We start from the raw sequence: 57671 nt of genomic DNA on the forward strand, positions 1-57671 counted from the left end.
TGTTCAGTTTTCAAGGAACACTTTGTTTTCGTTGTCATCGCTTGTCGCGGTGACAGCTTATTTATGTTAACATAACTGTTTTGTTCTGTCAACATATTTTTTATCTTTTCTACTGCTTTTTTTGCACCGCTTGATGCGGTTTCTATATAGTAGCATTATTATGTTTACATGTCAAACACTTTTTTCATTGAGTTTAAAAACACTTTTTTCGCAGTAAAACAATTTGCACCTTGGCCAGTTTCATGTACAATGATATCAACACCACATGAGAGGCAGGAAACAACATGAACCGAGAAGAATTGCATAAACTGATTGACCAATTACCCGACGACAAACTAGAAGCCGCCTTTTCCACTTTAATAAGTGTAAGTGAAAGTGCTGCTCTACCTTTGCCAGAAAAACTTCCGGCAGGTGGAAATGCTGAAGATTTACATAAATTTTTAGACACTTTTACCTCTACGATTGGGACCGTTTTATATGACCTTAGCGAAACTGCCAAACGAAACGGAGACAAAGTCTCAGCCAATCGTTATGATTTTTCCCGCAAGAAGATAATTGAGAATTGGATGCTCTACTCACGGAAAAATTTTGGCGCACGCGTATCTCCCGTTTCTAACGAAGAATAATCGAAAACGCTTCTTTAATCATAGATACAGCCCGCACTCCATATGAGTGCGGGCTGTGTTTTTAAATGCCTGGATGATAGTCCAGCCATACGTTATGTAGTCGGCTTTGCGTATATTTGCTGTCCAGTTCAGTTGAATACTGTCCCCAAACCGAATGTGGCTGACGAAGCAAACTCTGCAGCTCCGGCAACAATTCATCTACCTGCGTTAAATCTCGATCACGCTGCAATAACTCCGCCAAAAATTCATTAACGCCAGTTAAGCCAAACGATTGGGCAGTAAACGATACAATCGACCAATTACTAGTATCCTCATCAATCATAAACTGAATGTCAGGATAGCTTCGCTTAGACGGCTCCGGCAAGATCAACTGCCCGCTGCCGGAAAGTTCAAAGGCCGGCACACTGCGTAAATAAACGTCTATAGTTGGCTGATCTCCCGTATAACCGATACGATAGCACCCACCCTCTCCGAAATATTCCTGGAGGCCCGGGTATGTTGCCATGTGATGATCCCTCCTTTTCGATCACTGCTTCTTATCTAGTCTTTTCTAAAGACTAGTAAAATAATCATTTAGCGCTTTTACTTATTTTAAACAAAAAAACTCCCTGGCCACGCCAGGGAAACTTTGTATGGGATTACCATACAAAACAAAAAAATAAAGACCTCGCAAGAATTGCGAGGTCTTTATTTACTGGTGCCGAGGACCGGAATCGAACCGGTACGGATGTTTCCATCCGACGGATTTTAAGTCCGTTGCGTCTGCCAGTTCCGCCACCCCGGCATGATACATTGCTAAATGCAATGTATGGCTTTTGGAGGCGACACCCAGATTTGAACTGGGGAATAGAGGTTTTGCAGACCTCTGCCTTACCACTTGGCTATGTCGCCGTAACTGGAGCGGAAAACGAGATTCGAACTCGCGACCCTCGCCTTGGCAAGGCGATGCTCTACCACTGAGCTACTTCCGCAGAATACATGGTGCCTCAGGGCAGAATCGAACTGCCGACACGAGGATTTTCAGTCCTCTGCTCTACCGACTGAGCTACCGAGGCAAATGGCGACCCTGAACGGATTTGAACCGTCGATCTCCGCCGTGACAGGGCGGCATGTTAGACCGCTACACCACAGGGCCATTTACAAACTGCATATACTATTATATTCGATTGCTTCCAACATGTCAAGATGTTTTTTTATTTCGTTTACCATCTCGTTTGCATCAGCAGCAACCGCAAGATCTATTATATCGTTTTTTAGATTATTGTCAAGTAGTTTTGTAAATTTTTATTCTAAAACTTTTTCTATTGTAGCAACAACCTGAACCGCATCAAATGGCTTCACAATAAAATCAGCTGCTCCGGCCGCAATGGCATCTGTTATGATTGTCTTTTGGCCAATAGCCGTAACCATAATGATACGCGCCGTAGAATCTTCAGCGTGAATATGCCTTACTGCTTCAATACCATCCATTTTAGGCATCGTGATATCCATGGTAACCAAATCAGGCTTATATTCACCATATAACTGTACTGCCTCCTGCCCATCACCAGCCTCACCGACTACTTCATGCCCGTTTTCTTCCAGCACTCGGCGCAGCATCATCCGCATGAAGGCAGAATCATCACAAATCAATATTTTTGCCAATTTAAGTCCTCCCTTCACCAGCATTTGCTGATGTGAGTTCCAGCCGCAGCTCCGTCAAAGTTTTTTCCAGGTGCGTCTTTAAACACTGCTCCAGTTCACTCAGCTGCTTAGTATCAAAGGTACTGATTACTCGCGGGGTTCGTCGAACACGCAGTTCACCAAAAAATTCGTCACGATAAATATTATAATAGATCAGAAGATTAGAATCTACCGAAAAATCACTGTAATCAATAATAATATACGAACCATTTAGTGATTTTACTGGCTTAAGCGGCGTTATGTACAGTGCAAATCCTGCCACCTGCTGTGGCAGCTGAGCGCCAAAAGCCCATTCCGTTATCTTCTTTTCCCTGAAGCTGCTGCACAGCGTACTTGGGTCAAACGAAGCCAGTTGGCGTATCGTTTCCTTCATTCTTACATTTAACAGCTGTTCTAACCCATTCAAATCACTGACGATAAAACTGATATCGCACATTTCGGTTAAACCAATGACGATACGGGCAAGAAATTCCTTAGTAGCCTCGTCGTACAAAACAGAAAAACTACGATAGCTGCCGGAGTTATGATAAGTGAATATCCGGTATTGGCTTTCACATTGCATCAACTCTGTCGTTAGGGTAAATCCGGCAAACTCCTGTTCCAACGTCTGCAAATATGACCATTCTTTTAATTGTTCTATTATTTTTTCCATAATTTTTATCACCTAGTGTAGTAAGTATTCTGTGCAGATTCGTAAAAACCTCTTACCTTGAGTGACCATTTTTCCCGGTGCTGAATACTATGCATTAATCTCAACGAGAAAAGGAGGATGTCTTATGAGAAGACGTTTTTGGCCTGCCCTGACGGCCATATTAATAATGGTAACATTATTAATCACTGCCTGCGGGCAAACCACACCAACTCAGCAAAGTTCCAAGCCTCAGCAAGCCAGCCCCGCCTGGGCGCCCGGCTTAACGCCACTCCCACAGGAGACGGTAGTTAAGGTCGGTATGAAGCAAGTCATCTCGGATGCAGGCATTCTAATCGGAATGGCTCGAGGCTATTACAAGGATTTAGGCATTGCCATCGAGCCCGTACAATTCAATTCGGGCCAGGAAATGATTAATCAGCTGGCTGCCGGTCAGCTTGATGTCGGCGCAACCGTTACAGCCGCAGGTCTGTTAAACGCCATGTCCCGTGACATCCCGGTAAAAATAGTAGCCGACAAAGGAATTAATGTGGCTGGCAAAGGCTACTATCGTCTCGTTATTCGCAAAGATCTGGTCGGAGTGATCAACGATTACCAAGATTTAAAAGGCAGGAAGATCGCTATCGTCGGCACTGCCTCCCTTGATGAAATCGCATTAGTCCGCGTTTTGGAAAAAGCCGGCCTGACCACAAAAGACGTCGATCTGCAAATCATTCGCGCATTTCCTGATATGCTGGTTTCAATGTCCAATAAAAGCATTGATGCCGCTATGGTTATAGAGCCGTTTATCACGCAAGGCATTGCCAAGGATTTTATCGATCCGTGGAAAGATCCCAGTGACTACGATCCCGATGCCCAAACAGCGCTGCTCGTTTATGGCACAAGCATGACAACGCGTCCCGAACTGGCCAACCGCTTCATGGCTGCCTACGTAAAATCCGTGCGTGACTATAATGACGCTTTCTTTAAAAACATCAAGCAGCAAGAGATCATTGACATACTATGCAAGTATTCGGTTATTAAGGATGCTAAGCTTTATGAAAAAATGTTCCCCACCGGCCTTAACCCGGATGGTTATGTACGAATGAAAGGCATTGCACTTGATATTGACTGGTATAAACAGAATAATTTAATAAAACCCGACTTGAAGCTGGAGGATGTTGTAGACAACAAATATGTTAATTTCGCCATAAAATCGTTGGGCAAGTATCAATAATATGACAAAGATGAAAACTACAACTTTATTCATTCGCACCTTATCGGTGTTATCGCCGCTAACACTCCTCCTGCTCTGGGAATTACTAGCTCGCTTTCAGATTATTGACATACGGTTGTTCTCCAGCCCGAGCAGTATCATTCAAACATTTTTTCCCCTGCTTTTCTCCGGAGAATTACTCTATAATACGGCAATCAGCGTACAGCGTGTTATATTAGGCTTTTTAGCCGGTTCCATACCAGGCATTCTGATCGGCATGAGTATGGGCCTGTCACCGCTTGTTCGCTCGGCTATTGAGCCGATGATTGCAGCTACTTATCCGATCCCGAAACTTGCTATCATGCCCCTTATTCTCCTGGTTTTCGGGCTGGGAGAAACATCAAAGGTATTTACCATTGCCATCGGCGTCTTTTACTTAGTTGTAATCAATACGATGGCTGGCGTCTTAAACATTGACAAAATCTACCTAGACGTAGCGAAAAACTTTGGAGCCAGCCGCAAAGATTTCTACCTTACCGTTGCTTTTCCCGGAGCACTCCCCATGATTTTCGCCGGCCTTAAGCTCGGTATGGGAATGGCGCTGATTCTCATCGTAGCCGCCGAATTATCTGCCGCTAAAGCAGGTGTCGGCTGGATGATCTGGCGCTCATACGATATGTTTGATATCGAGCAAATGTTTGTTGCATTAATGACCCTCTCTGCGCTCGGCTATATATTCTCTATAGCACTCGATATACTGGAACGGTGGGTTTTACCCTGGAAGCAGCAGTGCCGCTAGGAGGTGTTACTATGAGCGATAGCGATGTGAAAATTATCCTCCAGGATATCAGCAAAAATTTCGAAACACAATCCGATCCGGTATGGGCTTTGCAAGATATAAATCTCACGATCAGGGATGGCGAATTTTTCTCCATAGTTGGCCCGAGTGGCTGCGGCAAGACAACTTTGCTGCGCATCCTGGCCGGACTGGAAGAAGCGTCATCCGGTACGTTCGAACTCAAGGCAAACGATACTACCCGCCCCGTCAACTCCATGGTTTTTCAGGAGCAATCCATCTTTCCCTGGATGACGGTTCGCGATAACGTGGCTTATGGATTAAAAATGAGAGGCATCCCCAAAAAACAGCGCACCGAAATTGCCGATAAGTTTATCAGAATGATCGGCCTATCGAAATTTGCCAACTCATATCCCTGCCAGCTGTCAGGCGGTATGAAACAGCGGGTCAGCGTTGCCCGCGCTTTTGCAAATGACCCGGAAATTCTGCTGATGGATGAACCGTTTGGTGCTCTCGATGAACAAAACCGTATTATCCTGCAGCAGGAATTGCTCAGAATTTGGGAACTAACCTACAAGACTACCGTTTTTATCACACACAGCATCGATGAAGCACTCTGTCTCAGTGACCGGGTTATGATCATGACTGCTCATCCGGGAACAATTAAAACCATCGTCAATATCGACTTGCCCCGTCCCCGTGATATAGCCACACTTAGAACCACACTGCGTTACAATGAATTATTCCAGCACGTATGGTTCAGCTTACGCGATGAGGTATTGAAGGTAAAAGAACAGGAATTCAACGGATAAACAACGCACAAAGCCCACGGAATGTAACTTCCGTGGGCTTTGTGATTTGGCAGGGGCAGAAGGACTTGAACCCTCAACCAACGGTTTTGGAGACCGCTACTCTACCAATTGAGCTATACCCCTATGGAGCGGAAAACGAGATTCGAACTCGCGACCCTCGCCTTGGCAAGGCGATGCTCTACCACTGAGCTACTTCCGCAATTGGCGACCCTGAACGGATTTGAACCGTCGATCTCCGCCGTGACAGGGCGGCATGTTAGACCGCTACACCACAGGGCCGCAATAATCCCGGCAAAGTTTCAACCTTACCGGGATTTAATAATATCATGAGTCCCGGAAAAAATCAACTATCTTTTAACTAGTTTACGATAAAATATTAATTATTTTGATTTTTGCGTTCTATTTATTCGCTGTGGTAAACCGTTCCTCATAATCCTGCATGGCAATAATGGGAGGCATCGTATGGTTTTGGATATCTTTAGCGATGCTGATAACTTCCCGTGCTGTATCCATCGAGGTTAAGCAGGGAATACCATATTCCACCGTTGCCCGGCGCAGTTTAAAGCCTTCTCTTTCCGGCTGCTTGCCGCGGGTTATTGTATTAATCACCATATTTATTTTACCAGAGCGGATTGCGTTCTGTACGTGATGGGAGCCTGCTGCCGGTTTTGTATCAATTTTTTCTGCCTCAAGTCCGAGAGACCGCAAATAATCCGCTGTTCCATTGGTAGCAGCCAAAGTATAGCCTAATGCCTGGTAACCTGCGGCAATTTTTCCCGCTTCCTGCTTATCTCTGTCCGCGATGGCAAACAGCACCGTTCCTTTACGGGGAATACTCATCCCTGCAGCAACCAAGGCTAAGTATAAGGCCTGCTCATACTGAGGCGCGATCCCCATTACCTCACCGGTTGATTTCATTTCCGGCCCTAAGCCGATATCTACCTGCTGCATTTTTGCAAAGGAAAACACCGGCGCTTTTACTGCCCAATAATCGGCTGGAGCCAAAAGCCCTGACTGGCAGCCTAAGTCTGCTAAACTAGCTCCCATGGCAATACGAGTAGCGATATCTACCATCGGAATATGCGTTACTTTGCTTAGAAATGGCACACTGCGGCTGGAACGCGGATTCACTTCCAACACATATACCGTTTCGTCAACCACTACGTATTGAATATTAATAAGTCCTTTGACATTCAGCCCAAGCGCCAGCCGTTTTGTATAATCAACAATTTTCTCAATGACGGCGGAGGAAAGGTTGCGCGGCGGATATACGGCAATACTATCGCCCGAATGAACGCCCGCCCTTTCTATATGCTCCATTATTCCCGGTATCAAGACGTGCTGCCCATCGGCAATCGCATCTACTTCTACCTCTGTTCCCTGCATATAGTGGTCAATTAAGATCGGATGCTCCGGCGATGCCTTAACAGCCTTTGTCATGTAGTCTTCTAATTCCTGGGCATTATACACGATTTCCATCGCCCTGCCGCCCAGCACATAAGAAGGTCTAACCACTACAGGATAGCCAATTTGTTCCGCATTGCTAAGGGCATCCTGGAAATTGGTCACACTCGCGCCAACCGGCCGGCGTATATCCAGTTTTTCCAGCAATGCATCGAATTTCTCCCGGTTTTCAGCACGGTCAATATCCTCTACTGCTGTTCCCAGAATCGGTACGCCTGCCTGAGCCAGCGGACCGGCCAGATTAATGGCAGTTTGACCGCCAAACTGAACGATTACCCCTTCTGGCTGCTCTTTTTCAATAATGTTTAACACATCTTCTGGCGTAAGCGGTTCAAAGTACAAACGATCCGATATATCAAAGTCGGTGCTGACTGTTTCGGGATTGTTGTTAACAATGATTGTTTCTAAGCCCATTTTTCTAAGAGACCACACGGAATGAACCGAGCAGTAATCAAACTCTACCCCCTGGCCAATCCGGATCGGTCCCGATCCCAGCACCATAACTTTTTTGCGGTCCGTAACATTGACTTCATCTTCCTGCGCATAGCTGGAGTAAAAATAGGGGGTTACTGCTTCAAATTCAGCTGCACAAGTATCTACCATCTTGTAATTGGGCCTGATCTGCCATTTGTGGCGGAGATCACGAATGGCGTGCGGCGTATTCCTGCTAAGTTCGGCAATCGTCTTATCGGCAAAGCCCATTTTCTTAGCAGCCGCCAGCAGCTCCGGCGCCAGCTCCTCACGGCACAGCCGCTGCTCCATAACAATAATATTGTGGATTTTTTCCAGGAAGAACCGGTCAACGCCCGTTCTTTCGTGGATTTCGTCTATACTTATTCCCCACCGCATTCCTTCGGCAATGACAAACAAGCGCTCATCATTGGCGACGCCTAGTTTATGCCGGATCTCTTGCGGCGACAATTCGGTCGTTGTCGAAAGCTGCAAGCTATGGACACCAATTTCCAGCGAGCGAACAGCCTTTAATAAGGCACTCTCAAAAGAACGATCAATTGCCATCACCTCACCGGTCGCTTTCATTTGGGTACCCAGTATCCGGTCGGCATGCGCAAACTTATCAAACGGCCATCTGGGGAACTTGACGACCAAATAATCCAAAGCAGGCTCAAAGCATGCCATTGTTTTTTGCGTAACTGCATTTTTAATTTCATCCAGGTGGTAGCCAATCGCGATTTTAGTTGCTACCTTTGCAATCGGATAGCCGGTAGCTTTGGATGCCAGGGCACTGGAACGGCTGACCCGCGGATTTACCTCAATGACATAGTAGCGGCGGCTGTACGGATCAAGTGCATACTGGACATTGCAGCCGCCCTCGATGCCCAGGGAACGGATTATTGTTAAAGAAGCCGTTCTCAACATTTGGTATTCGTGATCCGTCAGGGTTTGCGATGGTGCAACAACAATACTGTCACCCGTATGAATGCCTACCGGGTCAAAGTTTTCCATATTGCAGACGGTAATACAATTATTCGCTCCGTCCCGCATAACTTCATATTCGATTTCCTTCCAGCCGGCTACACTGCGCTCCAGCAGCACTTGATGAATCAAGCTGTGTTTTAAACCCTTGGCAACAATCTCTTCCAGTTCAACATCGTCGTTTACAATGCCGCCGCCAGTACCGCCTAATGTATAAGCAGGTCTGACAATCAGCGGGTAACCAATCTTATGCGCAAACGCCAGCGCTTCGTCAAAATGCTCAACAATTATGCTTTCCGGTACCGGCTGCCCAATTTGCTCCATCGTTGCTTTAAACAATTCCCGGTCTTCCGCTTTCTTAATCGCCTCCAGCGGAGTTCCTAATAATTCTACCTGATACTTAGCTAAAATGCCTTGTTCGGCAACCTTAACCGCAAGATTCAATCCCACCTGTCCGCCAAGCGTGGGAAGCAATCCGTCCGGCCTTTCTTTGGCAATAATTTCTTCTACTACTTCCGGCGTAAGGGGCTGAATATATACCCGGTCAGCAATATTCGCATCGGTCATAATCGTTGCCGGATTGCTGTTAACCAGTATAACCTCCAGACCTTCTTCCTTTAAAGCCTGACAGGCCTGCGTGCCGGCATAATCAAATTCAGCGGCCTGGCCGATAATAATCGGACCAGAACCGATAACCATTACTTTTTGTAAATGCTGCTTTTTAGGCATGATAATCCTCCTTGGCCATCAACGAAATGAAGTCGGTAAACAAATAAGCACTGTCATCCGGTCCCGGCGCAGCCTCGGGATGATATTGGACGGAAAATAGGGGTAAGTTTTTGTGCTTAATCCCCTCAATGGTACCGTCATTAACAGCCCGGTGCGTAACAACAACCTCCAGATTGTCGATAGAATTCTCATCAACAGCATAACCATGGTTTTGGGACGTAATATAAACCCGCCCTGATGTCAAATCTTTAACAGGATGATTAGAACCGCGGTGTCCAAATTTTAGTTTATATGTTTGCGCCCCCAAAGCGAGTGCCAATAATTGATGCCCCAGGCAGATTCCAAAAATCGGTTTTTCCGTAAGCAGCTGTTTTATGGTTGTGATTGCATAATCCGCATCCTGCGGATCACCAGGTCCATTGGACAGGAAGATCCCATCCGGCTGGTAAGACAAAATTGTTGCTGCATCGGTATGTGCCGGGACGACGATTAATTCACAGCCTGTTTTATGCAGGGAATCAAGGATATTCTGTTTAATGCCAAAGTCCATGACAACTACCTTGTATCCCGTATTCGGCATCTTGTATACATCTTGCGTAGTCACTTCTTTTACTTGCTGGTTAGGAAGAGGACTATTCATTAACTGCTGCAGCTCCGACTCCTCAGTATCTTCCGCAACAATCCAGCCTCGCATGGTGCCGGCAGAACGAATCCGCTTAGCGATGGCCCGTGTATCTACATCATACAAACAGGAAATCTTATGTTTTTTTAAATAGCTGACCAGTGTGTCTTCCGACTGCCAGTTACTAGGCTTATTACAAAGCTCGCTGACAATATAGCCTTTTACAAAAGGCTTTCTCGACTGGTCAAAGTCCGTATTAACACCATAATTGCCAATCAGCGGATACGTCATGGTAACAATTTGCCCGCAATAGGACGGGTCCGTAAGAATCTCTTGATAACCAGTCATCCCTGTATTAAAAACGACTTCACCGGTAGTATGCTCACCGGCAATCAGTTGTCCGTAAAAGCAGCTTCCATCTTCCAGGACTAATTTTCCCTTCATCATAACTCCACCTTTGAATAATTATTAATAAATCATATTAGAAAAAATAATAAACTCCTTGCCAAATAGCAAGGAATCTTTTTAAGATACACACCATTCGTCAATAAAGAAATCTGCATATTAGGTGAATGTTTTAATTTTTATGCATTTTTTATTTATATATATACTATCAAATTCATTGTATAGTTGTCAAGCGAAATACAGCTTCAACACAAATCCCTGGTAACAAAACAAAAAAGCTTACAAACATAATGCTTGTAAGCTTTTAATTCACATATGGTGCGGTTGGTGAGATTTGAACTCACACGGATCTCTCCGCCACCCCCTCAAGATGGTGCGTCTGCCGTTCCGCCACAACCGCATGGTGAGGGGTATAAAGAATATGGTGCGGTCGAGTGGATTTGAACCACCACGAGATTGCTCCCACTAGTTCCTGAGACTAGCGCGTCTGCCGTTCCGCCACGACCGCATTGATCATATCGCCATCAGCGACATGATTTATATTACCATAACACTTTAAAAGCGTCAAGATATTTTTACATAATAAATAAAAAAATTACTTTATTTCATAAGTCCCCACTGCCATGCATTCCAGAAATTGCCTGCCGGTGTAGGGTTAGGCCGGTAGTTAGCAATGTTGTTTTTGACAACATCAATTGTTGCCCGGTAATACAGCGGCACAACAGGTACTTCCTGTACCATTATCTCCTGTATCCGGAAGTAAATTTGCTGCCGCTGCTCCGTATCGACTGTCATTTTGCCCATTTCTGTCAACTTATCGATTTCAGGATTACGCCAGCCACCGTAATTTTGTCCATCATAGCCGTTTGACCGTCCCGGAATTGCTTTTGAATGCCATAAGCGACTATTTTCAGGATCAATTCCTGCAACCCAGGCATACATAGCCGCCTCAAACCGGCGATTCTTAAGAACATCTGCAAAGAATCCCGGAACATCTGCATATTGAACTTGCAAAAAGATTCCCGCTTCTTTCATTTGCTGCACAAGCTGCTGAGCTACTGCCTCACGCATTTTATTTCCGCTTGTTGTAACAAGTGTAAATGCTAACTTGCGCCCGTCTTTCGCAAAAATTCCGTCTGCTCCTGGGACCCAGCCCGCCTGCGTCAACAGCTCTCTGGCCCCATTTATGTCACGTCCCGCGGCTTTGATGCTGCTGTTATAAGCCCAGGAAAAAGGCGGTTGATCAGTTAGTGCCACACCACCAACATTGCGAAGTGCTGCACTTACAATCGCCGGCCGGTCGATTGCCAGCTGAATCGCCTGGCGTACCCGCACGTCCTGAAACAGACTGTTATCCAGGTTAAAGTCGAGATGCTCCCAGACCATGCCCGGAGTGATAACCGTACGGACATTGGCTATTGCTTTGACCTGATCCAGCTGAGTAGGAACAATATTGTTAACAAGATCGATATCGCCAGACTTTAACTGCGTAATTAAAATATTAGTATCCGGGATGATCTTATACAGAATAGTATCAAGTGTCGGCCGTCCGAGAAAATAAGCACTATTTGCCTCAAAGGTAATGCTTTCGGCAATCTTCCAGTCTTTAAGCTTAAATGGTCCCGTCCCGATTGGATTGCGGTTAAAAGATGATTTACTTATATCCGGGCTGCCTTCTAATATATGCTTAGGAAGAATGGTGGAAAATAGCGTTAAATAAGGAGCGTAATACTCCTTAAAGCGGATAATGACCGTCTGATTATCGGGCGTGTCAATCGCAGCAATTTGGTTATAACCTTCCTGAATTACAACCTTATTTTGCCCATTCATAATTAAATTCCAGGTAAACTTTACATCCTGCGCCGAAAATGGCACTCCGTCATGCCAGGTAACTCCCGGCCGCAGCCGGTAAGTAATCGTCAGTCCGTCACTGCTGACGCCGCCATTTTGCCGGGTCGGCACTTCCATCGCAAGGTCAGGAACCCATTGGCCCTTTTCATCATTCGTAAGCAAACCGCTAAAAACCAGCCTGCCAATTTCTGCAGTAGCCATTAAATCAGAAAGCAGCGGGTTTAACGAATTGGGCTCCTGGAGGCTGCCATATACCAGTTGACCACCCTTTTGTACCTGCTTTGCCGCCTGCGGCTGGCCGGAATCATTCTTTTTACCGCACCCCGCGAAGATAACAGCAGTAAGCACCAGACAGATAAACAAACAAACCGCTCGCTTCCGCAAAAAACCACCCCTTCATTTTAGCGGCCGTATAGCTCTTCATAGCGCTGCTTATTGCGCAGCACCTTCCCCACGTATTCCCGTGTTTCCTTAAACGGAATCTGCTCAATGCCGTCAAATTGTTGTGTCCAGCCGTATTTATTCATCCATTGCTTTACATTGCCCCTGCCGCCATTATAAGCGGCAAGTATCAAAACTTCATTACCGGAAAACTCCTTTTTTAGGGAGGACAGGTACCAAGTCCCTAGTTGAATATTGGTTTCCGGATCAGTTAGATCACCAACGCTCTCATATTCATTCTCAATTTGACTGACAATCCACTGCCCAGTTTCAGGCATAATCTGCATGAGTCCGGTAGCGCCTTTCGGCGATCTTGCCTGAGGGTTAAATTTGCTTTCCGCCAGAATAACTCCTGCTACCAGATAAGGACTTATATTATTTTCTATTGCATATTGATACACCAAATTCTGATAGGGTAACGGATAAACAAACTTCTTCTGAAACCAGTCACTCCAAAAAACTGCGTAACTGCCAACCGCTAAAAGCATAACAACAACGAGCCAAACTTTCAGCCAGGCTATCCTGCGCAATAGTAATCACTCCATCTAAATACTGTACTTTTTACAGCCTATGTATATTATTTTAAATTATGATGCACTTTCACTGATTAGCTGCAATGCCCTGCCAGGCAATTATTACCTGCTGCCGTGTTGCAGCCAGCTCTTTATTGTTATCAATAACAACATCGGCATAAGACAACTTGTCGCGTAAGCTCATCTGCGAGCCGATTCGGTCAAGTGCCTGACTGCAACTTATTTTGTCCCGCTGCATTAACCGGCTCACTTGTTTTTGGGCATCAACATAAACAACCCAAACAGCCTGCACCATAAACTGCCAGCCAACTTCAATCAACAACGGTGCATCAAGGACAGCAACCTTGGCTCCCTGCCGTTCGGCCGCATCCAGCGCCTGCTGCGCAGTATTTTGGATATAAGGGTGAGTGATCTCATCCAAGAGCCGCCTTTTATTTTTATCAGAAAAAATCAGGTCACCGAGCATTTTTCGGTTAAGATAACCACCGGGAAGAAGACAGCCTTCTCCAAAAGCAGCAACAATATCCTGCCATGCCGGTTGTCCCGGTTCGACAATTTCACGAGCAATTTTGTCCGTATCCACAATAACGGCTCCAAGTTGAGCAAGCATGGCACTAACGGTGCTTTTTCCGCTGGCAATGCCTCCGGTTAACCCAATTGTATACACGATAGCCTCCGTTAACGCTGGCAGTTCGGACAGTAGTGCGTACCTCTGCCAGCTACTTCTTTGCGTTCTATTGGTGCGCCGCAGCGCCTGCAGGGCTGCCCCTTCCGTCCGTAAACTGCCAAATAATTCTGATGACTGCCACTTTTCCCCTCTCCGTCACGGTAATCCCGAAAAGAAGTGCCCCCATGATGAATCCCGTCATAAATAACCTGATTGACAGCTTCGTATAGCAGTGCCGCCTCTTCATCGTTCAAAGAGCAGGCCAGACGATCCGGATCGATGCCCGCGATGGCCAGTGCTTCATCTACATAAATATTGCCTAGTCCGCCAATTAGTTTCTGGTTAAGCAGCAAGGCTTTAATTCTGCCTTTACGGCCTGCCAGCAAACCCCTGAAATAAGCGTGGCTGAATTCTTGTGTAAGCGGCTCCGGCCCCATGCTGGCCAATCCGGCGATGCGCCACAGCTCACTTTCAGGCATTGCATATAAGGTCCCTAATGTGCGTGTATCCGCATATAGCAGCTTGGCTCCGTCCCCAAGATCAAAAATAATGTGTGTAAAACGGTCTGTTTTGTCATCATTCGTAACAAAATACAACCGCCCGGTCATGCGTAGATGGATAACCAGTGTCATGTTATCCTCCAAACGCAGAATCAGATACTTTCCCTTTCGATCTAACTGGAGGATCGTTTTCCCAGTTACAAGCGCCTGGAATTCGTAAGCCGACGGCCATTTGATGAGGCGGGGCAGCAATATCTCTACACCCTGAATCCGACGGCCTTTTACTTTGTCAACCAGCGAACGTCTAATGGTCTCCACTTCCGGTAATTCAGGCATAGTATCCACCCCTTTTATTTTGCCTTGGCCCAGTTCGGGCCACTTTTTATATCAGCTATTAAGGGTACGGAAAGCAGAACTGCACTCTCCATAGCTTCCTTGACAATATCACCGACCATATTCGCTTCTTCCGCTTTCACCTCAAGTACTAATTCGTCATGAACCTGCAGCAATAATCTGCTGGAAAGCTGGTTCTCCCGAAGTGCTTCAGAAACATCAATCATTGCTTTTTTAATAACATCGGCAGCAGTTCCTTGAATCGGGGTATTCATCGCTGTCCGCTCAGCAAAAGAACGAAGATTAAAATTACTGCTGTTAATATCCGGTAAAAATCTTCGCCGGCCAAACAGCGTGGTTACATAGCCAGTCGAACGGGCATTAGCAATTACTTCATCCATAAACTTTTTTACACCCTTATAGCGTTCGAAATAGCTATCGATGTACTGGCCCGCTTCCTTGCGGGTAACACCAATATCACGAGATAAACCGTAATCGCTGATCCCATAAACAATGCCGAAGTTTACCGCTTTCGCCCGCGAGCGCATTTCTCCGGTTACCTCGGCAAGAGGTATGCCGAATACTTCTGAAGCAGTTCGAGTATGAATGTCCTGTCCGGCAACAAAAGCATCCTGCAAGCCGGGATCACCCGATATATGCGCGAGAATGCGCAATTCGATCTGCGAATAGTCGGCTGACATAATATAGTCATAGCCTTCTCCGGGAACAAATAATTCCCGGATACGCCGGCCGGTTTCTGTTCGAATCGGGATGTTCTGCAGATTAGGATCAGAACTGCTAAGACGGCCTGTTGCCGTCACCGTCTGATTGAAAGTCGTATGAATACGGTCAGTCTTGTTATTGATCAGTACTTCCATGCCATCAAGATAGGTAGACTTCAGTTTGGTAAGCACACGGTATTCTAACAGCTTATCGATGATCTCATGCTGGCCGGCCAGCCCTTCCAACACCTCTGCATCTGTCGAATAGCCTGTTTTTGTTTTTTTTGTGGCCGGCAGCTTGAGCTTTTCAAACAAAATACTGCCTAACTGCCTCGTAGAATTTACATTAAACTCTTCTTCAGCCAGGCGATAAATATCCGTAAGCAGCCAGCCAATCCGCTCATTGATTTCCGCTGCCATGTTCTGCAGCGCCTGACGGTCTACCTGGATGCCGGTTGACTCCATTGATGCCAGTACTTTTATTAAAGGCAGCTCAATATCACTAAACAGAATGTCCAAGCCTGCACTCTGGAGGCGTTCCTGCAGTGGCTGATATAGTTCGTGAATCACCTGCGCAGCCCAGCAAACATATTCCGGCGATTGCCCTTGTTTTTTTTCCGTCCAATCCACCTGCCGCTGACAGTATTTTGCGGCTAACGACGGCAATGAGTACTCACTGGCCGTCGGTTCAATTAAGTATCCGGCAAGATACGTGTCAAACACAATACCCCTTGCCTCGATGCCGGCCGAAAAGCAGGCATTAAGGATCTTCTTCGCATCATGCGTCAGCTTGCGCACTGCCTGATCAGCCAGCAGCCCAAGTACTTCCTCCCATTGCCCGGCAGCAGCATCAATATAATAATATTCATCATCAAAAGCAATAGCCAGTCCTTTTAATTCCACTGCAGGAATATGTCCAGTCAGCAGCGGAAAAACGGAAATCACCTCAGCAGCCCGGGCTCTGGAAAGGATATTGAGAACTTCTTCGCTGTTAACGGTTATTTCCACCATTGGCAGCTGCTCAACAGGTTTATCCGTCAGTTCAGCAGGGCTTTCCGAAAAGATTGACACAATTCTCGCCGCGAGACTCTTAAACTCCAGCTGGGTGAACAGCTCATACAGCTTGTCCACCTGGGGCTGCATAATAAAGCTGTCCGGCAGGTCATCTAACGGAACATCACACTGGATGGTTGCCAGTTTTTTCGAAATTATAGCGGAATCTACGTTATTGCGCAGATTTTCCTGCAGCTTTTTCCCGGATACCTTATCAAGATTTGCCAGCAAGGTTTCCATGCTGCCAAACTCACCGATTAGTTTCGTTGCCGTTTTTTCCCCAACGCCGGGCACACCAGGTATATTGTCCGAAGTATCCCCCATTAATCCCTTCAAATCAATGATTTGTGCAGGAGTAACACCATACTTTGCTTCGACAGCAGCAGCATCCATCAGGTCCATTTCGGAAATACCTTTTTTCGTTAGCAGCACTTTAGTTTGATTGGTAATTAACTGCAGTGCATCCCGGTCCCCTGTTACAATGATAACCTCGCAGCCCCGTTTCTCAGCCTGCACAGCCAGGGTGCCAATAATATCATCACCCTCAAACCCCGCTTTTTCAAGCACCGTAATGCCTAAAGCATTCAGCACATCACGCACAAGGGAAAACTGCTCCGATAACTCTTTGGGGGTCGGTTTCCGCTGGGCCTTATATTCTTTATATTGCTCATTCCGGAATGTAATTCTGCCCTTATCAAAAGCTACGGCAATACTGTCCGGTTTCACATCCTCAATCAGTTTGAGCAGCATCGTTGTAAAGCCATATACGGCGTTCGTATATTGCCCGCTTGCTGTGCTCAGCAGAGGCAATGCATAGAAAGCACGATGAACCAGACTGCTGCCATCAACAATTACAAATTTATCGGACATGTACTCACCATCCTATTATCAGTCAAAATATTGGTTTCATTTTGTTTAGACGTATCCTTGAGCTTATCAAGCTGCTACCAGACAAATCATTCTGTCATATTAAACTGTATATATTGGCATCTTATCTACAAAATCCTCTTTATCTTGTAAGTACGCTAGTACCCCGTCAGATCGAATCCAGTGAATGCTAACGCCATTATCCTACCCGTTTAGACCTGACAAGTACCGGCATGTAAAAAAATAGAAAGGAATTAACTTCCTTTCTATTGCGGCGTAAAAGGATAAGTAAGTTCTATGGTATACGCTTGTTGATTTAAAAATACATAAGCCTGTAAACAGTCATACAGCTGGGTAATTGGCAAATAAGGCTGATTATCAAGCATGACAATCGGAATGGGTTTATTCTGAATCAAAAGAGTTTTGTTGGCCCCATCCCATATATACTTGTAGCCCAGCGAATCAGCAACAGTTAAAACAGGTACCGCTACGACCTCACCAGCCATTCTTGCTTCACCGGCAATCACTTTATTATTGAGTACAAGTCTGTACATATTATATTCTACCACTTTATCCTCTGCTTTTACTAGTACTTGACCGCCGAAAAGCTGCTGGAGATTTTGTGCACTGACATAAATGACATTCCCTTTTACTGTCCCTGGCACTTCATGGGAACCAGCCTTGACACTCTGAGTCTGTTCATTCCAAATAATATTTACCTTAACAAGATTGGCAATTGCCCAAACAGGAATATAACTTGTATCATCCTGAATAATAGCATGTTCCGCCAGTGTTTTATCATTCACTTTTATCTGGAAAAAACGCGCAATTGTCACTTGCTGATCGGCCTCTTCCTCAATCAGCCGCCTGATGTATGCATCATCAACAATACCTTGCAAATTGTGAGCAGCTAATCTCTGCTTGACCTCCTCTGCCGAAATACTGCCTCGATCATACACATCCGGATAAATACCGATTGACACCTGGCTTTCATCAACTCGCACTTTAACCCGGTCATAGGTTATCGTGACAGGTGTTCCATAAGGGATAATTTCAAATAGTTCCTCGACGTCCTCTTCCTGCATGCGCACACAGCCATTGGAAACGACCTCACCAATCGCCCAGGGTGCATTGGTGCCATGTATGCCATACATGGGTAAAAACTCCATCCAGCGATAGCCCAGGGGATTATCAGGACCGGAAGGAACAACCGGACCACCCTTCGGTGGATACCAGCCGGGATCAACTTCTTTATTGTAGATAGAAAACGACCCTACTGGAGTTGGCGTTGAAAACTTGCCAATTGCAACAGGATACGTCTTGACAAGCACATTGCCCGAATAAAGTTCTAACGTCCGGCTCGGCAAGTTAATAACGACAGCCGGGGAAAGTAAATCCGGGTTGCGGCTTGCGTAGCCTGGAAGAATGGCTAAAAACAAAACAAGGACAACCACTAACACTACGCGCACATAAAACACAAACATCCCTTCTTTAACTAGTTTAGCAACACTAAACTAATATGAAGGGATGCCGAGGACTATGACTGCGTAAATTGGCTTATTGCAAATTGAGAATTTGCTGATGTACCACGGTAAGGCGGCGAATGCGGTCATCATTGATTGGCAAATATACATGAACCTTGGTTCCTTTTGTTTCATCGGCACTGATGTTGATAAAGCCCCCATGCTCAGCAACGATGCGATGCGCTATAGGCAGGCCAAGTCCCATGCGGTCAAGCTTGGTCGTATAAAAAGGCTCAAAGGCCCTGGGAAGGATTTCCTGTCCAATGCCAACGCCGGTATCGGTTATGGCAACTACAAGCATGTTCAATTCCGCATGAAGCCAGGTTCTTACCGTTAACGTTCCCTCCTCAACCATTGCTTCCATAGCATTTTGCATAATATTAACCAATGCTTGCTTTAAATTATTGCTATCAGCCATGATCGTCGGCAAATTGGCCACAAGCTGCTTGTCTATGGCAATTTTTTCGCCGCCCAGCTCTTTAAAGGTTAATAACAGCGCTTCCTCTACGACGCGGTTCAAATTAACAAACGGTTCTTTGCTGATTTGCGGCTTAGCAAATAAAACAAGCTCTTTGACGACATTATTGATGTAAGACACTTCATCCAGCATTGTTTCAACCACATCGCGGCGCACCGTATACTGATTATCCTCAAGGCGATTGAGCATAACCTGCAGGTATCCGCTGATCGTGGTCAGCGGCGTCCGAACATGATGTGCCACACCTGCTGCTAATTCACCTAACGACATCAGCATTTGCGTCGTCTGTATCTGCTTGATTGCAGCCCGAATCGCAGACAGATCTTGAAGAATCACAATAACGCCGCTTACACTGCCATTGGCGTCACGCAGTTTAAGTGTATCCACATGGACATAGATATATTGTTCCTTAACGCGCACCTTCAAGGTCGTCGTATAAATATCATCATATTCGGAAATGGTAAAAATACGCAAAAACTTTTCACCTAAATGCCGAAATGCTAAGTCTGCCGGTTTTCCAATTGCTTTGTTCCGCTCTATTCCGCATATCTTTTCTGCTTCCCGGTTAAGATTTTTTAACTTCATGGCACTATCAACAAAGACAATGCCGTTTTTCGCAGTTTCGAAATACTCTCTATCCTCTTCTTCACGGCTCAAATAAACCACTTTATTATTTACAGCCTCAGCAGAGTACATAGTCTTTCATCCCCTTTTTTCCAATCCCTTTGAAGTAAGGTGATGAATAACATTCTTGTAAATAATTGTATTTCCTGCAAAAATAGACCAATTAAAAATCGTAAAAAACTGACACAATACTGCTTTGCCGGCAGTAGATATGTCGAATTTTTCCGCTTCTTTTCGGCTTCTGCGGCCGGAAGTGAGCAGTAGCGGGGAACCTGGCTATTACTGCCTCCTTAGCGGCGCAAGGTATTTCGACAAAATAACCTCATTTTCCATATATTTACAATCTAAAATTTGGAGTTTTCTTAGCAGAGCGAAAGCAACTTGCTGTTTTTTACCATTTTTTTACATAAAATAAACAAGACCGCTATTCAGCGGCCTTTTATCACAACAGTTAAGCACCAAGATATTTTTGGTAGAAGTACTCCGGATCAATCGCTTCTGGAACGATCGCGTGAAACCGCAGCCATTCGTTCCCCTTCTCTTCTTTCGTCAGCAAATACGCCTTAGCAGGAAAATCCCGGCAATCAATACTTAACAGTTCCTCTTCTTCACTGGCGGCTTCTAGTTCATCATCCGCATCCGCCTCACTGTAAAAGTATTGATTAATTTGCAATAATGACCCTTCATCGTTATAAACAGCATCAAAATATACGGCACCGCAATCAATTGTAAATTCATAGTTATTACCGTTGAAAGGCATACGTCCCATATACACTCTTTCTACCGGCACTCTACTCATTCTCATTAGCGTCCCCCCTGTCAAATAACTACTTTACCATTATACCCCTGTGCACAGCTCTTATACGATTGCCAGAAATCTTAGTTATAGAATCATCAAGGTGCCGCAGGATAAATCTGTTTTGATTTTTTGTTCATTACAAAGCCTAGGAACGGGAAGACTAAAAACAGGAGGTGATAATATGGCAGCTAAAGATCGCTCCACTAACAAAGGGGATAAAACCAAAGGCGCTGAAGTATCAGCAAAAGATCAAAAAGACCAGAAAAAGAATATGCCCTGCAAAAACTCTGTACCTACCTAATCCACCCCAAAAAAGCTCTCCCTTAAGGGAGGGCTTTTTTATTTATTTCTACAGTTACAGGCAGGGAAGACCACCGTCTATCTGGAATAAATTTGAATTACAAATAACTGCATAAAAAGGAGTGATCACTGTGGCTGAGAAAAAATGGAGCAGTATTCTTCTTGCTTTTGGCTGTCTCGCATTCATTACCTGGTTCACACCTGACCTGGCCGGCCTTAAACCGGCTGGAAAAGCATCGCTGGCTATTGCCGTTTTTGCGATTATTATCTGGGTTACCCAAGCAGTAGACGATGCACTAAGCGGACTCATTATTGTATTCTTACTAGCCTCAATGAAAGCAACCGACATCACAGGTGCCTTTAGCGGCTATGCCAACACAGCCTTGTGGCTAATTGTCATTGGCTTTATCATGGCAGGCTGCATGGAAAAGTCAGGCTTGTCCAAGCGGATCGCCCTCTTGCTCGTGAATTCAGCCGGTGGCTCAGCAACGAAAGTCTACTGGGCTGTCGCCTTGGTAATGGCAGTGATGAGTTTTTTGGTTCCTTCCATCACCGCCCGCACACTGCTTATGCTCCCGATTATCTTAGGTATTGGCCAGGCTTTTGACGCCCGCCAGGGCCAGAGCAATATTATGAAGGCACTCTTATTTATCGTGGCCATGAGCGGAACCATGATGAGTATCGGCATTTTGACTGCTCATGTAGGCAATCCGATTACTGCCGGACTGATTCAGGCTGCCACACAAAAAACAATCTCCTGGTCCGATTGGCTGCGCATCGGCGCGCCTCCCGCTTTTACACTTGCATTTATTTCTGTCTATGTCATTCGCTTAATGTGGCCTCCGGAAATCAACAATCTCGGCAAAGGCCAGGAATTTGTGCAGCGGGAGCTTGCCGCTTTGGGACGGCTGAGAAAACAGGAAATCTATACATTACTGGTATTTTCAATCACACTTATACTCTGGGCAACCGATTCGCTACATAAAGTGAATGTTGTTATAGTCGGAATGCTGGCTGTCATATTGCTTTTGTGGCCCGGTTCAGGCATTATGAACTGGAAAGAAGCGCAGCAAAAAGTTCCCTGGAATGTCTTCATACTCTATGGAGCGGGCTTATCAATGGGAACGGCCCTCGTAAGCTCAGGAGCCGCTAAGTGGCTGGCAGGAACACTTTTATCCCCGATTGCCTTTATGGGGCACGCCGCCCAAATGATCATCTTAATTTGGCTTGCTACAGGCTTACAAGTCTTCTTTACAGGCGGCGGACCGAAAACAACGGCCTTAACGCCGATAGTGATTGCCCACGCCGTTACAATCGGTGCCGACCCCTTAGTTTTTGCCCTGATTTTGGGTATGAATATGCAGCATCAATACCTGCTGCCTGTCAGCAACATGCCGAATGCCGTAGCAATGGGTACCAGCCACATCACACCAGGCGAATTAATGAAGACAGGTGCCGTTATGAGCTTATTGGCAGCCTTCTTCATGAGCTTAATGGTATTAACGTACTGGAAGTGGTTAGGCTTGGTACACTAAACTTATACAGGAGGAATAGCAATGCAAACCTATCAACCCATAACACCAGCTATCATTGAGCAATTACAAGCGCTGGTGAGTGAAAAGAATGTTATTATCGACAATGACCGCCTGGAGGTCTATTCACATGATGAAGTAACCGACCAGCGCTATCATCATATGCCGGAAGTAGTCGTTCTTCCCGAAACGGCGCAGCAAATCGCGGAAATTATGAAACTAGCAAATCAGGAATTAATTCCTGTCGTTCCCCGGGGGGCAGGAACAGGCCTGGCTTGCGGAGCCGTTCCCATCTACGGTGGTATCGTCATCAGCCTGGAAAATATGAACCGCATTCTGGAAGTCAATGTTGACAACCTATATATGGTAGTTGAGCCAGGCGTTCTTACTGACGATGTTCAAAAAACGGCAAAATCCCATGGACTATTTTACGCAGGCGACCCGTGCAGCGGCGACAGCTGTTTTATCGGCGGAAATGTAGCTACCAATGCCGGCGGCAATAAAGCCGTTAAATACGGCACAACCCGGCACCAGGTATATAGTATCGAAGTAGTCACGCCGCTGGGGAAAATCGTTGAGCTCGGCGGGCGCCTTAATAAAAATACTACCGGCTATTGTCTGGAGCAGCTCATGATGGGCTCAGAAGGAACGTTAGGCATCATCACCAAGATAACCTTAAAGCTGCTGCCGCTTCCACAGCATGTAATCGATCTGCTGGCCATCTTCCCTGATATTGAATCGGCTATCGGCATTGTCGGCAAGGTCACAAAAGCCGGCATCACGCCAAGCTGCATTGAATTCATGGATAATGAAACCATTAAGATGGTAGAGCGCTTTTTAAATGAAAAATTACCGAACAGCGATACCGGTCATTACGTCATTATTCAAGCTGAGGCCGATAATGAAGATGCGCTTGATGATAAAGCGATCTTGCTTGATGAGCTGTGTAACGCTCATGGAGCGCTGCAGATTCTCGTAGCCGATCCGCAAAAAATCTGGCGGGCACGGAAAGCCTTTTCCGAAGCAGTCCGCCATGAAAGCCTGGTTATGGGTAAAGAAGATATCGTTGTGCCAATCGATAAAATTCCGGAAATGATGCAGGAAATTGCAATATTAAGCAAAAAGTACCAGCTCATTACCCGAACGGCCAGCCATGCCGGCGACGGAAATATCCATCTTAATATTCTAAAAGGCACTATGCCCGATTCCCAGTGGGATGAAATGCTTGCGGCCTTACAGCATGAACTATATGCCATTGTTTACCGTCTTGGCGGTAAGTTGTCCGGCGAGCATGGTATCGGCTATAAACGTAAACAGTTAATGCAAGAGTATACGCAGCCCGCTGAGCTGGAAATGATGCGTGCAATCAAACTCGCGCTTGATCCTAACCAGATTTTAAATCCCGGCAAAATTTTTGACATCTAATTGTAAGAACACTACCAGGATAAAAAATAGTCGAGGCCTCCACTTTGGAGGCCTCGACTATTTTGACGCCCCAAACTGATTAGCAGCAGTCTGAAGAGCAGTCATCATTAAAGCAGAAAAACAGTAAGAGTATGATAATGATGATGATAATCCCGCATCCACCATTATTATTACCGAAGCCACCAAAACCCATTTGAATTCCTCCTCTGCCGGATATGTAATAGTTATATCCTGCTATAGCGTATGCCGCCCGGGAGGCATTGGTTACTCCTAATGATTAAATTTAGTTTTGACTCGCAAAAAAATTTTAAACTGCAGTTTTTGACACCTGCCTATACAAGAGAGCCATCCGCAATTCTAACTACATTTATCCTACCCGCCGAAAAAGGAATTGCAGTTCCAGCACCACTTGTAGCATTAATAAGCTGCTGTTCAGCACCACTATTCACAAAAGAGAAAGCCCACCCTGCAGGTACTAATCCAGTAAAGGAGATTTTATATTGTCCGCCTGTTTGATTTGCGCCGACAGAAGCTGCAAAATTCACAGGAGATGTCCGTTGAATTGTAAATACTGCTGTTTCTGCTGAGGTACCTAAATTAAAAATACCTTCTACATAATATATGCCAGGATACACCAGTGTAAAAACGCCTGTTGCAGCATCTATTTCCACTCCCGAATAATTTGCAATAGCAAATTGGGAAATGGTAAGACTACCAACACTTCCTCCCGGTGGTACTGTTTGTGGATTAACGGCAATTGTAGCCCATGCTTGTTGGATAAAATCAGGCCCTGTAACACCGGTAGCACCCGTGGCACCCGTAGCTCCTGTTGCGCCTGTTGCGCCTGTTTCACCTGTGGCTCCCGTAGCTCCTGTAGCTCCTGTGGCTCCTGTTTCACCTGTGGCTCCCGTAGCTCCTGTTGCGCCTGTGGCTCCCGTTACCCCTGTTTCACCTGTTTCACCCGTAGCCCCTGTTACTCCCGTAACTCCTGTGGCCCCTGTTTCACCCGTGGCTCCTGTTACTCCCGTGGCTCCTGTTATTCCCGTGGCCCCTGTTACTCCCGTAGCTCCTGTTATTCCCGTGGCTCCTGTTTCACCTGTGGCTCCTATAGCTCCTGTTTCACCTGTGGCTCCCGTTACCCCTGTTTCACCTGTGGCTCCTATAGCTCCTGTTTCACCTGTGGCCCCTGTTACTCCCGTAGCTCCTGTGGCCCCTGTTTCACCCGTGGCTCCTGTTTCACCCGTGGCTCCTGTTACTCCCGTAGCTCCTGTTACTCCCGTAGCTCCTGTGTTTCCTGTCACTCCAGTCTCCTCAAGTACCTCTGTCAATAAAAGAGCCGCCTTAATTTCTGCAAGTTGTGTATACCATGCAATATTCGGAATTCGACTAACTAAATGTAACGTTATCGGAGCAGTATCAACCTGAATAACGGCAAAGCCCACTACTTCGCCCAATTTAGCAGGTGACTCTCCCCGAATATTATCTCCTTGTGATGTCATAACGGAAAAAGCAATGCTATGTGTTCCTGGCGCTGACTGGGAACCAACAAACCAATTAATTAAGAACTTCCCAGTTTGGTTAATTGTTATGACGCCTGTAACGGCGTCATAACTTATCGCCCCACTGCTGCTAACTAACGTATCAAATACAACATTAGCGCCTGGAGCTATCGCACCCTCTAATTGGCGTTCAAGATATATCGATAAAGCAGGCATGCATTCCCCTCCCGTATTTTAAATAAGTTAATAAAACTAAGTAATAATTTAGTAGAAAAGATTATGCTTTATTATATGTAGCCTGAAAAATTGAGTGTTAGCAAGAAAACGAGGAAACTATTCCCAGGCAAATATTGAAAACACCGCCTTGCCAATTAAGGTCAGACGGTGTTTTCAACATCCTAGTTTGTATTATAAAATTGGACTAAGTTAATCATTTGCTCAAATTCAATAGCGATAGCTGCAAGGAGGCTGGAAAACAAAAAAAGCCCGGATATACTCCGCGCATTCGTATCACCTTTTTTGCTTACATGCTCTTTATTTATGGTAAGCTAATATTTTAAATTTAATTGGTGCCCGGGAAGGGACTTGAACCCCCACACCATTCCTGATAGCAGATTTTGAGTCTGCCGCGTCTGCCATTCCGCCACCCGGGCAAGTATTATGTTGAGTTATCTGTACCGGACATTTAATATAATATCACGGGGTCCATCAGCTGTCAAGCATATTTATTTTATTTTTTATGTTATTTTAATAGGAATTTTCCTGCGCCACCGCTAACTATTTAATTAGACAGGAAAGGAACAGTAAAACCATGAAATCAGTAATGATCTACGGATCACCGGTTCCGTATGAAATAGCCCGGGTCAAAAAACGTAAAACGATCCAAATTGCCTTTACACCGGAAGGACTGCTTAAAGTAAAGATCCCTTATGCCGTAACCGAAGGAGAAGCGGAAAAAATCTTATTAAGCAAAGCAAACTGGATACACAAACAGCGGCAGCGTCTTGCTGATCTTTCAGATAATCCTACTAACGGTAATTTCGCCCCTGATGCCCTGCTGCTATATCTTGGCCAGGAATACCGGTTAAAATTGATTGCCGCTGACAAAGATCAGGTCTTTATTCAGGGTGAAACACTTGTAGTTCAATGCAGTGTCCCGCCAGCCGCTTTGCCCGAAGCTGCTCAGAAACTTCTGCTGAATTGGTATATCGACCAGGCACGTACCGCTTTAGTAAGCCGCACCAGATATTGGGCACAACGAATCGGGGTTTCTCCCCTCAGAATAACCATCCGTGATCAGAAAACCCGGTGGGGCAGCTGCTCTACCCGAGGCAGTCTTAATTACAGCTGGCGTCTGATTATGGCCCCCAGCCCAGTCCTGGATTATCTGGTTATTCACGAACTATGCCATATGAAAGTTGCTAATCATTCCTCCACCTTCTGGCGCCTGGTTGCGAATTACACCGTTGATTATAACAGCCACCGGCGCTGGCTGAAAGATAATGGCCGTTTGTTAATGCGCTTGTTTACCCGACAATAGGATATTCAACTAAGGCCCTCCGGACAGATTCTAAGTCCGGAGGTTTTTTCTACTATCCGCCGCTGGGTCACAGCGATTTCATCATATTGATGACAGAACAAGCTTATTCATGAAAAACCTCCCAAAGTATCAGAACTTCAATATCGGATTCAATTTACTCAATTCTATGATTTTTAGGTCGCAGTTTACCCTTTTATTGCGATTGCGGTTGTTATACAAGATTTTTTTTAGAATAATTAGGTATTTTTAGTAAAATATGTTTATATTTCCATTCTTTTGTGCATACTTTTATTAGGAAAACATCAAATACGTTAAGGAGTGAATAACCTTGGGATTCTCATTCTCTTTATTTGAACCAAAAAAAGAACGGCTGACCAAAAATGACCAGCCTCAAATCGAAGTTCGCACCAACGGCCGTATTGTTTTTAACAAAAAGGCTACTGAACTATTAAATCCTCATCAGTTTTGCATGTTAGGCTATGATCCAAATGAAGCTGCCCTTGGCATTATGCCGATAAATGAAAAAAACGTAAATGCTTTCCCGATTCGCTATGCTTCTAAAGGAGCATATATCGGCGCCAAGAAATTTTTTAAGCATTTTGGCATTTTACCTGCGCAATTAGTTCGTGATATGCCTTTTCAGGATGACCGCTTTATCGGTATAAAACTATAACAGAAAAGAAAAAACAAGAGCAGATGCTTTCTGCTCTTGTTTTCCTTTTTACAAGCACGCACAGCCTGTTGTACTTGTTAGCGGTTACACTGTTCGTCAATCAGGCGGTCATATGCCTGTTGTATTTTGCGGCAAAACGGTCCTACCGTTCCATTGCCTACAGGAGCACCATCAATCGTAACAACCGGCACGATTTCAGTATTGGTACCACAAACAAATGCTTCTTCTACTGTTTTTAAGAAATCAGGCGTAAAGGCCTTCTCCAATACCATAAAACCTAACTCAGGTACAATTTTTTCAATTACCAGTGTGCGGGTTACCCCTTTTAAAATGAGATTCGAAACAGGATGTGTCCACAAAACACCGTCTTTAATGACAAAGAAATTACTGCTGGTTCCTTCGGTAATCAAGCCATCACGAATCATGACGCCTTCAAAACAGCCTGCTTCTTTAGCTTTTTGCTTGCCCAGAATATTACCCAACAGATTAATTGATTTAATATCACATCTGAGCCAGCGTTCATCAGGAATAAGAGCTACTTTTGCACCATCAGCCTTTAATGCCGTTAGTGCAGTTGTCGGACGGATAGACATCGTCAGGCGGGGAATTACCTGTTCCGGAAAGCCGTGCGCCCGCGGCGAGACACCCCGGGTAATTTGCAGGTAAATAGCCCCTTCCATTATACCGCTTTCCTTAATAAGCAGCTCATGAAAGCCAGCCAGTTCTTCAAAGGAATAAGTTGCAGGAATCCGCAATTCCCGCAATGACCGGTACAATCGCTCCATATGTGCCTCAAGAGCAAAACATTGTCCCTTATATACACGGGTAACCTCATAGACACCATCCCCAAATTGGTGTCCCCGATCCTCCATTGGCAGAATGTTTTCAGTTAAATCGATAATTTTACCATCTAATAAACCTAATGGCTGCATGCTGACGCCTCCTAAATTTGGTATGTATATAACTAATTTCACCTTTTTCTTGTAGATTCCTGCAAATGGTATGGGGCAGGAAAAAGCAGAAGCTAAAGAGAAAACAAGAAAGATCTCTCTTAAAAACGCGAACTTTATCAGGAAAGGGTAAGAAGCTTCATGTCCAAACAACGCATTCTTTCAATTGAGTACATTCGTGGTCTTTCTATGCTAGGGGTAATTGGCATCCATACCGGCGCCTATTCTCTCACCAATCCTAATGTCAATATCCACCTTTTCGCTTTATTGGAAATTTTTACTCGCTTCAGTGTACCGATCTTTTTCTTTGTATCTGCCTTCGGACTATTTCTTCATCACAATTTAGAAGCACCATTTCATTATACAAATTTTATGAAACGGCGATGCCGGGCGGTATTTATTCCGTATGTAGTCTGGTCAATCCTTTACTTGGTGCATTATACCTTGATAAGCGGCGACAGTTCCCCCTGGCTGCCCGGCATTTTCATTAAGTATCTGTTGTTTGGGTTAGCTTCTTATCAGCTGTATTTTTTAGTTATTCTTCTTTGGTTTTATAGCCTTATGCCGCTATGGCGGATTATCGTTAAAAAGATAGCGACAGCACCATTATTTTACTTAACTGTCCTTCTAGTTCTGCAGATTGTTGTTAATTACTATTCCAGTTATCTACTCGAAGCCAACTTTGCTAATCGTTATTTGAATCTGCTCATCCAACACCGCTTAAGCTACTGGATTATCCATTATGTTTTCATTTTTCTCTTCGGAGCAGTTTGCGCGCTCCATTATGAGCAATTCATTCATAAACTAAAAAAATATCGAATACCGGTGAGTTTGTTTTTTAGTATTGCTTTGGCGGGTATGCTAGGGTCTTATTATTACCTCTTACTGATTAAGCACTACTCACCGGAGGCAGCTGTTAATACCATTCATCAGTTAAGCCCCATTGGTGTATTATATACCCTGGCAACTACCTTGTTTCTGTTGGTACTGTTCCAGTTCTATCGCCTTACTCCCTTCCTCAAGGTACTCCTACTGTTAGGCGAACGTTCCTATGCAGTATATCTCGTTCATCCCTTTGTTATGTATTACTTAATTGACTTGATCAACAGCCAGGCTATCCCCATGACGGTACCGGTTGTGCTCGCATTTTATTTGTCTACGGTTGCAATCAGCCTGTTAATCAGTTGGTTGATCCATTACAGCAGCCGCTTTTACCCCACAGTTGGCATTTTACTTACAGGCAGTGCCGCTAAAAAATAGTACTAATATGCAACAATAATAAAACGACTTGGGTTATCACCCAAGTCGTTTTATTATTGCCTTATTTTAATTGGAGGCAATCATCAAGCATAAAGGCAAGCTTTGCCTTATCCCCTTGCGAAAAACCACTTAACTGTTGATTCGTCAACCCAGGAAGTTCTAAGCGGCGAGCTTTGCGCCTGGAGGTCTGCATCCAAAAAGAAAGCAGCAGTTGACAGAATTTGCAGGCAGCCTTTCCATATTGGCCGGCTGCCACAGGATGCTCCTGCCAGAGCTGGAGGAATTCAACAATAATTTCACCGGTTGTTACCGTCATACGCTGGCGGGCAAGCATTTCAAAGGCAACCAGCATTTCTCTAACGAGGATATGTAATGCCTGCGGCCGAAATCCCTCACCCGTACTTTCGGCAAGATTCAGTTCTGTTTGCAGCAAACGTCGTCCCGTATCTGCCAAAGGCAGAACAATGGGAAAAGCCTCAGGAAATGTGTATCTGGTAAGTACCATAGCGGCCACTTGTACGATTTTCCGCACCGTTCGCCGGAAAAAAACCGCATCTTCCGTATGAACGGCCACAAGCAGTATGCGGCTAACAATCCGTGGTCCCAAAACGCTGTTCGGGTTTAGGCAGGCATTGCCTGCAAGCTCAATCCATCCTTCGGCCAATTCCCGCAAAGCCTGGCTGTGTATCAGCCGGTTATCTACTAATGATTGTGTTAGTTCATCTAAAATCTGCAGTTGAAGGAAGTCGTCCCCCTTCATAATACGATGCATCCAGGAAACCAGGCATTGTACTGCTTCCGCCCCAAGGTCCTGATCCTTGCCAATGGCAGACCAGGCATTCAGCCGATTGGCAAGCTCTCGAAACAATGCCTCATCATGCCGGCGAATAGCCAGTATTCCTAAAAAACGAATAGCTCTAAAAGTAGCATTCATAACGGCCTGATTGTTAAGACAGTCAGGCCGTTCTAAAACGGAAAACACAAGTTCGGCTACTCTTGCTGCTAAAAAATTTTGTTTATCTTTCATCGCTGTAGCTGCAATCATTAGCAAAGGGTTAATAACCCCGGGCAAAACCTGAGGCTCACAGCGTTTTACAAGCGTTCGGAAAACATCCAGCAGCTGACCTGCCACATCAGGCTGTTTTGCTTTTATCGCCGCAACAATAATCGCCATCAGGCGCAGAGGCTCACCACTTCTGCCCAGGCCAACACCTACGGCTAACTTCAAGGTATCAATTACCTGATAAACAACTGTTGTTTTCTGCGCAGCCATCCCTCGATGAATCAGCGTATACATTTGACGAAACAGAACAGCGACTGCCTTTTTATCAGGCTGCCTTTTTTTAGCCAGTCGATCAGTAGCCCGCTGTATGTTTCGCAGGCGCCAACTAAAACTATTTGTCCGGTACCAGTATACTCCGGCGGCAAGCGTCATGAAACTGATAACTATAATAGCAATTGGCACCGCAGCAGCCTCCAGTTCTAACCATTTACTTACCTGGCGTTAATATGCCCCTGATAAACGACTCCCCGCGAGGCGTCAACAGTAACTGCCGCACCATCGCTAAGACAGGTTGTCGCACCTTCAGCGCCAACAAGAACAGGAATCCCAAAGCTAATACCGATAATTGCGGCATGAGAGGTATAACCACCTTCCTCTGCAACAATTGCCGCTGCTTTCGCAGCATAGGGAGCTATTTCTTCATCAACGCCGGATACTACCAAAATATCACCAGCGGTAAATTTAGATTTTACGTCTTGAACAGACCTGGCTATACAGACATTCCCTGTGGCTACCCGTTGTCCAACGCCTGCGCCGCGCAACAGGATATTTCCTACTACGTGAACCCGGATCATATTCGTAGTTCCTGCTGTACCGACCGGAACACCTGCTGTTACAACAACCAAGTCACCATCTTTAACAATCCCGGAAGCCAGTGCTCCCACTACGGAATTACTGACTAATTCGTCCGAGTTTTTTGAACCGGCACCGGCTACAGGACAAACCCCCCAATTCAGAAGCATCCGCCGCAAGGTCTTGGCATTGGGCGAAACAGCTACAATTGCTGCCTGAGGACGGTATTTGGATACCATACGCGCCGTATAGCCCGATTCAGTTGCTGTAACAATCGCAGCTGCTCCCAGTTCATGGGCAATCTGCACCGTGGCATGACTGATAGCATCAGTCGTACTAAGCTGCAAGAGAACACCCTTGGACGTAAGCAGTGTACTATACGATAACGCTTCTTCAGTTCTAACGGCAATCCTGGCCATAGTCTGTACCGCTTCTACCGGATAACAGCCTGACGCAGTTTCACCGCTTAGCATAATAACATCGGTGCCATCCATAATGGCATTTGCAACATCACTGGCCTCAGCGCGTGTCGGACGGGGATTAGTGACCATTGATTCCAGCATCTGCGTGGCAGTAATAACTGGTTTTCCGGCCTTATTACACTTTTCAATCAGCATTTTTTGCACAAGCGGTACTTCTTCGGCCGGTATTTCCACACCCAAATCACCGCGGGCAACCATAATGCCATCGGCAACCTCTAGAATTTCATCAATGTTTTTTACGCCTTCAGCATTTTCTATCTTCGGTATAATATCCATATCGGAACCGGCATCTTCCAACACTTTCCGGATAGCCAATACATCTGCGGCACGCTGTATGAAAGAAGCTGCCACAAAATCCATATCCTGCTCTACACCGAATAAAATATCGGCTATATCCTGTTCGGATAACGGCGGAAGTTTAACAGCAACTCCCGGCACGGCGACTCTCTTCCTGTCGCTGATTGGCCCGCTGTTAAGAACAGTAGTAATAATATCCTGTCCTTCTACTCGCTCTACATTGAGGCAGATTAACCCGTCAGATAATAAGATAGTATCCCCGGCAGCGACCTCTTCCGGCAAAAGCTTATGATTGACCGAAACAATTTCCTTCGTTCCCGCAATATCACGGGCAGTCAAAATAAAAGTATCTCCTGCCGCCAATTGAACTTTTCCTTCGGCAAAAGTCCCCAGACGCATTTCTGGTCCCTTCGTATCCAGCATCAAGGCTACCGGCCTTTTGGTCTTTGCAGCAGCAGCTCGTACAAGTGCAATCCGTTTGGCATGATCACTATGACTTCCATGCGAGAAATTAAACCGAGCTACATTCATTCCCGAATTGAGCATTTGCTCCAGTACTCCCGGTTGGTCAGTACTGGGGCCGACAGTGCAAATAATCTTCGTCTTCTTGATCACACAAACACTCCTTTTACTGGTGCTTACCTCTATTTTACTGCATGCTGGCAGAGAATAGCATGCGCTTCATCTGCTTCTGACTCCAAAACCAAAATTTCATGAATGCCGTCACCAAGCATGGATATTCCTGCAGGGCGGGTATTTGCCAAAATTCCTTCGCTGCCAAGTAAGTTTTTCAGCATTTCCGCCTGAGATCGATTAGATGCAATATATACTACAGTCCACATAGTGCCTCCTGAATTGATAATATGCTAGGTGATATTATATTTTTGTAACTTTTGATAAAACCCAGAGCGGTGTATACCTAGCAGTTTAGCTGCCTTGCTTTTATTGCCTCCGGCAGCTTCGAGCGCTCTATAAATTGCTTGTTTCTCCGTGTCTCCAAGGATTCCTGCAAGGTCTTTGTCAGTTTCTTCTGTTTCTTTTGGCTTGTAATGTTTTTTTAGCAGCGGTGGCAAATGTTCAGGCAGAATCAGCGTATCATCGTCCATCAAATTGACTGCTCTTTCCAGAATATTTTCCAACTCGCGCACATTACCGGGCCAATTGTACTCTGCTAATAATTGCATAACTTCTGGTGAAATTCCTTCAACGCCGTATTGAACCTGGCTGTTGATTTTTTGCAGCAATGCGGTGCAAAGCATAGGAATATCTTCTTTTCGTTCTCTAAGCGGCGGAATTAAGAGGGTGATTATATTCAAGCGATAGTACAAATCCTGGCGGAATCGTCCCTGTTCGATCATCATCTCCAGGTCCTGATTGGTCGCAGCAATTACACGAACATCTATTTTACTGGTTTTTGTGCCACCGACCCGTTCAATTTCCCGTTCCTGCAGAACACGCAGTAACTTGGCCTGCATTGCCATCGTCATATCGCCGATTTCGTCAAGAAAAATCGTTCCGCCATTCGCCAGCTCAAATTTCCCCGGTTTCCCTCCCTTGCGGGAACCGGTAAAGGCCCCTTCCTCATAACCAAACAGTTCCGATTCGAGCAAATTTTCAGGAACAGCCGCGCAATTCACCTTGATTAACGGTCCTTGGCGGCGGGAACTGGCATTATGAATAGCATGGGCAAATAATTCCTTGCCTGTGCCGCTTTCTCCTAGAATCAATACAGTGGAATTCCCTTTTGCCGCTTTAGTAGCAATACTTTTCAGCCACAGCATTTTTTCACTATTGCCAATAATTCGCTCTACCGTATATTTGCCTCCATGGACCTTGCGCAGTTCTTCTTTGTAATATTCCAGCTCTGACTGCAGGGTGTTCAATTTACGGGCAAGAAGCTTAAAATCTTTTAAATCTTTAAATAGTACTTTCCCGACGGCTCCCACTACTTCGCCGTCTTTAATAATGGGAATACGGCTTACAATAACATTGTTTTCACCGATGCGCTGCAGCTCGCCAAGTTCTGCCTTGCCGGTTTGTGCCACCACATGCATTCGTGTATTGGGAATGACATCCGTAATGTGTTTACCGATCATAACCCGGGCTTCCACTCCGAGAAATTCCCCGTACGCCTGATTCAGCATCGTAATATACCCATTCTTATCAACGACTACAATACCCTCAAAGATACTCTCTATCGCTGATTCCAGCGTACTCTTCAGACTTTTTACCGTTTCTAACTCGGCAGCAATTGCCTGTAATTCCGTAATATCCTGGAATACGCCGACAGCACCAATTACTTTGTTATTTTTCGTAATCGGCGAGCGATTGGTTACGATTTGGCATTTTCCCAGGTACTGCTGCTGATTTAACTCTGCAACTCCAGTCTTTAGCACGCGCTGCAACCCTGAATTCGGAATCGCTTCCTCCACATAACAGCCCAAAACTGAATCCGCACTTAGTCCCGTAATATATTCTGCTGCCGGATTAAATAACGTAATGACCCCATCCGGATTGGTCGCGATCACACCATTACAGACAGAATGAAGTACCGCCTGCATTTCATCCGCTAAAAAAACAGATCGCTCTGATAAATACTTAACCAAGTCTGTCCTGTTAATAATACCGATGGGCTTCTTTTCACCATTAACGACCGGAAAACAGCTGTACCGGTATATTTCATTTCTGTGCGGCAATTGATTTGCTGTCATGTTTTCCAACAGGGTAAAAACATCGACCGTCATCATCGAACGCACCGACTGGTCAGGCGTATCATTAGCCAGCGCTTTCGTAAAGTGTGATTTTGTTATTAAACCAATTAACCGGCCGTCCTCGTCAATAACCGGCGCACCATCCATAATAGCCTTACTAAAAATAACCGCAGCCTGCCGCATTGTCATATCGGGCCGAACAGTTACGACTTGCGTACTCATGATATCACGTATCCGCATAAGCGCCTCCTTTTTTCAATGCTCAACTATCTAGACATCATTATATCAGAATATTAACCATTTGTATTATTTTTTAGACATGAGACACGCAAAAAAAAACCTCGCCGGTTGGCGAGGTTCTGGAGCACGTCTTATAGTGTGCACGCTCCATCAACACTGAGAACGGTTCCGTTAATATATTTTGCATCATCAGAAGCAAGGAAGGCAAATGCTGCTGCAATTTCTTCCGGTTCGCCCAGGCGGCCGGCAGGAACTTTTACGATAATTTTATCATTTAATACTTGCTCAGGAATTTTCTTGACCATGTCAGTACCGATAAAGCCAGGAGCAACACAGTTAAAGCGCAGGCCGTTTTTAGCCATCTCTTTGGCCCAGGATTTCGTCATTCCGATTACGCCCCACTTAGTAGCTGCATAATTGGTTTGACCCAAATTACCATAAATACCAACTACGGACGAAGTAGTTAAAACAACACCTGATTTTTGTTCCAGCAGGAACGGTAAAACAGCAGAAGTACAATTAAATACCCCTGTCAGGTTAACGGAAATAACGGCATCCCAAGTTTCCTTGGTCATTTTTTTCATCATTGCATCTTTGGTAATACCGGCATTGTTGATCAAAACATCAACGCGTCCAAATGCTTCAACAGCCTTATCTACCATAGCCTTAGTGCTATCCGGATTAGTTACGTCAACTTGAACGTATACAGCTTGAGCGCCTTTAGCCTTTACTTCTTCTACAGTAGCAGCACCATCGGCAAAATCGGCAATAACAATTTTGGCACCTTCTTCAGCAAAACGCAAAGCGGTCGCTTTACCGATACCACCGGCACCACCAGTAATAATCGCTACTTTGTCCTTTAAACCTCTCATATCTCTTCCTCCTGCTAATAAATCAATTTCTGAACCTCTATTCTTCACAATGTCTGCCGTAACAGCTATTGCCACTCCTGGCTCAGATTCACATTTGTTAATTATGCAACTATCGTGCCAAACTGAAAAAATGCCACAAACCCTATATTTACGCTCTTTTTAGAAGAAATATTTCAAACAGCCTCATTTCTTTGTATAGTTTTATGTACACAAGTGTCTATTTTTTTAGCCAGCCGCTGCTGCAAATAACGACAAGTAAGCAGTATACCGATCAACATCAGAGCGGTATACTGCTGCCTAAAACACTCTAAATAAAAAAGCCCGCGAATTCATTTGAATTCGCGGGCTTTTCTGCCCTATTTTACTTCTTCATTACAGTTGCTTTTCCATCTGTTACAACTTTGCCGTCTTGATTGGTAACAGTAGTTTTTAAAACCAATCGATTTTTACCTTCGATCTTTTCAATGACTTCAACAGTAGCTGTTACTGTATCGCCGATTTTAACCGGAGCTTTGAAAGCAAGCTCCTGACCGAGATAAATTGTATTCGCTCCCGGCAAGGTAGTTCCAAGGACGGCGGAAATAAAACCAGCCGACAGCATGCCGTGAGCAATACGTTCCTGGAACATCGTTGTTTTAGCGAACTCAGCATTAACATGAACAGGATTAAAGTCGCCCGTTATACCAGCAAAGCCATATACGTCATACTCAGTCACTGTTTTTGCCATACTGGCTTTATCACCAATCTGAATATCAGCAAATTTTATGTCTTGAATCATATGCTTAGCTCCTTTTCAACGGGGCTTATCGACTTAAGCCTGCCGCAGTTTTTTAAACTCTGTAATCATAACAGGAAGTACTTCCGTTACATCACCAACAATACCATAATCAGCTACTTTAAAAATTGGGGCATCTGCATCTTTATTGATCGCAATAATGATATCCGAGGAAGACATGCCGGCGATATGCTGAATGGCTCCGGAAATACCGCAGGCAATATAGATCTTCGGTCCAACTGTTTTGCCTGTTTGCCCAACTTGATGCAGGGCCGGTTTCCAGCCAGCATCAACTGCCGCACGGGATGCACCCACCGTACCGCCGAGTACTTCGGCCAGTTCTTCGATCAATTGGAAGTTTTCCAGCTTGCACATACCGCGTCCGCCGGATACAATTACTTCCGCTTCTTCCAAATTGCATGAAGCTGCCGATACTTGTAACAGCTCAATGAATTTTGTGCGAATATCCTCAGCTTTTATTTTGCTTGTCACACGAACAATTTCACCTGTGCGGTTGAAATCCTGAACCGGCTTCTTAAATACTTTTGGCCGCACTGTGCCCATTTGCGGGCGGTGTTCAGGGCATAAAATCGTTGCCATAATATTGCCGCCAAAAGCAGGGCGAGTCCAGGCCACCAGGCCTGTTTCCGCATCAATATCAAGGTTGGTGCAGTCTGCTGTTAATCCGGTTCCCACACGGCAAGCCACACGAGGTCCTAAATCGCGGCCGTCATTGGTAGCTCCCATCAAAATAACACCAGGCTTATAAGCCGTAATCAAGTCGGTAAGTGCTGCAGCAAAACCATCAGTACTATAGTGACTGTATTCAGCCCCTTCAACCAGATAGATTTTATCAGCGCCGCTGGCAAAAACATCTTTCGCCAAACCTTCTACATTGTTGCCAATTAACACACCAGCCAATTCCTGACCCAATGCATCAGCCAGTTTGCGGCCTTCACCTAAAAGTTCATGCGAGACTCCGCGGATATGCCCTTCTGCTTGTTCAATAAACACCCAGACACCTTTGTATTGGGTTTTATCCATAGCAACTGTTTTTTCTTCTTCTTCACGAACGATCGTGCTGACCGGGCAGGTCTCAATGCATGCACCGCAGGCCGTACAAGCCTCCGTTATGAAGGCTTTGTCATTGTCCTGCATCTCGATCGCGCCAAACGGACAGACCGCAACGCATGCGCCGCAACTAATACATTTATCTTGTAATACTACAACTGCCATTTCGTCATTTCCCTCCTCTTAGACAATCTTTGCTTCAGTTAGTTTTTGAATGAGTATTGCCACTGACTCACGTGCGCTGTCAGTTTCAATAATTTCACCTTGAGTCCGCTGCGGAGGGGTAAAGATACGACGAACCTGGGTAGGCGAGCCTTTAAGGCCAAGACGTTCAGGGTCGACTTCCACATCATTGACGGTAATAACAGGTATTTCCTTGCGATTTGCTTTCATCGTTCCCTTTACGGTAGGGAAACGCGGCTCATTGATGGATTTTACAACAGTCAGCAGCACCGGAAGCGTAGTTTCAATCACTTCGTAGCCCTCTTCATGTTCCCGTTCAACCCGAACAACTCCCTCGTTCACTTCCACCTTAGCAACATAGGTGATTTGGGGAATATCGAGGTATTCTGCGATTTCAGGACCTACCTGGGCAGTATCGCCGTCGATAGCCTGCTTGCCGCAGATAATCATATCAAAGCTTCCCAGTTTACGGATTCCCGCAGCCAGGGTGTAGCTGGTAGCCAGCGTATCGGCACCGCCAAAAGCGCGGTCACTGATCAAATAAGCTTCATCAGCTCCCATAGCCAGACATTCTTTGAGTGCATCTTTTGCTTGTGGCGGCCCCATCGAGATAACGACAACTTTGCCGCCATGCTTTTCTTTCAATTGCAGAGCTGCCTCTACGGCATTTTTGTCAAAGGGGTTAACGATGCTTGGCACCCCTTGACGAATTAGTGTATTTGTTTTCGGGTCAATTTTGACCTCGGTGGTGTCAGGCACTTGCTTGACACATACTAGAATATCCATACTATTTGCCTCCTGTTATGATGATTAGTGCGTAAAATTGCTATTACCGCAGCAAAGCGCCGGAAATGACCATCCGTTGAACCTGATTGGTGCCTTCATAAATCTGCGTAATCTTTGCATTTCTCATTAAGCGTTCAACCGGATACTCGCAGGTGTAGCCATAACCGCCAAATATTTGCACGGCATCAGTCGATACTTCCATCGCAATATCAGAAGCATACAACTTCGCCATAGCAGCTTCTTTTGAGTAAGATAATCCCTGATCTTTATTCCAGGCAGCTTTATAAACCAGCAAACGGGCTGCTTCAACTTTAGTGCCCATATCGGCCAGCATAAATGCAATAGCCTGGTTGCTGGCAATCGGTTTCCCGAATTGCACGCGTTCTTTGGAATATTTTACAGCATGATCAAGTGCAGCTTGTGCGATGCCCAGTGCCTGTGCAGCAACACCGATACGGCCGCCGTCAAGAGTGGTCATGGCGATTTTGAAGCCATCTCCCTCTTTACCCAGCATATTTGCTTTTGGTACTCTTACATCTTGGAAAACAAGTTCCATTGTAATGGAGGAATGAATTCCTAATTTATGCTCTTTTTTGCCAAAGGTAAAGCCTGGCATACCTTTTTCGAGAATAAAGGCGCTGATTCCTTTAACACCCTTGGATTTATCAGTCATGGCAAAAACGATATAGGTTTCTGCTTCACCAGCATTGGTGATGAAAATCTTGCTGCCATTAATGATGTAGTCATCGCCGTCAGCAACAGCCACGGTTTGCTGAGAAGCAGCATCAGTACCGGCATTGGCTTCTGTTAAACCAAATGCGCCCATATGAGTTCCTTCTAAAATCGGACGCAGATATTTCTCTTTTTGCTCTTCTGTGCCATAAGCATAAATCGGCCATGCGCAGAGAGATACGGTAGCAGACAGCGTAATGCCCACACCATCATCTACTTTTGATAATTCTTCAATTGCTAACACATAGCTGAGATAGTCGCTGTCGGCACCGCCGTATTTTTCCGGGAAACAAATACCGTTAAGGCCCATTTCGCCCATTGCATCTGCAAGCGAGCGATCAAAGATACTTTGCTCATCACGCTCAGCGACACCTGGTGCTACTTCCTTCTCAGCAAACTCGCGCACCATTTTTTGCATCATTTTTTGTTCTTCAGTTAATTGAAAAAACATACTAAACTCCTCCTTTTATTTCATTATTCGCCCCTTTTGAGGCTAATAATCGCAAAAGCACTTAGTGAAAAAAATCACTTACGATTTTTGAATGAGTGCCAATAGCGTGTCACCATTGGCACTCATCGACTGGCAGACTATAAACGTTCGATAACGGTGGCAACCCCTTGACCGCCGCCGATGCACAGAGTTGCCAGTCCAAGCTTGGCTTGGCGCAGCTCCATTGCATGCAATAAGGTTACAAATATACGGGCACCGCTGGCACCAATCGGATGGCCCAGGGCAATTGCGCCGCCGTGAACATTTACTTTTTCACGAACAAATTCAAGCTGTTTGCCTACAGCCAGGAACTGAGCAGCAAATGCTTCATTGGCCTCAATTAAATCAAGATCCTGAACGGTAAGCCCGGCTTTTTTCAATGCTTTTTGCGTGGCAGTTACGGGTCCGATTCCCATGATGCTGGGATCTACGCCGCTTGAAGCATAGCCGCGGATGCGTGCTAATGGTTTCAGTCCAAGCTGTTTTGCTTTATCAGCCGACATAATGACGAGAGCAGCCGCGCCGTCATTAATACCGGAGGCATTACCGGCAGTAACTGATCCGTCTTTTTTGAATGCCGGTTTCAGGCCGCCGAGTTTTTCGGCAGTAGTTCCTGCTTTGGCATATTCATCTGTATCGAATACAATATCGCCTTTTTTACCTTTAATGGTGACAGGCAGGATTTCTTTTTTGAATGCACCGCTTTGAATCGCTTTAATTGCTTTATCCTGTGATTCAAAAGCCAGTTGATCCTGATCTTCACGGCTGATTCCATATTGAGCTGCAACATTTTCTGCCGTAATGCCCATATGATAATCATTGAAAGCGCACCATAAGCCGTCTTGAATCATTGAGTCCACTAACTTGCCATGACCCATGCGATAGCCGGAACGAGCCTTATCCAGTAAATACGGTGCGTTTGTCATGCTTTCCATGCCGCCGGCAACCACCACTTCCGCATCACCTGCCAAAATGGACTGAGCTGCCAAATTAACTGCTTTTAGACCTGAACCGCACACTTTATTGATGGTCAGCGCAGGAACTTCGATCGGCATTCCGGCTTTCAACGTTGCCTGACGGGCAGGATTTTGTCCCAAGCCGGCTTGCAGAACATTCCCCATGATTACTTCGTCAACAATAGAAGCGTCGGTTCCTGCACGCTGCAGAGCTTCTTTAATTACCAAACCGCCCATTTCTGTTGCGGATAAAGGCGACAACGATCCGTTAAAACTGCCAATAGCGGTACGAACCGCACTTACAATTACTACGTCCTTCAAAAGTAGCACCATCCTTAGAGTTAATTTTGCTTAGTATAACCATTATAGTATCTATTTGCTATTGCTAGTGTAATTCCTGTTAGTCGCAAATATTTTCTTACAACTTCTTACAGTTTCAATCCCATAAGCTTGTCTTCGAAGATCGCCGCATCCATAAGCTTAAGGTTTTCGGCAATAGCCGGTTTAAAGTCCATCAGTGCCAAAATATCTTTTTCCAGATCAACGCCAGGCGCAATCTCAATTAAGGTCATGCCTTGCTCGGTTAACTTAAATACGGCCCGTTCGGTGATATACATAACCGGTTGATTCACTTTTTTCGCGTATTCGCCGCTGAACGTAATCTGTTCAACGTGATCAAGGAATTTTTTGGCCTTTCCTTCGGTAATAATATTCAATTTGCCGTCGGCCACTTCTACTTTGAGGCCACCTGCTGTGAAAGTGCCGCAGAAAACGACTTGCTTGGCGTTTTGGGTAATATTAATGAAACCGCCGCAGCCGGCTACCCGTCCCTTGAACTTGCTGACGTTAATATTGCCGTGCTGATCAGTTTCCGCCAGTCCTAAATAAGCAAGATCAACACCGCCGCCATCGTAAAAGTCGAACTGGTAAGGCTGATCGAGTATTGCTTCGGCATTGGTGGCCGCGCCAAAGCTTAAGCCGCCTGCCGGAACGCCGCCAACTGGTCCCACTTCAACCGTGAGAGTCATCATATGGCCAATTCCTTCTTCATTTGCAACAACCGATACACCTTCCGGCATGCCAATCCCTAAGTTTACTCTGGCGTTAGGAATCAGTTCCATTGCCGCCCGGCGGGCAATAACTTTACGCTCATCAAGCGCCAGCGGAGCAATGCCTGACAATGGAATCCGGGTTTCGCCGGAATAAGCAGGGTTATATTGCTCGCTGAACGTCTGCATATGGGATGCAGGATTATCAGCCACTACAATATAATCCACACTAATTCCCGGGAGTTTAACGTGCTTGGGATTAATTGTGCCATTGGCCACAATCCGCTCCACCTGAGCAATAACAATGCCGCCGGAACTTTGCGTTGCCTGAGCGATCGACAAAATTTCTACCGACGCGGCTTCGCGCTCAATGGAAATATTACCTTTCTCATCAGCACTCGTACCACGGACAAGAGCCACACTCACCGGGAAGGGTTTGTACCAAAGCCATTCTTCCCCGCCAAGCTCAATAACCTCAACCAGATCTTCTTTTGTAACTTCATTAATTTTACCGCCTTCAACGCGGGGGTCACAGAAGGTATTCAGACCGACCTTGGTGATGACACCCGGTTTGCGTCCGGCAACATTACGGAACCAGTGAGTCAGGGTTCCCTGCGGGAAGTTATAGGCTTCGATTTTATTCTCTACTGCCAACTTCCCTAATTTCGGCGCCAGGTTCCAATGTCCGCCGACTACGCGCTTAACCAAACCTTCATGTCCAAGGTGGTTAAGTCCGCGGTCTTTGCCATCCCCCTGTCCGGCACAATATATTAGAGTAAGATTACGAGGTGCTCCTTCAGCAAGAAATCGTTCTTCTAAGGCAGTAGTTAACGCTTCTGCATGTCCAATGCCGACAAATCCACTTGTGGCAACGGTAGCGCCATCCGGAATCAGCTTAACAGCTTCTGAAGCAGTGATAATTTTTGCCATGGTGTCACACTCCTTGTAATATTGTCGCATATTTTACTATGCAATTATCATGCCAAATTTACAACAAGATAAACCTTCAGTGAAAACAAGCCTTTATAGGTTATTAAATTCACAAACCTCTGGTCTAACGGCATTTGACTGTATATTATTATGAACACCTGTGTCTAATATAATATACACACACTGTCTAAGCAGGATTTTATTATTGCCCCCTTGAATATCTATTACCAGGTAAAAAATTTGCACAATATTATACTAAAATCCTGATTTATGCAAGCATTCACCTCCACAAAACAAAAATTAGGGCTATCTTCTATTTTTGGCATGATATTTGCATAAAGATTAAGTGCAATCAACTCACGGCCCAGCCGGAGCCTGATAAAGCAATCCGCATTAATAAGGAGGTGTTATTGCAATCTTCGTCTCTATTCAGGCATTATAAAAAAAATACTTTATAGGAGGTAATCATCAATGGAAGTTATTGGCATTCTTCTTAGTTTGTTTCTATTAATGTTCTTTGCCTATCGCGGCTTTTCCGTTATTTTGTTCGCTCCGGTCTTTGCTCTTTTGGCAGCTTCGCTGTCCGGTTTGTCCCTTATGCCGGCTTACACCGAATTATTTATGGCCAAAGCAGTAACTTACGTAAAATCGTTCTTCCCGGTATTCATGTTAGGTGCGGTTTTCGGTAAGGTCATGGAAGATACCGGTTTGGCAAAAGGGATTGCCCATGCCATTATTAAAGGCTTAGGTAAGGAACGTGCGATCTTAGCAGTTGTTCTTTCCGCCTCTGTTTTAACTTATGGTGGTGTTAGCCTCTTCGTCGTGGTTTTTGCAGTATATCCTTTTGCGGCTGCTCTGTTTAGAGAAGCTGATATTCCAAAACGGCTTCTGCCCGGCACTATTGCACTGGGTGCTTTCACTGCAACAATGGACTCCTTCCCTGGTACCCCCCAAATCCAGAACCTGATTCCTACCAACTTCTTCGGTACTAACGGCTATGCCGCGCCAATCTGCGGATTGCTTGGCGGTATTGCCATCTATGCAATTGGCATGTGGTATATGGAAGGCCGCCGCAAAGCCGCTGCTGCTGCCGGCGAAGGTTACGGCGCACACACACTCAACGAACCAGAAGTAAAAAGCAACGAAGGCAGTCTTCCTTCCTGGCATATCGCAATGCTGCCTCTGCTGACTGTATTAGTAGTGAATTTTATCATGACCCGGTTCAGCTGGGATCCCAATATGCTGCAGCCATTCCTGGCAATGAAGCTCCCGCTGACAGCTGCAGCTGTTAAAAATGTTGTAAGTATCTGGGCCTTAATTATTGCTCTCGTTTGCGGTATTCTGCTGGCTATTGCTCTTGGCTTCTCCCGTCTTCCCCAAGGCGGCCTGGCCAAAGCCCTGAACGCCGGTGCTATCGGTTCTCTTCTGGCTATCATGAATACAGCTTCTGAAGTTGGTTACGGTAACGTTATTGCTTCCCTTAGCGGCTTTAAAGCCATTTCAGGCGCTTTACTGGGTATCAAGGTTGGCGGATCACCGCTTGTTTCTGAAGCAGTAAGCGTTACTACCCTGGCGGGTATTACTGGTTCCGCTTCGGGCGGCATGTCGATTGCGCTTGATTTAATGGCAAAAGACTGGCTGGCATGGGCCAACCAAATCGGGATGTCTCCTGAAATTCTTCACCGTGTAGCCTCCATGGCTTCCGGCGGTATGGATACCCTGCCACACAATGGTGCGGTTATCACCCTGCTTGCAGTGTGCGGACTGACTCACCGCGATTCGTATCGCGATATCTTCGCAATTACCTGCATTAAGACGGCAATGGTTTTTGCTGTAATTATTTTCCACTCCATTACTGGTATTCTATAAGATTTTAAAAAAGCCTGTGCGCATTAAGAGCGCACAGGCTTTTTTCTTTGCTATTCATACAAAATCTTGTTAAGTGTAGCACTATTTTTCTATCGTGGTATAATAATATACATGTGTCTGTTTTGCTGCCTAGGAGGTGCTGACAATCGCTAAAAAAATACGACGCTGCATGATCCTGCTTACCCTGCTACTGTTTATTGTTGTCGAGATCCCCATTATCGCGACAGGTCATCTTTCTGAACCGGAGCCCGGCGATGTTATTATCGTCCTTGGGGCTAAGTTAATCGGTACGGAACCAAGCACGATGCTGCGCTTACGGCTGAACGAAGCACATCGCCTGTACGATGCGGGCTATGCGCCCTTTATTATCGTCAGCGGCGCTAAAGGGCTGGACGAAGAGATTAGTGAAGCAGCCGCAATGCGTGATTACCTGATCCGCACCGGCGTTGCTGCCGACCATATCCTGGTAGAGGAAAATTCCTTCAATACCTATCAAAACCTGGTGAATTCTTATGCGATTATGAAGCAGGCCGGTTTAACTAAAGCGATTATCGTTTCCAATTCATCCCACATCAGGCGTTCTTTGGTACTGGCTCATAACATCGGCATGAATGCCAGCGGGGCACCTGCTCCCATGGCAGATAATACGTATTTAACAGCAAAACAATATATCCGCGAAGGGGTGGCAATGTTGTCGCTTGCTTTTAAAAACTAAGTCAGCATCAACCGATGCTGACTGTTTCTTTTCCTAATAAAGATTCTATCGCTTCCAGAGCCTGCTGTGTGGGGTTAATCCAATAGCGCGGCTCTGTTTTAATAACCCGGCCATTGCTGCTTAAACAAAAATACACTGTTGATTTACCGCGATTCGCGGCCAGTACTTGCTGCAGCCTTTCTATGACTTCCATTGTCTCATTCTTTTTTTCAATACGAATCCGCACTGCATTTTCCACAGCATCCAGTGGTTTGATGTCTTGCACAAGGACTTTGCTGCCTTCGTCGTTTACCGACAGCCGGCCAAATATAACAACTGCCATATCCGGAGCCAAAAGACGACTTACCTTATTAAAGACCCGTGGAAAAACAACGACTTCGATCTGTCCGGTAAAGTCCTCAAGGGTAACAAAGCACATCATATCGCCGGCCTTGGTAGTCAAGCGCTTAGCCGCAGCAATCAGACCACCGATTCGAACTGTTTGTCCGTCGACGTTATCCTCAGTAGATAATTTTTCAATTGCCGTAAGGCTTTGCATTTTGTCCCGGTAGCGATCCAGCGGATGCCCAGTTACATAAAAACCAATAATTTCTTTTTCCATTGCTAAAATGTTTTCCTGAGGCAGCTCAGGAATATCAGGGTATACGACATCGGCTGCTTCAACAGTCTCTTCGCCGAATAAGCCCAGCTGACCGCTTGATAAATCCCGCCGCCTAAGTGCAGCCATATCAACGGCCTGCTCCAGCACCGCTAAAAGCTGTGATCGCTTTTTCCCCAAGGAATCAAAAGCACCGCATTTGATTAGGCTTTCAATTACCCGTTTATTGGCAAGCCGCATGTCGACACGACTGCAAAAGTCGATAATAGAAGTAAATTTACCAGCCTCTTCCCTGACGGCCATAATACTGGCAATTGCATTGGCTCCGACGTTCTTTACTCCTGCCAGACCAAAGCGAATGTCCTGTCCGTCAACCGTAAAGCTGGTCCCACTTGCATTAATATCAGGAGGCAGTACGGCTATCCCCATCCTGCGGCATTCTTCAATATAAAAGCCGATTTTATCATTTACCCCCATAACACTCGTCAGCAGAGCCGCCATAAATTCCGGCCGGTAATGCGCCTTGAGCCACGCAGTTTGGTAAGCCACCAGCGCATAAGCGGCACTATGGGATTTATTAAACCCATAATCACCAAAATGAATCATAAGATCAAAAATTTCCTGGGCAATTTTAGTATCGATGTTTTGCTTCTCAGCCCCCTGCAGAAAGGCGTCCTGCTGCGCAACCAGTACATCGTGTTTCTTTTTGCCCATTGCCCGTCGCAGTAAATCCGCTTGTCCCAGTGTAAAACCGCCCATTAGCGACGCAATCTGCATTACCTGCTCCTGGTACAAAATCACGCCAAAAGTATCTTTTAACACTGATTCCAGTATCGGGTGCAGATAGTGTATGTCCTTCTTGCCATGACGTCCGGCAATAAAATCGGCAACCATGCCGCTGCCAAGCGGTCCGGGACGATAAAGAGCGACAAGCGGAATCAAGTCATTAAAATGTTCCGGTTTCAGCTCTTTTACCAAATTGGTCATGCCCGAGGACTCCATTTGAAAAACACCGGCTGTATCGCCGTTAGCCAGCATCAAGCACGCTTCCTTATCATCCAGCGGAATTTGTTCAATATCAATGGTAATCCCCCGGTTTTTGCGAACCAGCTCCAGCGCATCGCCAATAACCGTCAACGTTCTAAGGCCCAACAAGTCCATTTTCAGCAAACCGATTTCTTCAATCCGGTCTTTATCAAACTGGGTCGTTAAAAAGCCTTCAGAAGAATTCTGCAGCGGTACGTGCTGCGTTAATGGATATTTAGAGATAACCAGCCCTGCTGCATGTGTAGAGGCATGCCGCGGTAAGCCCTCTACCGCCATTGCCAAATCAAGCAGCCTTGTAATTAAGGGTTCACTGTCATAGCTTTGTCGTAATTCTTTACTAATCTCCAGACTTCGTTTCAACGTAATCCCTAGTTCATTTGGCACCAGCTTGGCAATCCGGTCTACATCACTGTAGGTCATGTTCAGCGCCCGGCCAACATCGCGGATAGCCGCCTTTGCCGCCATCGTACCGAAAGTTATGATCTGTGCCACCCGGTCAGCCCCATACCTGGCAGATACATATTCAATGATTTTACTGCGTCGTTCATAGCAGAAATCGATATCAATATCTGGCATGGTAACCCGGTCTGGATTTAAAAAGCGCTCAAATAATAAGCCGTATTGTAAAGGATCAATACTTGTAATGCCTAATAAATAGGATACTAAACTGCCTGCTGCCGATCCCCTGCCTGGGCCAACCGGGATTTTTTGCTCACGGGAATAATTGACAAAGTCCCAGACAATTAAAAAATAGCTGGAATAACCCATTTTTTCAATAACCGCTAATTCATATTCCAGCCGCTCTTGAATCTCTTGCGTAATTTCCCGGTATCGCCAAAGCAGCTTCTCTTCGCAAAGCTTACGCAGATAGGACTCTGCATCCTGACCCTCAGGAACCGGAAATTGAGGTAAATGCAGCACGCCAAATTCAAAAGAGACATTGCATCTTTCTGCAATGCGCAGTGTATTGGACAGCGCTTCAGGGCAGGCAGGAAAAAGAGCTGCCATTTCTGCGGCGCTCTTGAGGTAAAATTCATTAGAAGGAAAGCGCATCCGGTTTTCTTCGTCAACGGTTTTCCCCATTTGAATACATAATAGTACATCATGGCTTTCGGCATCTTCCTGACGCACATAATGCAAATCATTGGTCGCTACCAGGCCTATGCCAAGCTCAGCCGCCAAGGCAATCAACTGGCTGTTAACCCGTTTTTCTTCTTCCATGCCATGATCCTGCAGTTCTATGAAGAAGTTGTCTTTCCCCAGGATGTCACAATATTCTTGTGTAATTTCCCGGGCACCAGCAGCATCTCCCTTTAAAAGCATTGCCGGAACCTCTCCAGCAATGCAGGCACTCAACCCAATAAGCCCCTCGCTATAAGTCCGCAATATTTCCCGGTCAATACGGGGCTTATAATAAAAGCCCTCTGTATAGCCGCGCGATACCAATTCAATAAGATTGCGATACCCCTTCTCATTTTCCGCCAACAAGACAAGGTGGTAGTAAGCTTCCGTATCCGCTCCGGCACTTTTTTCCAGCCGCGAGCGGGGTGCCACATAAACCTCACAGCCGATAATCGGCTTAATTCCCTGTTTTAAGGCTTGTTTATAAAAATCGACGGCTCCGTACATGCAGCCGTGATCCGTTATCGCAATTGCCGGCATCCCCAGTTCTTTGGCTCTGCCGATTAAATCTTCAATCCGACTGGCACCATCCAGCAAACTATATTCCGTATGCACATGCAGGTGAACAAAATTATCCATGACTAAATCTCCCTTAACTAGCCTCTATTCGATTATTTTCGCTATAAAACTGCGTATTCCTTTTGATTTATTGGCACAAAAAAACCAGGACACAAACAGCGACCCATTTTGCTATTTGTGCCCTGGTTCTATACAATTCCTACTACCCTCGCAGTGCCCGTACCATCCGGTTCCCCTTACGCTCCCGCACTTTCTTGCCTTCGAAGCCGGGAAGCGAGAAATGCTGCCGTCGTTCTCCGGACAAGCGGTTTGAATGCGCTGCGCATACAATAATGCTCACCAGGGCCCAGACACCGGCAAATATGCGGCCCGCAGCAGAAGTCAGGAATTCAGGCAACGCCAATGCAAACAGCATCAGCATCGCCGTCAACGTTACAAGACTCAGAAGCGAGCCAAATCTGGATATTTTGCTTTTGAATAATGATTTCATACGAAACACCTCACAGCCTGCCTAATATCCATACTTGTGACTTCACTTGCATTATATGCCTGCACGTCTTTAACTATTACCAAAATCATGTACGAACAGCCTACCCCCGCCGATTTCCCGGAAACGCGCGAATATAGCTTTTTATGCTGTAAAAATAATAGGCAGCAGCTAAAAGATCTGCTGACCCGCCGGGGCTGATATTCATTTGAATAAGGCTGTCATCCCACTCACGAATCAACTGCCGCCCTGTCTCAGTTAACATTCCGCCTGCATGCAGAATACCGGCAGCCTGCTGCTGCACGCTGGCCAGAACCTGGGGATTATGCCGGTTTAGAATTGTCGTATCTGGAGTCACCGCAATTAAAGCAATTAATGTATCCACCATGGCATCATTTACCGATAATCCTGCCGAAAATGCCTGTTCGAGCCTGGGGAGTGCAACAGCACTCAGTACAGTTAATCCTGATTCCAGTTCGCCGCGTATACCGGTAATACCGTATTCAAGAAAAAGCCGTTCTCCCGCTGTCAGTTTACGGTCCGGCTTATTTTTTTCCAGTGGGGACAACTCTTGAGCAACAAGTCCCTGACACATATCCGCTACCGTTTGCAGGATACCTTCTATACAAGCGGAGCTCCCCATTTTTCGAATATGCAGTGCAGTAGCTGCCGCCGTGATTCCCAGAAGAAACAGCAGCCCCTTTTGGGTATTTACCCCATTGGTAGCGGCAAACATGTCCTTCTCGCCGTCTAGCCCGATCTTTCTCAATACAGGCAATAGTTCCGTACAGTCGCCGGAATGAGTCCAGCCTGCTAATGTGCAGCGCAGCAGAGACGATACCAAGGCACTGCTGCTGTGTATAAAGGTAAAGAAGTCCATATCTTGGTGAGCTCCGGCATTAAACCGGTCAACCAATCCCGGGGCAGGCGAGCAAGCTACTTCGGCCAGCATCGCTTCCAGTGCCTTTGACGCAATCTGTATAACCGCATCAGGAACAACCTTTGTCTGTTCACTATGAAACGATAGCAATAAGTGCTTTACGGCAGATCGTACTTCTTCAGGCTGATGCGCGCGGGAACGTACGCATTCCACAGCCGGCCGCTCACAAACCATACAAATGCGGCGAGGCAGCTGGTATTCATCCCTGCTGATTAAGTTTCCGTCAGCATCAAACACATCCAAATCAAGCAGCCGGCCTGACGGCGATTCCTGTTCTATTTGGATGGCCAATTTCTTACATTGATGCGCGTTTCCCTGGACGGAGACAAGTGCCACCGGACCGGCATTCCAATGAAAGATCTGCTCTTCACTCAATTGAAGGCCTTGTTCTGCAAATTTCAATCGCAGTTGGTGAAGCGCAAAGTAAATCAATTGAACAGTGTCATCTGTATATTTCCTGTTCCCCGGCATGTTGACAGTCATGCTGATCAAGGTATCCCCTTGCGCCGAATACTTCAGACGCATACTGTGTTGCGCTTCTGCCCGGCGCTCTTTGCTATCCAAAACATCCTGCAGCGTTACTTCCGTGTGTTTATTCATTATTCCCAGCCACTCCTAGATTCGTTTCAATTTAAACCGGTGCACGGGCCGGCCAACGGTTAAATAGTCCAGGCTTCTCACTACCTGTCCCTGCTCAAGCATATATTCCAGATAGCGCCGCGCGGTAACACGTGAGACCCCCACGGTGGCCGCGACTTGCTCGGCCGACGAGGCTTCACTTTGCCCAACCAGAAAATTAATAATTAAATCTCTGGTCTGACTGTTAAAGTTTTTCGGCATATCACCGGGTTCCTGATTCGTCCGGCCGCTGCCCACCGCGATCATTTCATCGATTTCGTCTTGATTAAAACGCTCTTTTTCCTTTATTCTTAAGCGGTTATCACGGTAAGCCTCCAGCACGGCGCGGTATCGGTCAAATTTAAAAGGCTTTGTAATATAGGCTACCACGCCTTGCCTGACAGCTTTTTTAACGGTTTGAACATCATCGGCGGCCGTAATCATAATAATATCAATAGGTTTATCCTGGCTGCGCAAGGCCTGCAAGATTTCCAAGCCTGTCGTTTCCGGCAAGAAGTTATCAAGGATCACAACATCCGGTTTGAACCGCTCAATCTGCGCTATCGCTTCACTGCCGTTAAAAACGAGTCCGTCAACAACATATCCCTCAACGGCTTCTGTATATTTTTTGTTTATTTCTGCGACCATGGCATCATCTTCGACAATTAGCACATGAATGTCTTTCATATTACCATCCTTGACTATACGGTATCTTCACCGCAAATTGTACACCGCCCAGCGGTAAATTACTCTGTACGATAGAGCCTTTTATCAGCTGCAGTTTTTCAGAAACCAAGGCCAGACCCAGACCACTACCGCTTGGTTTTGTCGTCACACCCTGCTCAAAAATAGTCGTCGCCACTTCTTTCGGAATCCATGGCCCAGAGTTTTGTACCAAAATGGTCAATTCTGCCGTTTCCTGCACAATGCTGACATAGATAATCTTTTCTTCCGTTTCTGCCAACGCTTCTATCGCATTTTGCAGCAAATTGCCAAGAACCAGGACAATATCGCCGCTGGTAACGTGAATCGGCAATTCCTCCAAAAAGCTTTCCGAGTCAATGGAGAACTCAATTCCTTTCTCCCGCATAACACTTGCTTTCCCCAGCAGTAAACCAAAGATCACCGAGTCGCGAATCTGGCCATTTAATTGATTGAACAATCCCTGTCTGCTGATATTGCCGTCTGTAGCGAAACGAATAGCTTCATCATACTGCCCAAGCTGAATCAGTCCGCTGATGGTATGCATTTTATTCTTAAATTCATGCGTCTGAGCCCGCAAAATATCAACAAAACTATGAACACCGGTCAGCGCCTCTGCCATGCGGTTTACTTCCGTTCTATCGCGAAACGTAATAACTGCTCCGCTAACCTCCTGATCAACAATGATTGGTACGCTATTGGCTAAAATAATCGTATTGCCAACATAGTGCTCCTCATCATAAACAGCGATACCGCTGCTAATCACTTCGTCGAGCCCGCTGCGCGGAATCAGATCATCAACCTGCTTGCCAATGACTGCCTGCTCGTCAATGCCTAAAACCTTAGCTGCCTCATTATTCACCAGCCGGATTCGTCCCTCAACATCAACTGCAACCACACCCTCACGGATCGCCTCCAGTGTTGCGGTTCTTTCTTTTAGTATTGTTGCTATTTCATGAGGTTCCAATCCAAATATGGCCTTTTTTACATTACCGGACAGATATACGGCACCGGCTACGCTGAACATTAGCCCTACAAACAGGGCAAAAAGAATTTGCTTAAAACTTTCCATAAAGGTTTCATTGATGTCTTTTAAGTAAAAGCCTACAGAAACAAAGCCGATCTGCAGTCCCGTTTCGGGGTGAAAAATGGGTACGTTAGCCCGCAAGGAAGGCTCCAGACTCCCTTTACCGATATAAACATATTCATTCCCCTGCAGAACAGGATCACGATATAAATTAGCCATCGGCGTCCCTATTTTTTCAGGGATGGGATAGGAAAAGCGAATTGCCTCCATATTACTGATAACAATAAAAGCAGCGTCTGTGGCAATACGCCAGCGCTCTGCAAAAGGCTGCAGAGTCTCAGACGGATTATCCGATAACAGGGCCTGCTGTACATGAGGAACCCGGGCAACAACCTGTGCAATAGACATTGCTTTATCGGCAGTGCTGCTTTGCACATTCATACTTACATTTTGCGCTATTAATAAACCTGCGGTAATCAACACTAAAAAAACCATAATAACACTATGCAGCATAATTTTATGCTGTAGTTTAATTGTCGATAATGTAAACAGTTTACTTCACCTCAAAACGTGATTCGACAAAAAAGCAAAAACATCCTGCACTTTTTTCCTCTAGCATTCCCGATAACAGAAGAGACCATGAACCGTTTAGGGTTCATGGTCTCCTTATTCTCAATCGCGTATCTATCGGTTTTACTATCCTTTTTTCTTTACGTAAGTAGGTATGGATACGGCAAATAACTGTTTTTCAATTTGTGCATATAGCGGAAGATACATATAGATATTGTCTGAAATCCGCTCTGCAGTCCCTTCAATAACAAAGGCTACGCCGCTTAAAAAATCATGAATGCCTTGTTTGAGCAATTCATCAACATGTTCATAATTAACCAATACTGCCATATTGTTTTTTAAGCAATCTGCTAATAACCGAACTTCATCTTCATTGCGTGGCGAAGCGATAAAAACTTTTAAAGCCGTGGGAACATGCACACGAAGCTGAGCTTTTCGCTCACGGGTGCTCAGCTGCTCAAATTCAGCAGCTTCCTCTACAGGCATTAAAAAGTTTGTCAGCTTATCAATCAATCCATAGGCCATAAACTCGCCTCCACACAAACAAATTCACCATTATTTGGCAAATATTCGACAGATAAAGAAAATTCCCTTCCATGAGTTTCGTTATTTTGCAGATTTTTGCTAAAAAGAATGAAAACTTGCAATTGGCAACAAAAAAACAAGCAAGCCCTTTACCGCTTCGCCAGGCTTGCTTGTTCAAGAAATTCTTAACCGATACTGTTATTCTTCCGTTCCCGGGCACGCAAGCTTCTATCTAAGATTGCCTTCCGTAAACGAATGCTCTTCGGTGTTACTTCAACTAATTCATCATCATTAATCCATTCCAAAGCCTGCTCAAGGCTCAATATCCGAGGAGGAGTCAAACGCACCGCTTCATCGGCCGAACTGGAACGCATATTGGTAACATGCTTTTTCTTGCAAGGATTAACATCCATATCCAATTCCCGGGCATTTTCCCCGACTACCATACCGGTATATACCGACTGGACAGGGGAAATGAATATAACACCCCGGTCCTGAACACTGTTAATGCCATATGCCGTAGTCTCACCATCTTCAAAAGCAACCAATGCTCCCCGGGTACGGCCGGGAATATCACCTTTAAACGGTGCATAGCCATGAAACACATGGTGCATGATGCCATTGCCTTTGGTATTGGTTAAAAACTCTGAACGGAAACCGATTAAACCACGGGCAGGAACAATAAATTCCATGCGCAGGTAACCGGCAAGTTCCACCATGTTGACTAATTCAGCCCGACGGGTGCCCAGCGATTCCATAACAGCTCCCATAAACTCCTGAGGAACATCAATCGTAAGCAGCTCCAGCGGTTCACATTTCTTGCCGTTAATTTCCCGATAGATAACCTTCGGTTTACCAACCTGGAATTCATAGCCTTCGCGTCGCATTGTTTCAATCAAGATTGCCAGATGTAATTCACCCCGTCCGGCAACTTCAAAGGAATCAGCGCTGTCTGTCTCGGTAACGCTCATGCTCACATTTGTCTGCACTTCACGGAACAGGCGGTCCCGCAAATGGCGGGAGGTAACAAACTGGCCTTCCCGTCCGGCAAAAGGGCTGTTGTTTACGCTGAAAATCATGGAAAGAGTCGGTTCATCAATATTAATTGCCGGCAATGCTTCCGGACGATCCGGATCGGCAATCGTATCTCCAATATTTACATCAGTCAGGCCAATGATCGCGACAATATCACCAAAGGCTGCCTCTTTTGCTTCTACCCGTTTTAACCCTTCATACGTATACAAACGTCCAATCCGGACTTTCGTCTCCGTATCGCCATTGAGTACGGCCACCATTTGTCCGCTGCTTACGGAACCGCGCATAATACGTCCGATTGCAACCCGGCCCACATACTCATCATAGTCAAGCGTGGTAACCATAATTTGCAGCGGACCATCTGCATCACCCTGCGGAGCAGGAATAGTGTCAATCAGCAATTGGAATAAGGGTTCCAGATTTGTACTTTCATCATCCATTTTCATTTTAGCGATACCGTCACGGGCAGCTGCTAAAACTACGGGGAAATCGAGCTGGTCATCGTTAGCATCCAGCTCCATGAACAATTCCAGCACTTCATCATAAACATCATCTACCCGCTGGTCAGGACGGTCAATTTTATTAATGACTACTATTGCTTTTAAATTTTGTTCCAATGCTTTGCGCAATACATATTTTGTTTGCGGCATCGGCCCTTCAAACGCATCTACCAGCAATAATACTCCATCAACCATATTGAGTACCCGTTCTACTTCACCGCCAAAGTCGGCATGTCCCGGTGTATCAACAATGTTGATTTTAACACCGTTATGCATGACTGCCGTATTTTTAGACAGAATGGTAATTCCCCGTTCACGCTCCAAATCATTGGAGTCCATAACCCGTTCCGCCACATGTTCATTGGCACGGAAAACATTACTTTGCCTGAGCATGGCATCAACTAAAGTAGTTTTGCCATGGTCTACGTGAGCAATAATAGCGACATTACGTAAATCGTTGCGTTTCACTGTTACCTCCTGAAATAAACCCTACTTACTGAATTTAAAAAGGATGCTGACAGAGCATCCTTTTTAGTGTCAATACAAATGACTATATTATACTACTTGACGGCTGTCAATGCACAAAAAGAAAAATATTCTTGCAGGAACTATTTCAATACCGCTCCGGTGCTGCCTGATGTGACCAATTTCGCGTAACGTGCCAAGTAACCCGTCGTTACCTTCGGAGCAGGTTTGACCCACTCACTCCGGCGTTTTTCCAGCTCGCTGTCAGAAAGCTTTACCGCCAGCTTGCGATTGGGAATATCAATGGTAATGATATCCTCATCTTTTAAAAGACCGATCGTCCCGCCTTCAGCAGCCTCGGGTGATATGTGACCGATACACGCCCCTTGCGTGGCACCGCTGAAGCGCCCGTCCGTAAGCAAAGCAACTCTAAGGCCCATACCGGTAATAACCGCCGTAGGGTTGAGCATTTCCTTCATCCCCGGTCCCCCCTTGGGACCTTCATAGCGGATAACAACCACATCCCCATCCTGAATCTTCTTACCGATAATGGCATCAATCGCAGCTTCCTCAGAATCAAATACTTTCGCCGGCCCTTCAAAGTTAAGCATATGTTCAGCGACCGCGCTTTCTTTGACAACTGCCCCGTCAGCCGCCAAGTTTCCTGTAAGGATGGCAATTCCGCCACGGGTACGGTACGGCTTTTCAACCGTTTTAATAACGTCCGGCCTTGTAATTACCGCATCTTTCAGTCGGTCTGCTACTGTTCCCGTAACGGTTAGAGCATCAGTATGAATAATGCCTTTCTTTGTCAGCTCCTTCATAACTGCCGCAATGCCGCCGGCTTCGTTAAGATCTTGAATATGGTGGCTGCCACCTGGACTCATCTTGGTTATATAAGGAGTTTGGGCACTCATGCTTTCAAAAAGGGATAGCGGCAATTCTATACCGGCTTCATAGGCAATAGCTGTCAAATGGAGTACCGTGTTGGATGAGCCGCCTACCGCCATATCAACGGCAATTGCATTTTCAAAGCTTTTGAGCGTTAAAATATCGCGGGGATTGCAGTTCTTCTTAACCAGCTCAACGGCAGTGGCTCCCGCTTTTTTAGCCAGCATGCGTCTGGCTCCGGTATGGGCAGCAGGAATCGTCCCATTGCCCGGCAAGGCCATTCCCAGCACTTCTGTCAGGCAATTCATTGTATTTGCCGTAAACAAACCGGCACAGGAACCGCAGCCAGGACAGGCCGATTTCTCCATTGTATCTAACTCGGCAGCAGTAATTTTTCCTGCCTCATACAGACCGGCGGCTTCAAACATCGTACTAACACTGATATCCCTGCCGTCATAACGTCCGGCAAGCATGGGACCGCCGCTCATTACAACCGCAGGAATATTGAGCCGCGCTGCCGCCATCAGCATGCCGGGAACAATTTTGTCGCAATTAGGAATAAGAACC

General features: G+C 45.7%; 45 protein-coding genes and 11 tRNA genes (1 of these 56 running past the window's edge). 11 read left to right on the forward strand and 45 right to left on the reverse strand.

Annotated elements, in window-relative coordinates; genetic code table 11:
* Positions 1 to 284: 284 nt before the first annotated feature.
* Positions 285 to 626 (forward strand): hypothetical protein, encoded by a 342-nt coding sequence (locus EV210_RS18995; RefSeq protein WP_132082949.1) that lies wholly within the window; start codon positions 285 to 287, stop codon positions 624 to 626.
* A 61-nt stretch (positions 627 to 687) separates the two neighbouring features.
* On the opposite strand, the gene EV210_RS19000 is transcribed toward EV210_RS18995, so the two are convergent.
* From EV210_RS19000 to EV210_RS19035, 8 genes are all read right to left on the reverse strand, one after another.
* On the reverse strand, positions 688 to 1131 hold the full coding sequence (locus EV210_RS19000) for a hypothetical protein (protein ID WP_132082950.1): 444 nt from the start codon (positions 1129 to 1131) through the stop codon (positions 688 to 690).
* Positions 1132 to 1321: 190 nt separating this feature from the next.
* Positions 1322 to 1410, reverse strand: a tRNA-Leu gene (locus EV210_RS19005).
* Positions 1411 to 1442: 32 nt separating this feature from the next.
* Positions 1443 to 1517 (reverse strand) — tRNA-Cys (locus EV210_RS19010).
* A gap of 5 nt (positions 1518 to 1522) precedes the next feature.
* Positions 1523 to 1597, reverse strand: a tRNA-Gly gene (locus EV210_RS19015).
* A gap of 8 nt (positions 1598 to 1605) precedes the next feature.
* Positions 1606 to 1681 (reverse strand) — tRNA-Phe (locus EV210_RS19020).
* 3 nt (positions 1682 to 1684) lie between these two features.
* Positions 1685 to 1761: transfer RNA gene (locus tag EV210_RS19025), tRNA-Asp, on the reverse strand.
* A gap of 149 nt (positions 1762 to 1910) precedes the next feature.
* The gene (locus EV210_RS19030; RefSeq protein ID WP_132082951.1) at positions 1911 to 2270 is read right to left on the reverse strand and encodes a response regulator; all 360 of its coding nucleotides are present in this window, start codon (positions 2268 to 2270) and stop codon (positions 1911 to 1913) included.
* Position 2271: 1 nt separating this feature from the next.
* Positions 2272 to 2961, reverse strand: coding sequence for a hypothetical protein (locus EV210_RS19035; protein ID WP_132082952.1), 690 nt, complete (start codon positions 2959 to 2961; stop codon positions 2272 to 2274).
* A 124-nt stretch (positions 2962 to 3085) separates the two neighbouring features.
* On the opposite strand from EV210_RS19035, the gene EV210_RS19040 reads away from it, so the two are divergent.
* From EV210_RS19040 to EV210_RS19050, 3 genes are read left to right on the forward strand one after another with little or no spacing between them, the layout of a single operon-like run.
* On the forward strand, positions 3086 to 4174 hold the full coding sequence (locus EV210_RS19040) for an ABC transporter substrate-binding protein (protein ID WP_132082953.1): 1089 nt from the start codon (positions 3086 to 3088) through the stop codon (positions 4172 to 4174).
* Between the two features lies 1 nt (position 4175).
* Positions 4176 to 4952, forward strand: coding sequence for an ABC transporter permease (locus EV210_RS19045; protein WP_132082954.1), 777 nt, complete (start codon positions 4176 to 4178; stop codon positions 4950 to 4952).
* Positions 4953 to 4963: 11 nt separating this feature from the next.
* Entirely contained in the window at positions 4964 to 5761 is a 798-nt protein-coding gene (locus tag EV210_RS19050) for an ABC transporter ATP-binding protein (RefSeq protein WP_132082955.1), read from the forward strand.
* A 47-nt stretch (positions 5762 to 5808) separates the two neighbouring features.
* Here EV210_RS19050 and EV210_RS19055 read toward each other — a convergent pair.
* The 15 genes from EV210_RS19055 to EV210_RS19125 form a co-directional block, all read right to left on the reverse strand.
* Positions 5809 to 5884, reverse strand: a tRNA-Trp gene (locus tag EV210_RS19055).
* Position 5885: 1 nt separating this feature from the next.
* Positions 5886 to 5960 (reverse strand) — tRNA-Gly (locus EV210_RS19060).
* 3 nt (positions 5961 to 5963) lie between these two features.
* Positions 5964 to 6040 (reverse strand) — tRNA-Asp (locus EV210_RS19065).
* Positions 6041 to 6160: 120 nt separating this feature from the next.
* Positions 6161 to 9388: a carbamoyl-phosphate synthase large subunit gene (gene carB, locus EV210_RS19070; RefSeq protein ID WP_132082956.1), complete on the reverse strand. Its 3228-nt coding sequence runs from the start codon at positions 9386 to 9388 to the stop codon at positions 6161 to 6163.
* Positions 9381 to 10454: a glutamine-hydrolyzing carbamoyl-phosphate synthase small subunit gene (gene carA, locus EV210_RS19075; RefSeq protein WP_132083035.1), complete on the reverse strand. Its 1074-nt coding sequence runs from the start codon at positions 10452 to 10454 to the stop codon at positions 9381 to 9383. The genes carB and carA overlap by 8 nt, the downstream gene beginning before the upstream one ends.
* 277 nt (positions 10455 to 10731) lie before the next feature.
* A tRNA-Leu gene (locus tag EV210_RS19080) sits at positions 10732 to 10815 on the reverse strand.
* 22 nt (positions 10816 to 10837) lie between these two features.
* A tRNA-Leu gene (locus EV210_RS19085) sits at positions 10838 to 10923 on the reverse strand.
* A 92-nt stretch (positions 10924 to 11015) separates the two neighbouring features.
* Positions 11016 to 12650 (reverse strand): peptide ABC transporter substrate-binding protein, encoded by a 1635-nt coding sequence (locus EV210_RS19090; protein WP_132082957.1) that lies wholly within the window; start codon positions 12648 to 12650, stop codon positions 11016 to 11018.
* Between the two features lie 17 nt (positions 12651 to 12667).
* Positions 12668 to 13237, reverse strand: a complete 570-nt coding sequence (locus tag EV210_RS19095; protein ID WP_132082958.1) for a lytic transglycosylase domain-containing protein — start codon at positions 13235 to 13237, stop codon at positions 12668 to 12670.
* 70 nt (positions 13238 to 13307) lie between these two features.
* The gene (coaE, locus tag EV210_RS19100) at positions 13308 to 13907 is read right to left on the reverse strand and encodes a dephospho-CoA kinase (protein ID WP_132082959.1); all 600 of its coding nucleotides are present in this window, start codon (positions 13905 to 13907) and stop codon (positions 13308 to 13310) included.
* Positions 13908 to 13918: 11 nt separating this feature from the next.
* On the reverse strand, positions 13919 to 14743 hold the full coding sequence (gene mutM, locus EV210_RS19105; protein WP_132082960.1) for a DNA-formamidopyrimidine glycosylase: 825 nt from the start codon (positions 14741 to 14743) through the stop codon (positions 13919 to 13921).
* Positions 14744 to 14757: 14 nt separating this feature from the next.
* Positions 14758 to 17385: a DNA polymerase I gene (gene polA / locus EV210_RS19110; RefSeq protein ID WP_132082961.1), complete on the reverse strand. Its 2628-nt coding sequence runs from the start codon at positions 17383 to 17385 to the stop codon at positions 14758 to 14760.
* 263 nt (positions 17386 to 17648) lie between these two features.
* On the reverse strand, positions 17649 to 18860 hold the full coding sequence (locus EV210_RS19115) for a L,D-transpeptidase family protein (protein WP_243650639.1): 1212 nt from the start codon (positions 18858 to 18860) through the stop codon (positions 17649 to 17651).
* 79 nt (positions 18861 to 18939) lie between these two features.
* On the reverse strand, positions 18940 to 20079 hold the full coding sequence (locus EV210_RS19120) for a two-component system sensor histidine kinase NtrB (RefSeq protein ID WP_132082963.1): 1140 nt from the start codon (positions 20077 to 20079) through the stop codon (positions 18940 to 18942).
* Between the two features lie 379 nt (positions 20080 to 20458).
* Positions 20459 to 20812 carry a hypothetical protein gene (locus EV210_RS19125; protein WP_132082964.1) on the reverse strand — a complete coding sequence of 118 codons (354 nt, stop codon included), beginning with the start codon at positions 20810 to 20812 and terminating at the stop codon, positions 20459 to 20461.
* A gap of 425 nt (positions 20813 to 21237) precedes the next feature.
* Here EV210_RS19125 and EV210_RS19130 point away from each other — a divergent pair, with 425 nt between their 5' ends.
* Positions 21238 to 22641, forward strand: coding sequence for an SLC13 family permease (locus EV210_RS19130; RefSeq protein WP_132082965.1), 1404 nt, complete (start codon positions 21238 to 21240; stop codon positions 22639 to 22641).
* 21 nt (positions 22642 to 22662) lie between these two features.
* Positions 22663 to 24063, forward strand: coding sequence for an FAD-binding oxidoreductase (locus tag EV210_RS19135; RefSeq protein WP_132082966.1), 1401 nt, complete (start codon positions 22663 to 22665; stop codon positions 24061 to 24063).
* 332 nt (positions 24064 to 24395) lie between these two features.
* Here EV210_RS19135 and EV210_RS22910 read toward each other — a convergent pair whose 3' ends face one another.
* Positions 24396 to 25778: a collagen-like triple helix repeat-containing protein gene (locus EV210_RS22910; RefSeq protein ID WP_207900782.1), complete on the reverse strand. Its 1383-nt coding sequence runs from the start codon at positions 25776 to 25778 to the stop codon at positions 24396 to 24398.
* A 351-nt stretch (positions 25779 to 26129) separates the two neighbouring features.
* A tRNA-Leu gene (locus EV210_RS19145) sits at positions 26130 to 26215 on the reverse strand.
* 158 nt (positions 26216 to 26373) lie between these two features.
* Between EV210_RS19145 and EV210_RS19150 the strand changes: the two genes are divergently transcribed.
* Entirely contained in the window at positions 26374 to 27102 is a 729-nt protein-coding gene (locus tag EV210_RS19150; protein ID WP_132082967.1) for a M48 family metallopeptidase, read from the forward strand.
* 328 nt (positions 27103 to 27430) lie between these two features.
* The gene (locus EV210_RS19155) at positions 27431 to 27775 is read left to right on the forward strand and encodes a hypothetical protein (protein WP_132082968.1); all 345 of its coding nucleotides are present in this window, start codon (positions 27431 to 27433) and stop codon (positions 27773 to 27775) included.
* A 77-nt stretch (positions 27776 to 27852) separates the two neighbouring features.
* Here EV210_RS19155 and dat read toward each other — a convergent pair whose 3' ends face one another.
* On the reverse strand, positions 27853 to 28707 hold the full coding sequence (gene dat / locus EV210_RS19160; protein ID WP_132082969.1) for a D-amino-acid transaminase: 855 nt from the start codon (positions 28705 to 28707) through the stop codon (positions 27853 to 27855).
* A 159-nt stretch (positions 28708 to 28866) separates the two neighbouring features.
* Here dat and EV210_RS19165 point away from each other — a divergent pair, with 159 nt between their 5' ends.
* On the forward strand, positions 28867 to 29985 hold the full coding sequence (locus tag EV210_RS19165; protein ID WP_132082970.1) for an acyltransferase: 1119 nt from the start codon (positions 28867 to 28869) through the stop codon (positions 29983 to 29985).
* A 61-nt stretch (positions 29986 to 30046) separates the two neighbouring features.
* Here EV210_RS19165 and EV210_RS19170 read toward each other — a convergent pair whose 3' ends face one another.
* From EV210_RS19170 to EV210_RS19220, 11 genes are all read right to left on the reverse strand, one after another.
* Entirely contained in the window at positions 30047 to 31450 is a 1404-nt protein-coding gene (locus EV210_RS19170) for a hypothetical protein (protein ID WP_132082971.1), read from the reverse strand.
* Positions 31451 to 31479: 29 nt separating this feature from the next.
* A complete protein-coding gene (gene pyk, locus EV210_RS19175; protein ID WP_132082972.1) occupies positions 31480 to 33234 on the reverse strand; it encodes a pyruvate kinase in 1755 nt (584 codons plus the stop codon).
* A 29-nt stretch (positions 33235 to 33263) separates the two neighbouring features.
* A complete protein-coding gene (locus tag EV210_RS19180; RefSeq protein ID WP_132082973.1) occupies positions 33264 to 33461 on the reverse strand; it encodes a putative signal transducing protein in 198 nt (65 codons plus the stop codon).
* A gap of 24 nt (positions 33462 to 33485) precedes the next feature.
* On the reverse strand, positions 33486 to 35570 hold the full coding sequence (locus EV210_RS19185) for a sigma 54-interacting transcriptional regulator (protein ID WP_132082974.1): 2085 nt from the start codon (positions 35568 to 35570) through the stop codon (positions 33486 to 33488).
* Positions 35571 to 35701: 131 nt separating this feature from the next.
* The gene (gene fabG, locus EV210_RS19190) at positions 35702 to 36442 is read right to left on the reverse strand and encodes a 3-oxoacyl-ACP reductase FabG (RefSeq protein ID WP_132082975.1); all 741 of its coding nucleotides are present in this window, start codon (positions 36440 to 36442) and stop codon (positions 35702 to 35704) included.
* 361 nt (positions 36443 to 36803) lie between these two features.
* Positions 36804 to 37220 (reverse strand): MaoC family dehydratase, encoded by a 417-nt coding sequence (locus EV210_RS19195; protein WP_132082976.1) that lies wholly within the window; start codon positions 37218 to 37220, stop codon positions 36804 to 36806.
* Between the two features lie 33 nt (positions 37221 to 37253).
* Positions 37254 to 38453: an electron transfer flavoprotein subunit alpha gene (locus EV210_RS19200; RefSeq protein WP_132082977.1), complete on the reverse strand. Its 1200-nt coding sequence runs from the start codon at positions 38451 to 38453 to the stop codon at positions 37254 to 37256.
* Between the two features lie 18 nt (positions 38454 to 38471).
* Complete coding sequence (locus EV210_RS19205; protein ID WP_132082978.1) at positions 38472 to 39257, reverse strand: electron transfer flavoprotein subunit beta/FixA family protein; 786 nt, start codon at positions 39255 to 39257, stop codon at positions 38472 to 38474.
* A 43-nt stretch (positions 39258 to 39300) separates the two neighbouring features.
* Positions 39301 to 40440: an acyl-CoA dehydrogenase gene (locus EV210_RS19210; protein WP_132082979.1), complete on the reverse strand. Its 1140-nt coding sequence runs from the start codon at positions 40438 to 40440 to the stop codon at positions 39301 to 39303.
* 137 nt (positions 40441 to 40577) lie between these two features.
* Positions 40578 to 41756 (reverse strand): acetyl-CoA C-acetyltransferase, encoded by a 1179-nt coding sequence (locus EV210_RS19215; protein ID WP_132082980.1) that lies wholly within the window; start codon positions 41754 to 41756, stop codon positions 40578 to 40580.
* Between the two features lie 107 nt (positions 41757 to 41863).
* On the reverse strand, positions 41864 to 43414 hold the full coding sequence (locus tag EV210_RS19220) for an acyl CoA:acetate/3-ketoacid CoA transferase (protein ID WP_132082981.1): 1551 nt from the start codon (positions 43412 to 43414) through the stop codon (positions 41864 to 41866).
* A gap of 471 nt (positions 43415 to 43885) precedes the next feature.
* Between EV210_RS19220 and EV210_RS19225 the strand changes: the two genes are divergently transcribed.
* Complete coding sequence (locus EV210_RS19225) at positions 43886 to 45283, forward strand: GntP family permease (RefSeq protein ID WP_132082982.1); 1398 nt, start codon at positions 43886 to 43888, stop codon at positions 45281 to 45283.
* A gap of 136 nt (positions 45284 to 45419) precedes the next feature.
* Entirely contained in the window at positions 45420 to 45998 is a 579-nt protein-coding gene (locus EV210_RS19230) for a YdcF family protein (RefSeq protein WP_243650640.1), read from the forward strand.
* 7 nt (positions 45999 to 46005) lie between these two features.
* Here EV210_RS19230 and EV210_RS19235 read toward each other — a convergent pair whose 3' ends face one another.
* The 8 genes from EV210_RS19235 to ilvD form a co-directional block, all read right to left on the reverse strand.
* Entirely contained in the window at positions 46006 to 49404 is a 3399-nt protein-coding gene (locus tag EV210_RS19235) for a DNA polymerase III subunit alpha (RefSeq protein ID WP_132082983.1), read from the reverse strand.
* A 142-nt stretch (positions 49405 to 49546) separates the two neighbouring features.
* Positions 49547 to 49834, reverse strand: coding sequence for a hypothetical protein (locus EV210_RS19240; protein ID WP_132082984.1), 288 nt, complete (start codon positions 49832 to 49834; stop codon positions 49547 to 49549).
* Positions 49835 to 49934: 100 nt separating this feature from the next.
* Complete coding sequence (citG, locus tag EV210_RS19245; protein ID WP_132082985.1) at positions 49935 to 51371, reverse strand: triphosphoribosyl-dephospho-CoA synthase CitG; 1437 nt, start codon at positions 51369 to 51371, stop codon at positions 49935 to 49937.
* A gap of 15 nt (positions 51372 to 51386) precedes the next feature.
* Positions 51387 to 52076 (reverse strand): response regulator, encoded by a 690-nt coding sequence (locus EV210_RS19250; RefSeq protein ID WP_132082986.1) that lies wholly within the window; start codon positions 52074 to 52076, stop codon positions 51387 to 51389.
* Position 52077: 1 nt separating this feature from the next.
* Positions 52078 to 53631, reverse strand: coding sequence for an ATP-binding protein (locus EV210_RS19255; protein ID WP_132082987.1), 1554 nt, complete (start codon positions 53629 to 53631; stop codon positions 52078 to 52080).
* A 183-nt stretch (positions 53632 to 53814) separates the two neighbouring features.
* Positions 53815 to 54213, reverse strand: a complete 399-nt coding sequence (gene sepF / locus EV210_RS19260) for a cell division protein SepF (RefSeq protein WP_132082988.1) — start codon at positions 54211 to 54213, stop codon at positions 53815 to 53817.
* Positions 54214 to 54398: 185 nt separating this feature from the next.
* Positions 54399 to 56216: a translational GTPase TypA gene (gene typA / locus EV210_RS19265; RefSeq protein ID WP_132082989.1), complete on the reverse strand. Its 1818-nt coding sequence runs from the start codon at positions 56214 to 56216 to the stop codon at positions 54399 to 54401.
* Between the two features lie 140 nt (positions 56217 to 56356).
* A protein-coding gene (gene ilvD / locus EV210_RS19270; protein WP_132082990.1) for a dihydroxy-acid dehydratase crosses the window boundary here: on the reverse strand, positions 56357 to 57671 show its 3' portion. It continues 338 nt past the right edge of the window; the window shows 1315 of its 1653 coding nt (coding positions 339-1653); its start codon lies off the right edge, out of view — the gene reads right to left on this strand; its stop codon occupies positions 56357 to 56359.

Source organism: Anaerospora hongkongensis, assembly GCF_004339805.1.
GTDB classification, from domain to species: domain Bacteria; phylum Bacillota; class Negativicutes; order Sporomusales; family DSM-15969; genus Anaerospora; species Anaerospora hongkongensis.

Coding starts and splice junctions, on each gene's coding strand:
- EV210_RS19200 (WP_132082977.1), bottom strand. CDS start 38,453: ATGGCAGTTGTAGTATTACAAGATAAATGTATTAGTTGCGGCGCATGC.
- EV210_RS19235 (WP_132082983.1), bottom strand. CDS start 49,404: ATGGATAATTTTGTTCACCTGCATGTGCATACGGAATATAGTTTGCTG.
- EV210_RS19035 (WP_132082952.1), bottom strand. CDS start 2,961: ATGGAAAAAATAATAGAACAATTAAAAGAATGGTCATATTTGCAGACG.
- fabG (WP_132082975.1), bottom strand. CDS start 36,442: ATGAGAGGTTTAAAGGACAAAGTAGCGATTATTACTGGTGGTGCCGGT.
- EV210_RS19165 (WP_132082970.1), top strand. CDS start 28,867: ATGTCCAAACAACGCATTCTTTCAATTGAGTACATTCGTGGTCTTTCT.
- EV210_RS19225 (WP_132082982.1), top strand. CDS start 43,886: ATGGAAGTTATTGGCATTCTTCTTAGTTTGTTTCTATTAATGTTCTTT.
- mutM (WP_132082960.1), bottom strand. CDS start 14,743: ATGCCTGAATTACCGGAAGTGGAGACCATTAGACGTTCGCTGGTTGAC.
- EV210_RS19255 (WP_132082987.1), bottom strand. CDS start 53,631: ATGCTGCATAGTGTTATTATGGTTTTTTTAGTGTTGATTACCGCAGGT.
- carA (WP_132083035.1), bottom strand. CDS start 10,454: ATGAAGGGAAAATTAGTCCTGGAAGATGGAAGCTGCTTTTACGGACAA.
- dat (WP_132082969.1), bottom strand. CDS start 28,707: ATGCAGCCATTAGGTTTATTAGATGGTAAAATTATCGATTTAACTGAA.
- EV210_RS19185 (WP_132082974.1), bottom strand. CDS start 35,570: ATGCGGATACGTGATATCATGAGTACGCAAGTCGTAACTGTTCGGCCC.
- citG (WP_132082985.1), bottom strand. CDS start 51,371: ATGAATAAACACACGGAAGTAACGCTGCAGGATGTTTTGGATAGCAAA.
- EV210_RS19195 (WP_132082976.1), bottom strand. CDS start 37,220: ATGATTCAAGACATAAAATTTGCTGATATTCAGATTGGTGATAAAGCC.
- EV210_RS19210 (WP_132082979.1), bottom strand. CDS start 40,440: ATGTTTTTTCAATTAACTGAAGAACAAAAAATGATGCAAAAAATGGTG.
- EV210_RS19205 (WP_132082978.1), bottom strand. CDS start 39,257: ATGGATATTCTAGTATGTGTCAAGCAAGTGCCTGACACCACCGAGGTC.
- EV210_RS19050 (WP_132082955.1), top strand. CDS start 4,964: ATGAGCGATAGCGATGTGAAAATTATCCTCCAGGATATCAGCAAAAAT.
- EV210_RS19250 (WP_132082986.1), bottom strand. CDS start 52,076: ATGAAAGACATTCATGTGCTAATTGTCGAAGATGATGCCATGGTCGCA.
- EV210_RS19220 (WP_132082981.1), bottom strand. CDS start 43,414: ATGGCAAAAATTATCACTGCTTCAGAAGCTGTTAAGCTGATTCCGGAT.
- EV210_RS19045 (WP_132082954.1), top strand. CDS start 4,176: ATGACAAAGATGAAAACTACAACTTTATTCATTCGCACCTTATCGGTG.
- EV210_RS19150 (WP_132082967.1), top strand. CDS start 26,374: ATGAAATCAGTAATGATCTACGGATCACCGGTTCCGTATGAAATAGCC.
- EV210_RS19040 (WP_132082953.1), top strand. CDS start 3,086: ATGAGAAGACGTTTTTGGCCTGCCCTGACGGCCATATTAATAATGGTA.
- EV210_RS19135 (WP_132082966.1), top strand. CDS start 22,663: ATGCAAACCTATCAACCCATAACACCAGCTATCATTGAGCAATTACAA.
- sepF (WP_132082988.1), bottom strand. CDS start 54,213: ATGGCCTATGGATTGATTGATAAGCTGACAAACTTTTTAATGCCTGTA.
- EV210_RS19180 (WP_132082973.1), bottom strand. CDS start 33,461: ATGTGGACTGTAGTATATATTGCATCTAATCGATCTCAGGCGGAAATG.
- EV210_RS19125 (WP_132082964.1), bottom strand. CDS start 20,812: ATGAGAATGAGTAGAGTGCCGGTAGAAAGAGTGTATATGGGACGTATG.
- EV210_RS19120 (WP_132082963.1), bottom strand. CDS start 20,079: ATGTACTCTGCTGAGGCTGTAAATAATAAAGTGGTTTATTTGAGCCGT.
- EV210_RS19000 (WP_132082950.1), bottom strand. CDS start 1,131: ATGGCAACATACCCGGGCCTCCAGGAATATTTCGGAGAGGGTGGGTGC.
- polA (WP_132082961.1), bottom strand. CDS start 17,385: ATGTCCGATAAATTTGTAATTGTTGATGGCAGCAGTCTGGTTCATCGT.
- carB (WP_132082956.1), bottom strand. CDS start 9,388: ATGCCTAAAAAGCAGCATTTACAAAAAGTAATGGTTATCGGTTCTGGT.
- EV210_RS18995 (WP_132082949.1), top strand. CDS start 285: ATGAACCGAGAAGAATTGCATAAACTGATTGACCAATTACCCGACGAC.
- EV210_RS19240 (WP_132082984.1), bottom strand. CDS start 49,834: ATGAAATCATTATTCAAAAGCAAAATATCCAGATTTGGCTCGCTTCTG.
- EV210_RS22910 (WP_207900782.1), bottom strand. CDS start 25,778: ATGCCTGCTTTATCGATATATCTTGAACGCCAATTAGAGGGTGCGATA.